The 51,148-nt window shown below is 39.8% G+C and carries 35 protein-coding genes, 2 pseudogenes and 2 CRISPR repeat arrays; of the genes and pseudogenes, 21 read left to right on the top strand and 16 right to left on the bottom strand.

The window, feature by feature from the left end; genetic code table 11:
* From RM049_RS30960 to RM049_RS30950, 3 genes are all read left to right on the top strand, one after another.
* On the top strand, positions 1-998 hold a 998-nt coding region (locus RM049_RS30960), incomplete at its 5' end, for an ATP-dependent DNA helicase (protein WP_322706894.1).
* A gap of 16 nt (positions 999-1,014) precedes the next feature.
* Positions 1,015-1,665, top strand: a complete 651-nt coding sequence (locus RM049_RS30955) for an ATP-binding domain-containing protein (RefSeq protein ID WP_322706893.1) — start codon at positions 1,015-1,017, stop codon at positions 1,663-1,665.
* Positions 1,666-1,933: 268 nt separating this feature from the next.
* Positions 1,934-2,167 carry a hypothetical protein gene (locus RM049_RS30950; RefSeq protein ID WP_229475244.1) on the top strand — a complete coding sequence of 78 codons (234 nt, stop codon included), beginning with the start codon at positions 1,934-1,936 and terminating at the stop codon, positions 2,165-2,167.
* Between the two features lie 69 nt (positions 2,168-2,236).
* Here the strand turns inward: RM049_RS30950 and RM049_RS30945 are convergent, their stop codons facing one another.
* Positions 2,237-2,923: a hypothetical protein gene (locus RM049_RS30945; protein ID WP_322706892.1), complete on the bottom strand. Its 687-nt coding sequence runs from the start codon at positions 2,921-2,923 to the stop codon at positions 2,237-2,239.
* Between the two features lie 769 nt (positions 2,924-3,692).
* Between RM049_RS30945 and RM049_RS30940 the strand changes: the two genes are divergently transcribed.
* Positions 3,693-4,502 (top strand): phosphate/phosphite/phosphonate ABC transporter substrate-binding protein, encoded by an 810-nt coding sequence (locus tag RM049_RS30940; protein ID WP_322698910.1) that lies wholly within the window; start codon positions 3,693-3,695, stop codon positions 4,500-4,502.
* 124 nt (positions 4,503-4,626) lie between these two features.
* Here the strand turns inward: RM049_RS30940 and RM049_RS30935 are convergent, their stop codons facing one another.
* From RM049_RS30935 to RM049_RS30915, 5 genes are all read right to left on the bottom strand, one after another.
* A complete protein-coding gene (locus tag RM049_RS30935; protein ID WP_322698513.1) occupies positions 4,627-5,877 on the bottom strand; it encodes a tetratricopeptide repeat protein in 1,251 nt (416 codons plus the stop codon).
* A 118-nt stretch (positions 5,878-5,995) separates the two neighbouring features.
* Positions 5,996-6,163, bottom strand: a complete 168-nt coding sequence (locus tag RM049_RS30930) for a hypothetical protein (protein ID WP_322706891.1) — start codon at positions 6,161-6,163, stop codon at positions 5,996-5,998.
* Between the two features lie 211 nt (positions 6,164-6,374).
* Complete coding sequence (locus RM049_RS30925) at positions 6,375-7,358, bottom strand: site-specific integrase (protein ID WP_322706890.1); 984 nt, start codon at positions 7,356-7,358, stop codon at positions 6,375-6,377.
* Positions 7,359-7,440: 82 nt separating this feature from the next.
* Positions 7,441-11,124 carry a plasmid replication protein, CyRepA1 family gene (locus RM049_RS30920; RefSeq protein WP_322706889.1) on the bottom strand — a complete coding sequence of 1,228 codons (3,684 nt, stop codon included), beginning with the start codon at positions 11,122-11,124 and terminating at the stop codon, positions 7,441-7,443.
* Between the two features lie 120 nt (positions 11,125-11,244).
* Positions 11,245-12,570 carry a hypothetical protein gene (locus tag RM049_RS30915; protein WP_322706888.1) on the bottom strand — a complete coding sequence of 442 codons (1,326 nt, stop codon included), beginning with the start codon at positions 12,568-12,570 and terminating at the stop codon, positions 11,245-11,247.
* Between the two features lie 1,016 nt (positions 12,571-13,586).
* Here RM049_RS30915 and RM049_RS30910 point away from each other — a divergent pair.
* The 3 genes from RM049_RS30910 to RM049_RS30900 all read left to right on the top strand — a co-directional run bounded on the left by RM049_RS30910 (position 13,587) and on the right by RM049_RS30900 (position 18,021).
* Positions 13,587-15,017: an NB-ARC domain-containing protein gene (locus RM049_RS30910; protein WP_322706887.1), complete on the top strand. Its 1,431-nt coding sequence runs from the start codon at positions 13,587-13,589 to the stop codon at positions 15,015-15,017.
* Complete coding sequence (locus RM049_RS30905) at positions 15,014-16,900, top strand: protein kinase domain-containing protein (protein ID WP_322706886.1); 1,887 nt, start codon at positions 15,014-15,016, stop codon at positions 16,898-16,900. Before RM049_RS30910 ends, RM049_RS30905 begins: the two co-directional genes overlap by 4 nt.
* A gap of 95 nt (positions 16,901-16,995) precedes the next feature.
* Complete coding sequence (locus RM049_RS30900) at positions 16,996-18,021, top strand: hypothetical protein (RefSeq protein WP_322706885.1); 1,026 nt, start codon at positions 16,996-16,998, stop codon at positions 18,019-18,021.
* A gap of 96 nt (positions 18,022-18,117) precedes the next feature.
* Here RM049_RS30900 and RM049_RS30895 read toward each other — a convergent pair whose 3' ends face one another.
* From RM049_RS30895 to RM049_RS30880, 4 genes are all read right to left on the bottom strand, one after another.
* Positions 18,118-20,631, bottom strand: a complete 2,514-nt coding sequence (locus tag RM049_RS30895) for a CHAT domain-containing protein (protein ID WP_322706884.1) — start codon at positions 20,629-20,631, stop codon at positions 18,118-18,120.
* The gene (locus RM049_RS30890; protein ID WP_322706883.1) at positions 20,624-23,251 is read right to left on the bottom strand and encodes a filamentous hemagglutinin N-terminal domain-containing protein; all 2,628 of its coding nucleotides are present in this window, start codon (positions 23,249-23,251) and stop codon (positions 20,624-20,626) included. Before RM049_RS30890 ends, RM049_RS30895 begins: the two co-directional genes overlap by 8 nt.
* Before the next feature lie 39 nt (positions 23,252-23,290).
* A complete protein-coding gene (locus RM049_RS30885) occupies positions 23,291-24,574 on the bottom strand; it encodes a glycosyltransferase (RefSeq protein WP_322706882.1) in 1,284 nt (427 codons plus the stop codon).
* A 134-nt stretch (positions 24,575-24,708) separates the two neighbouring features.
* Positions 24,709-24,849, bottom strand: coding sequence for a hypothetical protein (locus tag RM049_RS30880; protein ID WP_322706881.1), 141 nt, complete (start codon positions 24,847-24,849; stop codon positions 24,709-24,711).
* 560 nt (positions 24,850-25,409) lie between these two features.
* Here RM049_RS30880 and RM049_RS30875 point away from each other — a divergent pair.
* The 3 genes and pseudogenes from RM049_RS30875 to RM049_RS30865 all read left to right on the top strand — a co-directional run bounded on the left by RM049_RS30875 (position 25,410) and on the right by RM049_RS30865 (position 28,299).
* The gene (locus RM049_RS30875; protein WP_322706880.1) at positions 25,410-26,006 is read left to right on the top strand and encodes a hypothetical protein; all 597 of its coding nucleotides are present in this window, start codon (positions 25,410-25,412) and stop codon (positions 26,004-26,006) included.
* 203 nt (positions 26,007-26,209) lie between these two features.
* Positions 26,210-27,670, top strand: a pseudogene (locus RM049_RS30870) (ISLre2 family transposase).
* 449 nt (positions 27,671-28,119) lie between these two features.
* The gene (locus RM049_RS30865; RefSeq protein WP_322706879.1) at positions 28,120-28,299 is read left to right on the top strand and encodes a hypothetical protein; all 180 of its coding nucleotides are present in this window, start codon (positions 28,120-28,122) and stop codon (positions 28,297-28,299) included.
* A gap of 223 nt (positions 28,300-28,522) precedes the next feature.
* A CRISPR array of direct repeats spans positions 28,523-29,209; the repeat unit is 35 nt; unit sequence GTTTCCATTAGTTCAACTTCCGAAGAAGTTTAAAG.
* Between the two features lie 247 nt (positions 29,210-29,456).
* Here the strand turns inward: RM049_RS30865 and RM049_RS30860 are convergent.
* Together RM049_RS30860 and RM049_RS30855 are read right to left on the bottom strand one after the other, a co-directional pair.
* Positions 29,457-33,170: a CHAT domain-containing tetratricopeptide repeat protein gene (locus tag RM049_RS30860; protein ID WP_322706878.1), complete on the bottom strand. Its 3,714-nt coding sequence runs from the start codon at positions 33,168-33,170 to the stop codon at positions 29,457-29,459.
* A gap of 117 nt (positions 33,171-33,287) precedes the next feature.
* The gene (locus RM049_RS30855; RefSeq protein ID WP_322706877.1) at positions 33,288-34,058 is read right to left on the bottom strand and encodes a DUF4384 domain-containing protein; all 771 of its coding nucleotides are present in this window, start codon (positions 34,056-34,058) and stop codon (positions 33,288-33,290) included.
* Positions 34,059-34,197: 139 nt separating this feature from the next.
* Between RM049_RS30855 and cas1 (RM049_RS30850) the strand changes: the two genes are divergently transcribed.
* The 11 genes from cas1 (RM049_RS30850) to RM049_RS30800 all read left to right on the top strand — a co-directional run bounded on the left by cas1 (RM049_RS30850) (position 34,198) and on the right by RM049_RS30800 (position 48,073).
* A complete protein-coding gene (gene cas1, locus RM049_RS30850) occupies positions 34,198-36,204 on the top strand; it encodes a CRISPR-associated endonuclease Cas1 (RefSeq protein WP_322706876.1) in 2,007 nt (668 codons plus the stop codon).
* A gap of 211 nt (positions 36,205-36,415) precedes the next feature.
* A CRISPR array of direct repeats spans positions 36,416-37,176; the repeat unit is 35 nt; unit sequence CTTTAAACTTCTTCGGAAGTTGAATTAATGGAAAC.
* Between the two features lie 283 nt (positions 37,177-37,459).
* A complete protein-coding gene (gene cas1, locus RM049_RS30845) occupies positions 37,460-38,503 on the top strand; it encodes a CRISPR-associated endonuclease Cas1 (protein ID WP_322706875.1) in 1,044 nt (347 codons plus the stop codon).
* 2 nt (positions 38,504-38,505) lie between these two features.
* Positions 38,506-38,784, top strand: coding sequence for a CRISPR-associated endonuclease Cas2 (cas2, locus tag RM049_RS30840; RefSeq protein ID WP_322706874.1), 279 nt, complete (start codon positions 38,506-38,508; stop codon positions 38,782-38,784).
* Between the two features lie 125 nt (positions 38,785-38,909).
* Positions 38,910-39,179, top strand: coding sequence for a hypothetical protein (locus tag RM049_RS30835; protein WP_322706873.1), 270 nt, complete (start codon positions 38,910-38,912; stop codon positions 39,177-39,179).
* Between the two features lie 87 nt (positions 39,180-39,266).
* Positions 39,267-39,566, top strand: coding sequence for a hypothetical protein (locus RM049_RS30830; RefSeq protein WP_322706872.1), 300 nt, complete (start codon positions 39,267-39,269; stop codon positions 39,564-39,566).
* 136 nt (positions 39,567-39,702) lie between these two features.
* Positions 39,703-39,885 (top strand): hypothetical protein, encoded by a 183-nt coding sequence (locus tag RM049_RS30825; protein WP_322706871.1) that lies wholly within the window; start codon positions 39,703-39,705, stop codon positions 39,883-39,885.
* 664 nt (positions 39,886-40,549) lie between these two features.
* Positions 40,550-43,891 (top strand): type III-B CRISPR-associated protein Cas10/Cmr2, encoded by a 3,342-nt coding sequence (gene cas10 / locus RM049_RS30820; RefSeq protein WP_322706870.1) that lies wholly within the window; start codon positions 40,550-40,552, stop codon positions 43,889-43,891.
* A gap of 15 nt (positions 43,892-43,906) precedes the next feature.
* Entirely contained in the window at positions 43,907-45,022 is a 1,116-nt protein-coding gene (locus RM049_RS30815) for a type III-B CRISPR module-associated Cmr3 family protein (RefSeq protein WP_322706869.1), read from the top strand.
* A 3-nt stretch (positions 45,023-45,025) separates the two neighbouring features.
* A complete protein-coding gene (locus RM049_RS30810) occupies positions 45,026-45,931 on the top strand; it encodes an RAMP superfamily CRISPR-associated protein (RefSeq protein WP_322706868.1) in 906 nt (301 codons plus the stop codon).
* Between the two features lie 2 nt (positions 45,932-45,933).
* Positions 45,934-46,323 carry a hypothetical protein gene (locus tag RM049_RS30805; RefSeq protein WP_322706867.1) on the top strand — a complete coding sequence of 130 codons (390 nt, stop codon included), beginning with the start codon at positions 45,934-45,936 and terminating at the stop codon, positions 46,321-46,323.
* A 31-nt stretch (positions 46,324-46,354) separates the two neighbouring features.
* Complete coding sequence (locus RM049_RS30800; protein WP_322706866.1) at positions 46,355-48,073, top strand: RAMP superfamily CRISPR-associated protein; 1,719 nt, start codon at positions 46,355-46,357, stop codon at positions 48,071-48,073.
* Positions 48,074-48,115: 42 nt separating this feature from the next.
* On the opposite strand, the gene RM049_RS30795 is transcribed toward RM049_RS30800, so the two are convergent.
* The 4 genes and pseudogenes from RM049_RS30795 to RM049_RS30780 all read right to left on the bottom strand — a co-directional run.
* Positions 48,116-48,970 (bottom strand): hypothetical protein, encoded by an 855-nt coding sequence (locus tag RM049_RS30795; RefSeq protein ID WP_322706865.1) that lies wholly within the window; start codon positions 48,968-48,970, stop codon positions 48,116-48,118.
* Between the two features lie 259 nt (positions 48,971-49,229).
* Entirely contained in the window at positions 49,230-49,925 is a 696-nt protein-coding gene (locus RM049_RS30790) for a hypothetical protein (protein ID WP_322706864.1), read from the bottom strand.
* Positions 49,926-49,927: 2 nt separating this feature from the next.
* Positions 49,928-50,395, bottom strand: a complete 468-nt coding sequence (locus RM049_RS30785; RefSeq protein ID WP_322706863.1) for a hypothetical protein — start codon at positions 50,393-50,395, stop codon at positions 49,928-49,930.
* Positions 50,396-50,398: 3 nt separating this feature from the next.
* Positions 50,399-51,040 (bottom strand): annotated as a pseudogene (locus RM049_RS30780) (tyrosine-type recombinase/integrase); the annotation flags it as partial.
* Positions 51,041-51,148: the final 108 nt, after the last annotated feature.

Raw genomic sequence — 51,148 nt, 5'->3', positions numbered from 1 at the left:
CTGAACTTTCTGTGACTTTGAAAATTCTTGCTCTCCTTGAGCAACCGACTCACCCTACTGAACATTTAGAACACTGGTTAGCCCAATTCCAAACTACTGACTATCGCCAACTTTCACGTTTAAGTGATGAACAAATCAGCGCCTTGATGATGGCAGCCAAACATCCAATTAGCATTATTACTGGTGGCCCTGGTCGAGGGAAAACTTATGTACTGAAAACCTTGGTTGAATGGTTCATCCATACTGATAAAGCGATTGCACTTGCCGCTCCAACAGGGAAAGCTGCTAACCGGATGAAAGATGCTACAGGCATTGAAGCAACTACTATTCACCGTTTATTGCAATGGCAGGGGCATCAACAGGTTTTTCTTTATAATGAGGATAATCTTCTAAATCTTGATTGTCTAATCGTTGATGAATTTTCAATGGTTGACATATTTCTGTTCAATTCGCTGCTCAAAGCCTTGGACAAAAAAACCAGAATTGTACTAGTAGGGGACTTTGATCAATTGCCCAGTATTGGCGCAGGAATGGTCTTGCGAGATTTAATTGTTTCTGAACTCGTCCCTACAACTCTCTTACAGACGATTTATCGTCAACGGCACGAAAGCCCGATTATTTATGCCGCTAATGATGTCAATTCTGGCATAGTCCCCACACTGCACAATTTTAATCAAGTTTCTGATTGGATGGATGTCGGTGACTGTGCAATGATTCAAAAAGATTCGCCCCAAGCGACCTCCCAAGCCATCGTTGAGTTGGTTAAAGCTATTGGCCAGTCAGGTGTCGATTTAAATCAACAACTAATAATCTTAGCGCCCCAAAAACAAGGAGACTGTGGAGTGAACAATCTCAATCAGCTTCTTGCCCCTATCTTTAATCCAAAACTTGAAAATCAACCACAAGTTGTCTCTGGGTCAGTTATCTACCGAGTCGGCGATGTCTGCGACAAGCCGCTAAGAGCGTCTACGCGTAATCCAGCTGAAAAACCGTTATGAAACTGTCCCGCCCGTAATGAATGGCGAGATCGGTCAGGTTATTGCTGTGGAGCCGGAAAAATTTCTGGTTACGATCTCTTGGGAGGGCGGTGCTGTTGTTAATTATTATCCTGGAGACTTCGAGCAAATTATGCACTCGTTTTGTATAACTTGCCACAAGAGTCAAGGTAGCCAATTTCCTTATGTGATTTTCCCATTGGTCAGGGCTAATTACCGGATGTTAACCCGTCAGCTGCTCTACACGACTATGACTCGCGCAATGGGTACATTCATCGCAGTTGGACAGCATGAAGCATTGAAAACTGCTGTCGCTACTGATAAACCCGCCCAGCGTTTTACTGGACTAACTAATCTCCTCATTTCACCTGTTGAGCAACTTAGTGAAATCTGGCAGAGTTTGAGCAACACCAGAAAAACTGCTTGTACGACAACATCTTCCCCTACTGTTACTGTCGCTTCTAGGCTACAACAACGCCAACTAACTGCAACACCTAGACAGATGACTACTATTGGTAGTCTCGCACTACAAATGTATGAGTCTAAATATGGTTATCGTCCGTCAAAACAGCCCGAACTTGTCGGCAAGTTTCGCTTTAATACTTATCACTATGAGACTACCGCAATTGACGAGATTGATTCAGCAATTGACGCAGTTCTGCGCCTTTAATAAAACCCATGCCCAACATGGGAACAACGGTCGCATTCAACCAGACTGCTCTTAAATAGTTATCAGTTATCAGTTAAAAGTTTTGATAATTGGGTTTAAGTTCCCCACTATACGCCGCCAGGACTGATAACTGTTGACTGTTCACTGATTTAACAAAGTTTAGGGGTTTAATTCCCCAGCAATACAGGCATCACGAATTGAAGCCTAATTAAAATCACCGTTACAAAACTTAATTAAGAATTACGAATTACGAATTATTTTAATATCTATGGCTATTCCGGCAGCAGAGTTAAAGATCGGGCAATCGGTGAAGTATCTGATCGGCACTCGAAGCGGTATGAGTGCGGCAATAACCGATATCAGCAAATCATCTCTTAGTCTCAAAAATACTCATATTGTTACTTTGACCTTTGATGATGATTCACTACCAAATCACTTAAAAACACAACAACTAACTGTTTATGACGAATTGCTTGAAGGTTGTGAAATAATCACATTTTAAAAAATTCAAATTGGCAACAGCAACAGCAGAGCGCACATCCGCCGCTACAAGTTGAAATTAATAAAAATACTAACTTACCGGATGATAAAATCCCGTATTTTCGTTAAATTCCCACCCCAACCCTGCTCTATCCTTCCCCTTACACCATGCTACAAAAAGCGGTGGGGGGAGTTTAATTCGCTCCTTACGTACAGTTTCCTCACTTACACCAAGTCTCTTGGCTAAACCTTCTTCAGTTAACGGTTGCATTCGGGGAGTATGCACTTTGAATGATGAATTATTGTAGTACGATTTCTGTCCCCGCTTTTGTTGGTTGTTGAGATAGTCTTGAATTTTAACGATCGCCTCAGCCAACTGTGTCATTCGGGCTATCATCCCCTCCACTTTTTTTTCTAAATCATCAATTGCTGTGGTTTGGTTGCTATTAAATTCACTTGAAAACTCTGATTCGAGCTTATCAAGTCTTTCGCAAATAGCTATTATCGTTTCATTGCTCGAACTGCTGTTATTATTGCTACTCGCAAATAAGTATTCCTCAACACTTGCCTTAATCTTTGAGTCTAGGCGTTCGTCTAAATCATTACCACCTATTGCATCAAGCTTATCTTGAGAATCGTCTAAGTAGAGTTCGATAAATCCGATCAGCGTCGCTGTTGCGGTCGTCCCTTTTGACTTACAACGGGCGATAAACTGCTCCCACATCCTTTGGTCACAGTTGAAAGATGCTAGTTTTTTTGTACGCCCTGTATTGCTCATGTTCACGTATCATCTAGGTAAACTGGGACTCTCCACGCTTATTAAATCGTATAATTCATCATGATGAACTACCTTGATAGTATCATCGCCAAATGTGTCAGCGCATTCTTCAAGCGATGGTTTTTGTAAAGAGATGCTACTGCCAACGGCTACCATTGGCGATCAAAAATTATCTCAGGCTTAAACACTTGCAGGATTGCTTTATCTAATTTTTGCTCATCGAAACAGTGCTGAGTACCTAGTTAGATTGCTGAGTAATAAAGCAATAATTGCATTCAGTACAGTAAGTCTGTACCCCTACGGGGATCTTGCTACGCATAGCGTCTCTAAAAGTTGCCCCTGCTTTTAAGCCCTGGTGTCCATTAAAGAATTAGTTATCAGTTTTAAATAATTAGAGATAACCGCAATAGTCAATACCTTAAAATGCCCAGCCGTATCAAGGATATTTTGGCTACACAACTATATTTCTGGCGCTTTCGCCCTTCTCCCAAAGGGAGAAGGGCGAAAGCTAGGCTTATAGCATTTTATTATTTGGATCTCCCTCACCCTGAAAATTGATTATAATAACGGAAATTATCATTCTTTGTAGAAAGGATTAAAAGCCTGAACATTTGTGTAAAAACGGCTGTGGTGGCTGGCATATTAATGTTCATACGACTGTTTTACGAATTATGCTGCTGAGTTTTGCTAGTCTGGAATTTTTATATATGAATGACTCTGGGCGGAAGTTAACTCAAGTTTTCTAGAAAAATACTGTTTTAAAACAAGAATGACTATATTAACAAGCTTACGGGCTGTATCCTACTTAGCTCCTAATTGGTTCGGATTATATCAGGCGATCACAGCTTATTTGGGTCGTGTTTTACAAGTAGAAATCCAACTACATCAAGGTGAATGCGATCCCCTCCAAGACCCTCTATTATTTCAAGACCAAATAGACCTAGCTTTTATTTGTGGATTACCACTAATTCGTTACAGTCAAGAAGTTATAGACCAATTGCAGACATTGGTTGCACCTGTGATGCAAGCATCCCGGTATGGCAACAGTCCTATTTACTATGCAGATGTAATTGTCAAGGCTGATAGTAATATCAAAAAGTTTGCCGATTTGTCAGGGAAAACATTTTGCTATAACGACCCTGGTTCTAACAGTGGTTATAATTTACTTCGTCACTGGTTAAGTCAAGAAAAATATCCGCAAAATTTCTTTGGAAAAACTATAGAATCAGGTTTTCATCAACGTTCAATTCGCTGGGTAGTTGAGGGGCTGGCGGATTGTGCAGCCATTGACAGTGTAGTGTTAGAACAAGAATTACGCGATATTCCAGAATTATCACAGCATTTGCGTGTGCTGGAAGCGATCGGACCTTCTCCTATGCCACCATTGGTTGTAGCACAGCGTCTAAGTATCCCTTTAATTCAGCAAATGCTGATTAGCTTACTCCAACCAGATGCAGAGTTGCAAGGAGTTATGGAACAATTTGGTATTAGACGTTTTGCCGCAGTGAAGCTAGAAGAAAATTATCGGGTACTCAACCAGATTTACTGCGAACGCTCTTTTGTCAGTTTGTCTAGTTAACCCTGTTTTGTCACTCTTGGGAAAGAATAATCGAAGCAAGGTTCTGAAACTTTTATTGATTCAAGCTTTGAGGGAAGAGAAGAAAAACAGCCTTGCTGAATTCAGCAAGGCCATAACTTTTATATCAGGCGGTAATGCCATAAACCCAACTCTGCTTTTGTGTCCACAACACAGCATCATGATAAATTTGCTCAAATAAAACTCGCTGTGCATGACTCCCTCCAATCTCATGCAAGCGTGGTAAAACCAATTTGAGTTCGGTAACAGCTGTGTTAAAGTCACCTTTGGCATGAGCTACCATACCTCTAGCTGCCGGAATTGCTACTTCTAACCAACTCCTTTGCAAGAAGGGATTGATACTCAAGGCATGATACTGCATACTCTGAAGCATCTGGTTTACCCAACCAGTATGTCCGGCTTTAGCAAAGGCATAGACATAATGCAAATCTTGGAATGCTAAAGCGTGTTCATCAATACGGCTGTAAAGATAAGGAATGATACTTTGCCAACGGTTTCCGACATTTACCCCACGTAATTCCAGGCGTAATAATAGTGAAATTGCCCCTACTTGGTCTTTGGGAGATTGTTTATTTGCACGTTCCCAAATTTGGGTATCGTATAGTGAAACAACTTTTTGGTAGTTTTCTTGCTCCAAATAATACAGTGCAACATGCCACCAGTTGTGGCTATAAAGCATAGAATTGCAATTTTCCCAAGTGTCTGCAAAACTCTCCATCCAAGCTATACCCTCATTGACTCTTCGTTGAGTTTCCATTACATGAGCTAAAGCATGGTGCGCCCAAGGATCATATCTATTTAAGGCGATCGCCTGACGTGCCATTTTTTCTGCTGCTTTAAGAAAGTGACATTGTTCTAAGCCAAAAGCTACCATGCCATATAAATAATCTTGTTGGGGATTGCTAGGTAAAACTTTCTGGGCTATTTTTAGTAATTTTTCTTTGTTGCCTGTATAAAAATAGTGATACTGTCCCTGCTGGACTGATATTAAATCACGGGGAAATTTGTTGGTAATCTCTTCATGAAAACCGATCGCTAAATCAATCTCTTGATTTGCCCAAGCTAAAATTGCCTGCACATATAATTTTTCTCTGTCAGTAATCTTGGCTAAACTCCGTTGTGCTACTTGCAAATATGGTTGCACTTGCTGCCAAGCTTTGCTGTTTTCTTGGGTAAGATAATAAGCCGCTGCATAAGCATGAGCTAAAGCACAAGTTGGATCGGCCTCAATTGCTTGGAAAATCGCTGTTTCTGCATCTTGACCATAACAAAGCGCTTGATCAATGAAACGGTTAATAGCTGCGATCGCCTGGGCTGAATCTGTCGTCACTACCAGTCCTTGTGCATCTTTAAGCATGATTAATTAATTCCTTGGAGCAAGATTTATGGAGGATATTTAAACCCCGGTAAACCCATCGAAATAATGTACTATGACCAAAAGTATGTCACAGCCTCCACAAAATCGCAAGTTTTAACTACTGCAAATCGATAAACTTACCGTATTCATTTTTGTAAAAGTATTGCTTATCGAGTCTCAATCTCTCATCGACCTTATCTAAATCATTACCACCAATTGCATCAAGGTTATCTAGGTAAATTCGATAAATTGGGTGAGCGTGCCTGTTGGGGGAGACCGCTTTCACTCCTATAGCAGCCGTGTTTCGAGTTTATTCGTTGTGTAGTGTGGATCTCTTTTATAACAGCTGGTATCTTTTTTCTTGGTTTGTGCCTTACCTGCTCACGCTTTGACACTGCGTGACCATATCAATATACTGAATACTGATCCCGAGAAAATCAATTCCGGCATCAATCAGAAAAACCAGTGGTTAGCTCCCAATGGCTACGGTGTAGAAACTAGTGAAGCCCCCTTAAATTTTTCCGCGAACCTGGAATAGTCAACTTTTGGACAGCACGGCGTTTAGTTTCTTCACCGCGACGGTCATATCTGGCAGTCTGGTCACTGTTTGCGTGTCCAGCTAACCTTTGAACTGTAGAAATATCTTCACCAGCATCGAGCAGATCGGAGATGAAAGTTCTACGGAAATCGTGAGCGGAGAAATTAGTTACTCCCGCCTCTAAACCACGTTTTTGCAAGATGAACAGCACTGCTTGGGAGGTAAGCCGTCGTCGTACTATCCTTGAGCCTCTGTTGACATGACACAGCAAGGGGCCTGCCTCGTAGTCTCGAAGCGATAACCAGTCCAAGACGACAGTAAGAGCAGCATCAGGTAAGTACACAGTCCGGTCTTTACCACCTTTGCCACCGCGCACTTCTATTGCCCCAGTATTCAGGTCAAGGTTGCTCAAGTCTAAATTCACCACTTCAGAGCGGCGGACTCCAGATCCACGGAGTATTGCAAATATTGCAGCATCTCTGTAACCAGTGGGGGTAGGGTCATCAAAGCAGGTTTGCATCAATTGGGCGATTTCTTCTGCCGTGAGAACACGTCCCCGCAATTGCTTGGTGACTTTAACGTTGGGAATGTCTACAGCACGAGCAAAATCAACAGCATCCATTATCTCTAACCGCAAGGCTTCTTTTAAAACTCGCCGCAAAGCAGACAGCACTTTGTTGACATAAGCTGGTGCATATTTTTCGCTCAACACAGAGCGGACTGCCGCCGTATGTTTGTAGCGCAGTGCTGCCCAGTTCAGGGTCATCGCATCACAACTTGAGTTGGTTAATAATCGCGCGATCGCATTGAGAGCTTGGCGCATAGCTGGACGGGAACCAGGGGAAAGGGTCGCCAAGTAGACTCCAGCCGGGTGTTCGATCAGCGGGATGGGAGAAGCCAGGGCTAAGGAAGAGGAGGTGCTATTTTCAATGGTTTGATGCATTTACTTATCGGAACGTCCATTCTTATAAGCAAGGTTCTGATAAGTAATTGTCCCATAATTGCGCTAAGGCGATCGCTCTTTCTTATCCCAACATCGGCAACACCTCTTCACTTAGCAAGCTGTAAAATTCAGGAACTTGAGCCTCGACAAGTCGCAATTCACTCGCGGCGATCGCTTCAAGTTCCAGTACTGTCTCCCAGCGCAAATCTTCAACCCATCGCTTGAGAATGCCTTTAATTGCCTCAACTCCACGAGAAATACCAGAGCGAAGTATTTCTACGCAGTGGAGTAGCGTAATCCGATCGGTCGGAGGCGACTCAAATTCGGTAGTATCCTCCCCTTGGCAATGGGAGTTCCCTATAGCATCAAGGGGGGGTGTGGATACCAATTCGCAATTTCTTGAAGTTAATTGCGAACTTGTACTGAGCGTAGCCGAAGTATTGCGAATTGCTAACTGAGAATTGGTCATTGGAGCTTTTTGCTCCCGTTGGTGATGGCGATGAGCAATTACATGCATTGCAAATTCTAATTCCTCTTTAGATAAAGAGAAAAGTTTCACCTGTTGACCGCGCTTGCCAATTTTACGGAAAGTCAGCTTTAGCCCCAGCTGCTCTATAAGAGTGCCTAGCAACCAAATAGGTTTACAGTCACTGGGAATAGTAAACCCAAGAATTGCTTTAACATGAGCAGCACAATGTATAGCGATCGCTGTCATATTAACTAATTGAGTATCCGAGGCGGTAACTTCATCACCCTTCACTAAACGTTTAAGAATCTGATGCAGTCCCAGGTTAAATCTAGCCAGCCACCGTGCCGAGTAATTGCCCCAGTCGATGCACAAAGGTAAATTGTCCCGTTCGGCGCGGTCTTTTTGGGTGACAATTGTTGGTGGGGTAGGATAAGTTTGCCCAGTTTTGGGGTCAGTAAACGATTCTTCGGGTGGGGCTAAAATGGCCTCAAGTCCAGCAATTGCTCTAATTAAGCGACCACCTTTATCCATTTCTACGAGTGATTCGGTTACTTCGATGCCGTAAGAATCAGAAATGCGGAATTTTTCACATTCAAAAATTTCATTAGGGTCAAGGTAATCTTTGCTCTGACGGGCACGGTACTCGCTCAAAGTAATATTCTTGGCCTTGGCAACAGCCGAATTGTGGGCACGATCCAAAGCTTGTGCTGCTGCTTTAAGACTTTCGAGAGACTGAGGATCTGAATCACTGCCCACATATATAAATGTATTGCCCATTTCGGTGAGGAGCGATCGCAAATCATCACGCAGATTATTAAGAGAATAGTGGCGGTTAGCCATAATTTGGCAGTAAGCCTCAAGCGCCCAATCTTTCTCTGCTCCCCGTTTGCCTGTTTGACGGTCAATCCGCAACAGAAAAGCGGTCATTTCATTGGTTTGGAGCAAGCGCTCTTTAATCTTGGTAGCATTGGTATCCTTGTAACCAAAGGGAGGACGTGGGGCCACCCAAATATGAAACGGGACTTTCGGGCGATAACGGTAAAGCTGTTGGGCGCATTCAGTAGCAGTTTGGGAAACGCCGTGAAACACACCAAATACTAAGTCAAAATGATACTCCGAAATATCGACACCAGTCCCCAGGCTAGGGGAAGTGAACAAGGCATCAAAGTTTTTGACGGCGTTGGTGATATCTTTGATGAAAGCAACATTTTCATCACTGCCAGAATTGTCAGAGTGAACCGACCAGATACGCCATGAAGCCCTACGGACTGGGCAAGGGGTAAAGGGTAAGGGGGAAAGGGTGGAGGAATCTGTTAATTCTTCCTTTTCCCCTTCTCCTGCCTTTTCGTATTTGATAGTAAAGGATTTGTCGAGTTTTTTGATGAAACGCTTACTGTCACTTGCAACCATGACTTTTTCTCCAAGCATCAGCGCTGCCGAGATTTGGGCGACTAGAGCGCTAGAATTATCCCCCTCGTACCAATAAATTGTGCGTGAACCGTTTCGCCACTCGTTTTTAATGATGTAAGGTACTTCACCTTTTGGTCGCATTGCAAGAAAGAAATTCACAGTCAGGTCATCCATGTGTGCATCAGCGATGACGACCAGTGGCGCGTTATATACTATATATTCCAGTACTTCAAGTATTGCTGCACGGTGCTGTTTGCAAGTATTACTGTGTAGTAGGTGGGTGAGGTATTGGCAGGCTTCATCTATAAATATGCAGCCGTAGGTGAGAGACTGGGTATTCAGCTTATGCAAACTGTCAATAGTAATACTAAGGGCTTGGGCCTGGGCTAAACCTGTGTAACCCAAGTCGGAGTACATGGCAGTTTTGAGTCGTTCGGCAAGATTTTTCAGCAAGTTAACCCGATGCCCATTGTTGAGGAACCGCGCGTCGGGGTTTTGGTCACGCCACCAGCGCATGAGTTGGGTTTTACCAGTGCCCATATCGCTCCAGAGTACGACTAGTCCTGATTTTGGGAAATTGAAGGTAGGGGATTTCTTCGATTTGGATGAATCAACTCCGCCAGAATCGGTAGACTCCTTGTTTGGAGGATGTCCTTTTATAGATGGCGTGAAAAGTTGTTCCTTTTCAAGCTCATAAAGCTCAGGCACTCTCAAGCATTTTTCTTCAAGTTCAGGAATGCACAAAGCCTCAGAGAGATACTTGATATTAATAGTGACATCTGGTTTGTACTTACTTAGTCCCCATTTTTTCGCCCGATACGAGCGCTGGTAATCGGCAAGTGATTTGGCATCGTCTACGATCGCAGTCAGTAGAGCATCAGCATTTTCACCGCGACCAACCACAAAATCATCAACGCCTTTTTCTCGCCCCGGCAGTAATGCAACTTCACATTCACAACCAGCAGAATCAATTGCCTTTGCAGTGCGGACAGTGGCTTGAAACACCGACCACCTGGTTTTAGAAGAAGTTTCGTGGTCAAAAAGAATTATGAACTTGCGTCCCGGTTGTGCCAAGGGCATTAAATCTGGATGCAACCGTTCATCAAAATCCCGTCTTCCGACCCGCCCGTTCCAAATTCCAGGGAGTGCGATCGCTACAAACCCTAAAGAGAGCAAGCAAGCGGCTTTCTTCTCCCCTTCGCATAAGATAATCGGAATCTCTGGATGCTGTTTCACCCACTCCCAAAATATTAATGGATTGAGTTGATCCAGTAAGCGCAGCGCTAAAAGTGAATGATAGCGCTTAATTAAATAACGCTTTGCAACTCTGTCCCAAATGGGGTTAGCGACATCAAAGTAGGTAACGCGGTTGGGGGTTTTTGGGGGTGACTCGTATTTGACGGGTTTCCCTTTTTGCCAATCAAAGCGCGGGAAGTTGGGCTTAATCCGCCCCCACTCCATTGGTTGCCAATTGTTGAAGGGGTCAAGTGATTGAATCCACGTCCCACCCAACAGCAAATGCTGATACAGCTTTAAGTATCCATCCGTGACTCGCCCTGCATTCTTGCGTGGGATTTTATCAGATATGAACAGGAAATTATAAACTGATTCTCCCTCAACGTGAAAGAAGTTGCGCTTAATCAACGCCGGATGAATGGCGCTACCAGCTAACAACTCATGGTATTCCGCTGCCGTGAGATTGTTTGGGTATTCAATTGGGTGTTCCCTCTGCTCAACTAATACCTTGCAATCTGGTTTAGGCTCTTTGAGCTCTTTGTTGCCACTCTTAATTGCATTTTTATTTGTATTCACATTTTTTCCTAAATTTTTCCATGACAATGTGAGCGACATTGCACCTATGCCGCAGCCATCAAGTATCCGCATCATCAGTTGTCAGTCATCAGTTAAGTAGTTAAACAAAATTAATTACACAAAATTAAGGTATGAAATCCTTATCCAGACTGGAAACTTATGTGTAAATAATTCTGTGCGATTACTTATCACTGTTCACTGTTCACTGTTTTTTCGGGCTTGTGTGATTAAATCAGTCTCCTGGGTGGTAAGTTCAGCCCAGTAGTCAGGTTTTATCACCTCGTATTTCTCAGCCACAGCCCAAAAGTCAAGCCATGTAAACTCAATACGTGCAAGTACTTGCCTAATTTCCCTAATAGCCTGGGGTAATAGTTGTAATTGCTCCATCCTTGTTGCGACGGCTGACTGTGTGGGACTAGTACCCAAAATTATCGCCGCAGCCTCAAGAGCTTGGGTATTGTTCATGGCAACGCTTAGGTTTTTCAATGCCATACCCATGAGACGCAGACATTCAGTCGCATTTTCTTTGGGTGGCTCTGCTGCCAGAGTTCGCAAATCAATTGTTTTCTCCAGAGCTTGATGAACCTTCTTGTTTAATGCTTTAGCCCCAAGTTTAGTGTAAGTATTCCCCCAGTCTTGTAATTGATGTGGCTCAAAGGCGTTTTCCAAATCCCGAATGCGCTCTTTTAGCTGCTGGTTCTCAGTTTCCAACTGCCGTAGCGATTCCATCTCGTCTAAGCGCTGCTGCAACTGGATGTTTTGCTCCTTTTGCTGCTTGTACAGGTTTTGCAGAGATTGGATTTGCTCACTGACTTGGGCTTCGGCTCTAGCAGTGGCTTCTGACTGTAGTCCAATCCTCAATTCCTCCTGTAAGCGTTCTAACTCCTGCTGGTGTTGCTCTTTGAGTGCAGCGATCGCTTCAGCATATTCTTTAGGATATGTCCGCTCAGTCGATTCGGACACAATTGCGTCATCCAAATCAGCATTGTTTACCAACAGCCTTTCACCATCAGCGAAAGTCACAATCTGCTGCGAATTATTCGGTGCGTCTTTTTTAGGAACCAATGGTTCCTGATGGAATTTATTTTTTCCTCTTGGCATTGGAGCAATTGTATTTGCGGCAACTGCGAAATCTGATTCACTAGGTTCTGGGTTTGATGACAAAGCCAGTTTTATCGCAGCAATAAGTTTTTCTGGTTCTTTGGCTAACCTCAAAAGAGGACGGGCTTGGCGCTCATTTTTAATCTGTGATCCCAACTCCCCTGCTGCAACAATAACTTTTGATGCCCCTAAGAGTTGATTTATACGCCGATAGCCGCCATATACATGCAATTCGCCTTGGCAATATTGTTCAAAGTTTTTGTACCCAGCGATTCTGTACATCTGCTCATCATGCATGAGGCGAATCTGTTCTACTGCTTGCAACTCAAATTGGTCTATGGTAGCGAAGGTGTCTTTGATACTGCTGTTGAGATCATCGTAATGAAGTGTTGATTTGGTTTCTCTATCTAGTGTCAGCATATTTCTCTCCTGTAATTATCACAAGGAGAGGCGTTTGAAAAAAATTTTGATGTCACCTTAATCCCGGCATCAAGGTGTATTGGGCATAAGTCATTTTTCACGATATTTTTCCCTGATAACTTGGTTGACAAGTTCAGAGAGGGTTACATCAGTTATTAGTCAACAGCTGACAGTTATCAAGGACTGTAAATTCCAACTGATAACTGTAACTGGTAACTGATAACTGTTATTCGCGCTGCTACTTCTTTTTGCTACAAAATTCGGGATATTTCTTAATCAAACTTAACTTTACAGAAATTTATGAATTTCGACAGCCAAAACATACCCCAAGGAATGGACTTTCCAAACGGCAGATCCTATAATGGATCTGGCAGCGCGGATTATACTCTCGGACAAATTTAGTAGTCGTCTTGGTCGCCAAACTTCAACGACAACTTATTTTGTTCCTTCGAGATCAACCCCGCTCTAAATCGATATGAAATTTAAAGCACGCACAAAGCGCTACTCCTTAGTGGCGCTTTGTGCGTTAAATGCAGGCATTGTTGTATATTCACCTCTATTTTGACTTTACGTAGATAATAACCTGATCTTACAGAAGTTCTGGTCATCTGTTGTTCTGTGAGATTTTTACTTTTCACTTTTAAACTCTCCACATTTATGATATCTGTCCCAACTATGCTATCAGGGGAAGGGTTTTGACTTAAGTAAACCTGCGCCAAATGTTACAATTAGACCTGATGCTCGGTTTTGTCAGTAAGTCTAGCTACCTATGGAAGGTAGTTGCTGGTAGGAGATTGGTCAATTTCAGCTTTAAAATAGTTAACCTATAACAGTGAAAATGTATTCACAGGTATCTATTGCTATCTAAGCCATGTAACATTTTAAATCTTATAACTTGAAGCGCAGATTGTAATCCCTACTTTAAGTTAATAATTGTAAAGGGAATAGGGGTTGACAAGATTGCTCATAAGTAACATGAAATACAGTACTGTTTGTAGTGGTATTACGGCTTAAATATGAACTCAAGTCAAAATTTAGACATAAAATCAGTACTTGACATACTAGAAGATCAAGTTCTTAGTTATACTGGAAAACGTTTGACTAAAGCTGAAAAGATTGTAATTGAAGGGTCTTGGCATGGTAAAGACTATAAGGAAATAGCAAGTGATTCTGGATACAGTGGGTATTATTTGCAGCAGGAAGTTGGACCACAGTTATGGACAACACTTTCAAAAGTTATCGGTAATGGGGTGCAGGTAAAAAAAATAACTTTAAAAAATATTTTGCTTAAAGTAGCAAAAGAGCATTGTATTAAGCTGGAAGCATCTAGGCTGGACGATGATTGTCTTGTGGGCAAGACGAGAATATATGGAGAGTTGCCTAAAGCAACATTTTTCTATGGTAGAAAAAAAGAAATTATTGATTTAAAAAAGCAAATTAATTTTTCTAAAAAATCTTGCATAGCCATAACTGGAATAGGAGGAATAGGTAAAAGTCTATTGGTAGCAAAAGTAATCGAAGAAATACTTTTAGATAAATCAGATGCATATGAATACATCGTTTGGAATACAGTTACTCGTTATTCCTCGATTGATGAAGTAGTCACTGAATTAATTAGCATTTTTGACCTAGAGGCAGAGGAAGAAACTCTGCTAGACAAAATTTCTTTGCTATCAAAACATTTTCATTTACATCGGTGTTTACTAATATTAGATGGTTTTGAAAAAGTGGCACAAGTAGAGAGTTTTAAAAGAAGATTAGAATATGAAGATTTTTTTGTTGGAATTACAAAAGGTCGTCATAAAAGTTGTGTATTAGTAACAAGTCAAGTGCCTTTAAAGGACATTGCTTACGTAACTCAAAGTTTGCCTATTGAATCTTTACGCTTGGAAGGCTTAGACTCAAATGCTGCAATGCAAATGCTACATGACAAAGGATTATTTGGAGACGGATGTATACAATTAATTGAAAATTATCGCGGAAACCCATCAGAGTTAGATACAGTTGCTGAACGAATTAATCGCATTTTTGGAGGAAATGTCCAAAAATTTTTTGATTATGAAACTACGGTAATTGGACCTAGACTTAAAGTAATGCTTAATATGCAATTTGGACAACCTGGGTTTTTAAGTGATCTCCAAAAACAAATCATGATTTTTTTAGCAGAAGAGCTATCAAAAGATTCAACTCCAATTCCTTTTTTTAAGCTTGTTAGTGGATTAAAAGAGCGATTAGGTTTAAAAGTGTCAGTTTCTGAAATAATAACAGCAATGGAAGCCTTAGATGAACGTTCATTAATTGAAACTAGTAGAAAATCAAGTAAACAGGAAGTTTGTTATAGTTTGGAGCCAGTAGTTAAGAAGTATATTTTGGTCGATGCACTTGGCTTGGTGTACGATAAGAAAAGTGTATCACAAACAAGTAATGGCGTTCAGGAGCGAATGTGAGCTACTGTATAAATCCTCTTTGTACTCAGCGCCATAATCCTGATGATATTGAAAATTGTTTAGTTTGCGGGAATTCTTTATTAATAAACAAACGTTTTCGTTTGTTACATCCGTTACGTTCTTTAGATAGAGATCCATATACTTATACAGATATTTTTGAGGTTGAAGACGTTGGTATTGTCGAGGATGAGGATGATAGCACAGAATCCCATCTACCCCCTCAAAGAAAAGTAATGAAAATCTTAAAATGGATAGACGAGCCTAAATTAGTTGAACTACTTCGACGAGAATCAATTTTATTACAAATTCTTGACCATCCTGGAATCCCTAAGTCTAATAGAGGAGATTATTTTGCTTTGAGGCTGAATGACAATCGTTTAGAATTGCATTGCTTAGTAATGCAGAAGTTTGAAGGAGAGGACTTAGGGAAGTGGATAAAATCTTATGGAAAAATTAATCAGAGTTTAGCACTTGATTGGCTTTCACAATTAATGGATATTCTTGATTTAATTCATCGCTCTGGTGTGTTTCATCGAGATATTAAGCCCAATAACATTATTTATCAACCCAACGGCAAATTAGCACTTATTGATTTTGGCGGGGCAAGAGATATTACTAGAACCTACTTAGCGAAAGTTAGCACTAGTGGAGGAACCAGCACAGGATTAGGTAGTGGGCATGAGATAACTATCGTTCGGACAGCTTGTTTCTCCCCTTTAGAGCAAATTAATGGGCAAGCTGTACCACAGTCAGACTTTTACGCATTGGGCAGAACTTTTGTTAACTTAGTTACTGGTATTCCTTTAATTCAAATTAAAAGCGATGAAAGAACAGGGAGGTTACTTTGGAGGAATAAAGCACCTCATATCGACAAATCTCTGGCTGATTTTATTGATGATTTGATGGCTCCCTTCCCAGGGCAACGCCCACAAAATACTCAAGTAATTTTGCAGAGGTTAAAAAGCCTTCCTCTGCAAAGCAAACTCAATAGATTAATTAAGTCTAAAAAATTTTTATTTAGTTTATTATTTACACTAATTGCTTTAGGGATTTTTGGAGGTTTCAAAGTATTTTTACCAGTAATGGCTAATAATTTATTACTACAAGGTAAAAAGTCAGAATTAGCAAATGATTCGCAAGCTGCACAAAACTATTTTAACCAAGCTATAGAATATAATTCTCAACTTCAACTTCCTGTATCCCAGTTTTATTTAGAGCAAGCCGCTCGTCATTTTAACAACCTCAAACTAGCGAGAAAATATTATGAGTTAGCCCTTAAATATAATGATAAAGATATAAATGCTTATAATAGTTTAGCTGTAGTTTGTTGGCAGCTTGGAGAAGTCGCTTGTGCCTTAAATAATTATCAGCATATTTTGAAGTTAAAGCCTAATGATTGGGAGGGATATTATAGGTTAGGAAGTTTTTATGATCAAGAAGGAAAAGAGGATTTAGCTCAAGAACAATATAAAATAGCGATTAAAATTAATAAGAAAGCAGTGCCCGCGCTCAATGATTTATCGCGCCTCAAAAATCTCAAAGAAGACTATACTCAGGCTACTGCATTAGCACTTGAAGGATTGCGCTTGACTGAAGAGCCAAAACTACAAGCTGCTTTATATAAAAATTTGGGTTGGGCAAAGTTCATGCAAAATCAGTATAACGAGGCAGAGAAATATTTACAAAAAGCCAGTGATTTAGACAGCAAGAGAATAGATGCTGTCTGCTTGCTGGCTCAGGTGCAAGAAGCTCTGGGTAAAATTGAGGATGCCAGGCTTTCATGGGAAATATGTATGCTTGCTAGGACTACTCAGCAAGATGTTTTCAAGTGGAGGCAGAAATTATTAGATCGCCTTACCAATAGCTCAAAAATCTCTCAATAGAGTGCATTTTTGCGAAAGTACGGATTTAGTTTATTTGTTTCGCTAGCAAACTTATGTATGCTATTAACAGGCAAGTAAATAGATAAAAGCTTTGAATGCAGTCTTTACTCAACCATAGGAAGAAAAAAGTTTTTAAGCTTCAAGTTGCAGCGATCGTATTGATATTACCATCAATACTACTTTTATCAAGTATTAGCAGCGCAGGAAGTCGGACTCAATCAGTAGCAGTAGTAAAAAGTGGGTGTCGCAAGTTTATAGGTCGAGTCTCTAGCTCAGGCGATCTCCACTTGCCAAGTGGAAGCCGACTGTGCCAAGGAGATCGGATTAATCCAGTTAAGGGAGCTACAGTCAAGGTTTTGTGCTACTTAAATGGAAATTTTGTATACCTGAAGCATAGTACCGTGTTCAAGGAGCCAGATACGTGTATAGTGCCTCAAGAGATAGCAGAGCTATGTACGGGATTAAATCCGAGTAATTGCTATAACCCTAAAGGGGCGGGTGAGGAAAAAGAAGCACCAACCCTAATAAGCCCTTATGGCAGTTCAATGTTAAGTACGCGACCTCAAATATCTTGGAGTGCTGTCTCGAACGTTACTAATTACACAGTAATTGTAAAGGGTTACGAATTTTATTGGGAAGCAACAGTAGATCGGAAAACTACTACACTGGCATACCCGAAAGAGCAAATAGAATTGCAACTTGGTAACACCTACAAAATTACTGTCATTGCCAACCGGAGAGGTTCTTTGATTAGTTCGGAGCCTTTAGTGATCAGTGTTTTGCCAGAAAAAGACCAAAAAGAAATTGCATACAAGGTAAAGCAGATCAATGAATTAAACTTGCCTCCAGACGAAGCCGCTTTTTTAGATTTAGATGCTGTATTTATGTCCAAAAGCCTTTTGAATGAATCGATTGAGACGCTGAAAGCACGAGTGGCAGCAGGAAGTCAGAACCCCACTCTTTACCGAGTACTTGCAGATCGATACCTAGAAGCATGGTTGCCAAATGAAGCGCTTCGCAATTATCAGGTAGCAAATGAATTCGCGAAACGCACTAGGAATTCAGATGAATTAGTTAGAGTGCAAGAAAGACTAAAGTTGATAGAATGGCACAATAGGTAAAAGTTGGCAACAATAGCAATCAGATGCTGGCATTGCCAATGCCAATATATAATTGTTGAAATTCTCGACAACTTATGGTTGTGATTGCACAAAATTTCACAGCCATCCACCAACGAGCAAGAACGAAGCCCAAAAATAAGGATGGCTGTACTTATAATTTGACATTAAATTTAATTGTGCCTGACGTAATGCCTCTGCTTTAGGAGTTCCGAACTTCAAGTTTTTGTAAAACTCTTCCATAAGTAAAGCAGTGGAGTCAGCATCTACCTTCCATAAAGTTGCTACTGTACTTCTGGCACCTGCTTGTGCTGCCACACCAGCAATTCCCAATGCTGATCTCTTATTACCTTTAGCGGTTTCACAGGCACTTAAAACTAATAGTTCAATCCCATCTTCATTGGTTTGAGCGTTTAATTTTAGTAAGTTATCAAACTCTAGTACAGTAATTGGTTTGTTCCAAGTAAAAAACATTGTTTTCTGGGGGTCAGAACTAAATTGAGCATGAGTAGTTAGATGAAGGATGGAAAAATGATTTGTGCTTAACTGTTGCTCAAGTGCTTGGCTGGTAAACTTTTCATTCAACAAGACTGTTGAAGAATTAGTTTGTTTTTTAACATCTTCTACCTCCTGTTTCACTCTTAGCAATGCTTTTAAGCCTTCGGGAGCATTTAGGGCGTTAAAGCTGGGACTAAATTTAGATAGTCCAGCAATTAAGGCTCTTAACTGTTCCTTGGGTAAAAATTTAGGTGGTCTAATCCTAGAACCTAAAGTTTGAGCAATGCTGTAGCGCTTGAGTAAATAATGTTTGCCGTCATGAAGCAAACCTATTGGTAAGCTTTGGAAAGATGTATCTAAAGTAAACACTAGCGTCCCTGATGGAGGTAAGTATGTCTTGACGGGTGCAATTAATAAGTCATAAAGTGATTGAGAAGGCGAAATAATCAAATTCTTATTAATAGAAGCTAGTCTAGAAGATTGTAAGATTTCTAATAGATTATCGACACTAGTTTTAACTAGCTTGGAGCCAACAGAATGGTGGTGAAAGGAGCCATCAGAGGACTGGACAATTACTTCTACGCTGTTATCTAAATCAATAATGTGAACTACTGTTAGAGGGGTGGACAAGTTTTTAACTTCATTTAAAGGGATGATGTCAAGTTTGCCACACTGAAGAAAGTTTTCTAATTGAGCGATTTGCAGCCGTTCGTTTGCCTGAATTACTCGTTTTAAATTAGGGTTAGGAGATGCCAAGAGCAATCGCATATACTCCCGATATACAGGCTCCACTTTTTCTTGGAAGGATAATTGTAAATCTGCATTGTTTGGCAAAAGATCATCACGCACTTTAGTTACATTATCAATTGCTGCACTGTAAGCCTGAAGGGCTGTATCGTATTTTCCTTGTTTTTTGTACAAATCCCCTAACTGCTGCTGCCATTGATAAGCAAGATCCGATGATTGACTTAACTGAGCTTGGCTCAAAGCTGCCTGAAAATATGCAAGTGATTGCTCTGGTTTTAACTTGCCTAGAGTGCCGAAGCTATCTGACTTTAATCGCGGGTTATTTAGTCCTTTAGCTGTCTGCAATGCCTCTTCAGCATATTCGATAGCTATTGAGTGTAATTGTTTGCTTGCAATCTTATTTAAACTTTTAGCAAAATTTAGTTTGGCATAAATAGAATTGCTAGCTGGTAGCTGATCAAATGCCGAAGAATTGTTTAGTATTAAAGTTGTTGCTGGCTGAATCTGATGATTAACTTTAGTGCGAATATTGTTTAACTGTGTATTACCGGGATTGGACTCTGCTGCTAACCAATTATCAAAATTTAATAGTAAGCTTAAACGGTGTAATTGAGCTTGTAGTTTTACTCCGATTGGAATATTTGGGATATCACTCACCTGTTGATAAATATCAAGGGAATTAAGTGCCTGATACTGAACTATATTAACAATTTCTTTTTGAAAAACGGGTTCTTCTGTCTGAAAATATCTATTTTGGGCTTGCTTGTAAATAGATTGCTCAACTTTCCCTAAAGATAGCAAAATTCTGCTAATATCAGCCGAAGGTGTTTGCTTGGCAAGTGAGAGCGTTTCTTTTAAAACTATTTTTGATTCATCTAGCTTACCTATTTGGCGTAAGGCTTCTCCTAAATGACGCCATCCCAATAAGTAAACTGGTATTGGTTTTTGCTTCGTAATCGCTGTATAAAGTAGTTGTTTTAGGGATTCAGTCGATTGTGCCGGAGCAGTAGTACAAATCCCAGCATTTTTATCTAACTTTAAGGCTTCAACAAGCGTATGACATGTACGAATATTTGCACCTAAAGCTTGTAAGGCAACACTTTCATCAATTAAGCTTCCACTAATCTCCTCTTGATTATCTAATTGACGGTAAATGCTTGTAGCTTTTTCCCAAATTTCTAAAGCTTTGATTGCCTGACCCAAATTTAATTGCTTGTAACCTTCCTGGGTCAATACTTGCGCTTGATTGTGTTGTTGTGCTTTTTTGCTTGAAGTTTGAGCGGGGGTAATAGAAGGTTGGCTTGCAACTATTGACAGACCTAGAATTCCTAACAACAAGTACTTGAAGCAGTATTGGAACTTAATCATTTCTCTGTACTGTTTTTATGGTTGGTGATACTTCTGATGTATAAGATTCTTGACGACATTTTGAGGCAGATAATGCCGAAGCAACGGGGGTGGCTGTATTAGGGTCTGCTATCAAGACAATTCTTCCATTAGAGTCTATTGTCCAGGCATTAGCTTCTACGATCTCTAGGGTTTGTTCAACTGTTGCTGCCTTATGTTCTTCCGAATTGTTCTTCTCAATCAGAACAGAGTTATTCTGCCGCTCATAATTGTTATCTGGCATCTCGTCAGAGCTAGATGGAAAACCGCCTCTGCTACTGATTACTAATTCACTTGCTGCTACACCTGACCGCCCCTGGCAGTTAGAGTCCATTTCAGGAGTTTCCTGAACGACCTCTGGTGCTGCTTTAATGCCCCTGGAATCAATAGCAAGTCCATTTATCTGAACTGTGCCATTGATTCCAAACTCAGAACTGGCTTCAACTAGACTATTGCTAGAGAAAAGAAACCCATCACGAACATTTATTGAGATATTTCCACCGCGTCCTCCAAAAGCATTGGCTGTGATAGTGCTATTTCCCAAGCTAAATAAAACATCTGTGTCTACAGTGATGTTTCCACCATCACTATTAGTGCCTTGCTGTCCAGCAGTTGCAGAGATAATGCCATTGTCTAATCGAACTAATTTTGAGGTGATATCAATATTACCCCCTTGACCGACAGCAGTAGTTGCTGTAATACCACCGTAGTTCGTAATACTAATTACATTAGCATTAATGTTTACTGTTCCTGCATTGCCAGAACCATTATTTCTAACTTCAACTTGAGCACCATCTGCAATCTTTAAACTTCTTGTGTTAATAAAAACGTTTCCAGACGAGGCATTTGGGGGTTGTTTCAAATTGTATAGATATGTTATAAAGGGATCTCCAGGGCCTACAGAAGAGGTAATTTTGGTAGGGTTAAAAGAAGGATTAACCGAACCTACTCCAATAGCCTCAACAGATTCAGAAGCGTCAATATTTATAGTGCTAGAGTTACCATTTTGTAGCCCAGATGCTGCTATTGCAGCTCCATTTTCGATAACTATTTTTCTGGTTTTAATATCAATTTTGCTAGCATTTCCAGAAGAAATAGATAGTGAAACTATAGCACTTCCCCCAAAAAACGGAATAGTTTCTATTGAAGAAGAAGATAATATTAAACCAGTGTTTCCTCCTGAAAGTTTTATAGTTTCAAGAGCATTTACACTTAAATTACCTCCTTTTCCATTACTAGCAGTTAAGGATTGTAAAGCCCCTCCATCTCTAATCAAAAGTTTCTCAGTAGATAAACTAACATCACCTGCGTTACCAGAGCCGTAGCTTGCAGTTTGAAAAACAGAACTTATCCCAGAAGTCTCATTAGCTGCTTGACCAAGTATTTCAACAGATTTAGAAGAGTTTATAATTAAATTTCCACTATTGCCAGAGCCAAAGGTTAAAGGATTAATTATTGCAGAGTTCCGACCAATTAGTTTATTAGATGAGATAACAATATCAGCCCCTTTGCCAGATTGAGTTGTAGTTATAATGCCTCGATTAAGTCTTATCGGGGATAGAAAAGGCAGTGTGGCATTAAAAGATGTTATTCCTGTTAAATCAAGAGTCTCAAACGCATTTATACGTATTGCACCTGAGTTAAGAGAGCCAAAATTCGCAATTAAAGCTAGTGATCCGTCTGTGAAATTTATGTTTCTGCCTTGAATATGAATATCTCCGAAGTTAAATCCACTAGCATCTAACAAAGACTGTTTAGCAAGATTAATATCTTTAAAGTTGTTTACTCCTTCATAAGAGAAACTCCATCCTGAAAAACTAGGTATTAATCTAACCGTACCCTCCTCAACACTACCTACTTCAATTACACCAGAGGGGGTTGTCACTATACCACCATTAAATAAGACATCGCCTCCTATCAAGGCAAAAGTTTTACCTGGTTTCAAACGTAACCCATTTTGGCTTTCTCCTGGACCTATAAAGGTAATAGAAGCTCCAGCCTGATTACTAAAAACAAACTGAGTGTGTCCAGTTCCTTCTAAATTAATAGAACTTGAATTTTTCGCAAACTGTAATCCTAAAGGAATATTAACGCTAAGTAATGTATCAGATTCAGGATTTTTAGCACTAAAAGAACTACCCTCAGCAAAATTAATAGTATTAGCTGTACTGGCTAAAAAAGAACCACCAATATTCAACTGTGCATTTTGTCCAAATACAATTCCATTAGGGTTGATTAGAAATAAATTAGCTGTACCATTTGCTCGAATTAAACCATTAATTTCAGAAGCATATTTCCCTGTTACTCGGCTAATAATATTCTGTATATCTAGAGCGTTATTAAAATATGCAGTTTCACCTGTAGGCAAAGAAAAGTTTTCAAAGCTGTGAAATAGATTATTTCCCGCTCTGCTTCCTTTATTGATAGTATTGGTATTGCCTTGAGTTGTAACATTAGAATTAGTAGTAAGAGTAGTATCGGGGATAATTTGTGCAACAGTTGGGGATGAAAATGACAGCCAGTACAGGGCAATAACTTTAAAAACCCAGGAGCTACTTTTCCACCGTTTTAGCTTAAGTCTCGTCTTATTCTTAAACTTCATTTTATTAACATAAAAACGCGTTTTTCTAGAGCAATATTATTAGTATTTGAGATGGGAGAGAACTGGTTTTCCTGTAACTATAGCCTGCTCTACAATATCGGCAGCACGACTAATTCCCCCAGACCTATGAATAGCTGTTTGTAATCTCAGTGCATTCTGCTTAAAAGAGTCTTGTGCAAGAACTTGCTTTATAGCCGTTCGCAGTTTAGAAACGCTTACACTAGCCACAGGTACAAATTCACCAGTGCCAGTCCATGCTATACGTGCTGCTACGCCCGGCTGGTCATTTGCAATGGGAATGGCAACTATAGGGACACCGTTGCTTAAAGATTCTAAGGTCGTATTCATGCCTGCATGAGTAATTGTAAGGCTCGCTTTTTTTAGCAATTCTAGTTGAGGTGCATATTTGACGACTAAAGGTTCTCCGGGAAGATTAGATAACGTCTTTGGTTCGAGTGCACCTCCTGAAGAAATTATTAGTTGAGCGTCTAATCCTTCACATGCTTTAGCAATATCATGAAAAATGTATTGTAACTGATTTTGTACTGTACCTAATGATGCATAAATTAGTGGTTTTCCATTCAACTTATCATAGGGAAAATTAACCTTTTGACGCCCTGCGTCATCATATAATGGCCCTGTGAAATGAAAGTGTTGCGGTAATTTATGTCTAGGAAATTCAAACTCAATAGGTTGTTGGCTAATAATTGCTAGTTTAGAGTAAGCCTCGCACGAAGTATACTGAAGAGGCAAGTTCCACTGTCGTCGATACTCGTTCACTACTTCCTGGATGGGTTGTGCGAACCTACGAAGTACAGACATAGCTAATTGATTGCGTAGAAGCGCCCACCAACCTTGTTTATAACTCCAAGTTGTAAAAAATGGAGGAATTTTGTCTTCTGGATAAAGTGTCAAAGCACAACTGACGGTAACAAAGGGAATCTGCACAAACTCTGCTACAGTACTTCCTTCTAATTGAGTTTCATCTAGCAGCAATGCTTCCACACCAGACTCGCGGAGGGCTTTTGGTACTGTTCGGAGGACGACAGTAGCAGACTTTTTATACGCGTTGATAGAGTAGACGAGTGCAGCAATACCATTCATTTTCCCTATTTGATCTAGCATTTTTGCTATAGCTCCTAAAGGAAATTCCGATTCTGCGAGTGCCCAAAACTCTAATCCTGCTGCTTGAACATAACAGCGAGCATCAAGTATTCCTAAAATTGTGACTCTATGACCGCGGCGTTGCAGTTCTCGCCCCAATGCTGTCATTGGGTTAAGATGTCCAGCGCTGGGTGGACAGAGGATACCAAAATGAGTCATAGTTATAAACTTTTTTCTACATGACTATCAACCGCGATCGCCCCAAGTATTATTGCATTTCTTGATTACAACAACCATCTCTGCAACACATCGCCTTTTAATTAAGTATTAAACATAGATAAAAGGTGTTGAAGTTAGCAGTATCCAGTATCTGTAGCTTGTGATTGCGGATACTGCCTTTGCTTGTAAGCTAATGCACTATAAATGTGTAAGGAATATTGGTGCTTTAGTTTGGCAATACTCGGAATGCCAGCAACGTATTTTTTGTAACTCATAGAAATTATGGAAACTCAGCTAAATCGGGAACCCAAGAAACACAATAGACAATCATTTTTCATTAAAAGCCGTTGCTTGTATTATTATTGACAGCGTTACTAGTAATTGACAAAAGTAGTTTTGTTGCAACAAAACTTTCTTTTGTAAGAATTGCTGATTTCGCATCACCTTCACAAGTGAAAATCATGATTTTCACCCTGAACTTAAGATACCAACACTTATTAGCTTGATATTAGATGTTTAGGATATCAGGAAATTTTGATCAATAGCTAAAGCTGATGACTGGGAGTTGTGATCAGTAATAATCTTTAACCTCCAAATACTCTGTCTTGGGCTTAAAAAAGCAAATACACTCTTTATTCGCTTTGGATGTAACGAAAGTTTATATCCCCTTTGTAGCCAGAAGCTTTCGATAAAGTATTCTTCCATCGGTGCAAAATATAAAAAGCAATGAAAAACCCCAACCTGTTTAAAGGATGGGGGCATAAATAAAAACTCTATATTCCATGATGACACAATTCAATATTTGTTCAACTGCTGTCAGCCTGGAGGTGGAATAATGAACAAACCACCATCCAGAGGCAAGAAAATTACCCCTGCGAAATCTGGTGAACCAAAGCTAGCCACCGACTTTGCTCCCGAAAATACTTCTGGCCAAGACAACCCAGCATTAGCAACGATTACGGTGACTGCTGTTGAAATAAGAGAGTTGACCGAAGAAGAACATAGCTTACGCTTGCAATTGGAACGTCAGGTAGAAAGGGCATTTTTGTCAGCAGGTCAGGCGTTGATGGAGTTGCGGGATCGCAGATTGTACCGTTCCACGCACCGGACTTTTGAAGAATACTGTCGCGATCGCTTCAATTATAGTCGTGATGCGGCGTACTTGAAGATTTCGGCAACTGTGGTTTATGAGAATCTCCAAAAGTTTTTGCCGACCATTGGTCGGCAAATTCCAATGCCGACCAACGAACGACAATTGCGCTTTTTGGCGAAAGCCGAGTTGGAACCTGCTGTGCAAGCGGATGTATGGCAGCAGGCAGTAGAGCAAGCTGGCAATAAGATTCCATCTGGTCGCATAGTGAAAGATGTTGTGGATAGGATACGCGAAAGGACGAAAGTACCCAATCCTGGGGGAGCAATGCGATTTTGTTAGACGACTCAAAAAAAGTGCGATCGCTAATAACCTTCTTCAGTATAAAAAGATATTGGCTACATAGTAGATAGTATTAATACTTAAAGTATCCGAATAATGAAGAGCGTCTGTAACATCAGTTTGGAGTACTATTTTTTTGTGGGTACGAAAAAAGGTAGAATTCCCTTTTAGCAATAGTTTTGAGATAGTAAACGCCTACTTTGATGAAAAAAGATATATATGCAACTTTAGATTTAACTAAATCCTTAGAAGATTTTAAACTTGAGGTTACGAAACTTTTAGAATTAACTAATGTCCGAGAATGGGATGGGCAAATTGTCAAAGAAAGAGAACAAAAAATTAGAGATGCAGCCCTGATTTTAGCTGGTCAATCTATCGCCTTGTTTTTATATAATCTTTCCCAATCTCAAGAAGCTCTCGATACAGCAATAACTCAAACTCAAGGCTGGTGGCATCCCCAAACGCAAAGGCATGGTTTAAGAAAAAGACAAATATTGACAGTAGGAAATGTTTTAGTGACTTTAATTTTACCCTATGTAGTAAGAATCACTGAAAAAAATGATAAAAATAAATCCGAGAGCCAAGGCTTCTGTCCATTTTTAAAATGGTTGGGTATGTCAGAAGGCTTAACACCATTAGCCTGGTCAACTACTGCTCAATATGGTGCAATCACTAGCTCATTTGAAGCCGCTTGTACAACTTTGACGGGTTGGGGAATTAACCTTAGTTTAAAACGAATTGAACGTTTAACATATAAATTTGGACAAATTGGAATCAACTTACGTCAATCTAAAATCTTAAGTCGGCAATTAGGGAATTTAGCCGAAAGTAATATTCTTAAAGACCAAAGAGTTGTCATCGCCGTAGATGGTGGTCGGAGTAGAATTCGAATTAATAAAAAGGGGAGAAAAAATTCCAAAACCAAGCGACACGGGTTTATCGGCAAATGGATTGAGCCAAAGTTATTCACAATTTATGTTGTTGATGAGCAAGGTAAAAAAATAAATACTTCTGAAATTCCTATTACGAATGATGGCACTTATGAAGGATATAAAGCGCTTTTGGAGATTTTAGAAGTGTATTTAGTTGATTTGGGAATTAGTCAAGCAAAACAAGTCTTATTAATCGGGGATGGAGCGGAGTGGATCTGGATACATATTCCCTCACTTTTGACAAAATTAGGATGCCCAGTTGAAACTTATCAGCTATTCGATTTTTATCATGTTACAGAAAATATAAAAGTATTTGCAGACGCAGCTTTTAATGAAGAAGTACAGTCTAAAGAATGGTTTATAAAAGTTAGAAAGAGTTAAAAAAAAGGTAAAGCTAAATCCTTAATCACCCAGATGGATGAGTTGATTGCTGTAGCTACTGGAGAGCGGTGTAAGATTATGGTAACTAAACGAAATTATATTTTAGATGCTTATCGTAAAGGGCGTTTAAATTACGATAAAGCAATAAATAAAAAACTACCTATTGGCAGTGGTGCAATTGAGAGTTTAATTCGCCAAGTTATAAATTTAAGAATCAAAGGAAACAGTAAATTCTGGTTGAAAGAAAATGCAGAAATTATGTTACATCTGCGTTGCCAATGGATGGCTGGAAGTTGGGATAATTTTTGTGGTTCTATCTTTAATTCCTTTATCAAACCCCAAACTGCTTGATAAATTTTATACTTTTATTCTGTCTTTAATAAACTTTTTGTCATACTTAATACTAAGTATAAAAGACTGATTGCAGATATTTTTATAAATAATCGTCAAATGACTTGCTAGCAATCTTTGTGAGATATCTCATCAAGATTAATTCTCATGTAAAGCAGTATTTTATTTGTAAATAAAATCACCTTATATCTAAATATAATTTTTAGCGATCGCACTTTTTTTGAGTCGTCTAACAAAATCGCATTGCTCCCCCCAATCCTCACCATATTGGTGAAATATGCATTCTTCTGCCGAAGGATAACCCAGAACTGAGAGGAAAAGGCGGTTATTGGGGAGTAGTAACTCATGTTGGAGACTATAGCTGTACAGTTCAAACCTGGGATGGTGACTATACTGTAAAAATCGAACACCTGAAATCACTGGAACTGCTTGATGAAGATTCCCAATTCATGCAGCAGTTATGTGTGAGGTTACGGCAATTGCATCAAGTGTTCAGCCGTGACGAGGCTGTGGATTGGCTGTTGCAGGGGTTGGGGAAACAAGCTAAACCTTATTTATCTTCGTTGCAGGCAAAATTGCTGGCGACTGTGGAACGGGAGTACAACCTTGTGTGGAAGCAGCAGAAGTAAACTTGATTCTTAATGCAACAATGCAACAATTAACTCGTTGTATGAAAGCGACCACTTCAATGAGCGAAAAACTTTACGCTATTCCAAAACAGAAAAAATGCTAACGTACTTCATTATTTTAAGCATTGAATTGTATCTACATAAATAAAATCATCCCTTCATTTAGCAACACAATAAAAAATATATGCAATTGCAGCGATGCAGATCGCTCACTAGTTTTATGGTTTCCATTAGTTCAACTTCCGAAGAAGTTTAAAGTTGAAAAGGGTGAAATTTCTTGTGAATAACAGTTTTTCGTTTCCATTAGTTCAACTTCCGAAGAAGTTTAAAGCACAAGGCTATGTCACAATGTTTCAGACCAACGATTTTGAAGTTTCCATTAGTTCAACTTCCGAAGAAGTTTAAAGAATCGACCTGACTAACTATACCTTCGTTCTGGGATCATGTTTCCATTAGTTCAACTTCCGAAGAAGTTTAAAGTTCCAAAGGATACCTCTTCTGTAAGAGACACTTTTGGTTTCCATTAGTTCAACTTCCGAAGAAGTTTAAAGCCGCAGCAAGCGCACAACAACTAGTGACTTTTAATAGTTTCCATTAGTTCAACTTCCGAAGAAGTTTAAAGTGTTGATCATTGGATCGAACAATGTAGAAGCAAAAGGTTTCCATTAGTTCAACTTCCGAAGAAGTTTAAAGTGTTCTTGCATTTTTTAAAATGCTTCATAGGAGATTGTTTCCATTAGTTCAACTTCCGAAGAAGTTTAAAGTTCTAAGAACAGGCGGCATCAGGCAAAAGTGGCATTATGGTTTCCATTAGTTCAACTTCCGAAGAAGTTTAAAGCTTGAGATTCGTAGCACTGATAATTATAGCCATAGAGGTTTCCATTAGTTCAACTTCCGAAGAAGTTTAAAGGGCTGGCTACTGAAAGCCTTACCTGAAGGTAATCCTACAGCAGATTTTCGGGGCTTGTCAAAATAATCCAAAATCAATAGCCTCAATTGAGAATTACGGGTCAGAGAAATAGCCTAAAACTCTTAATTAATAAGGCTGCCGGGGCTGCCAACAAAATCATAGGGGTTTGGAGCTTTGGACTTCAGCCCCGAAACAATATCTGAAGTGGCACAGAAGCGCACATTTACAGGAACGTGTAAGTGTGGAACTATGTCATCAACGGCTCTGTATTTCCCTGGCAAATCCAAGCGCCCCAGTAAAAAGGATGTTCTAACGGTGTGTCTTGTTCTTGACAATTAATCTCGGTATTTGCGGATAATTTCTTTAGTTCTAACAATTCTTTTAATACTTCTAATCCCAAAGCAGAGTCTCGTAATTCTTTGACAGAAATTTTACGTATATAATCTTGAGCAGATTGTAACGCCTCTACACGACCCATACCACAAAGCAAGTTATCAAAGAAACGCTCCATTAGTAAAGCAGTGGCTGGATCGGGAACTTGCCAAAGGCTCATAACTAAGGTTTTTGCACCAGCAACTGTAAAAGCTCGACGCAATCCAAATACACCTTCGCCAATTTTAATATCTCCTCTGGCGGTGTCACAGGCAGACAGCACAGTAATTTCGTTTGCCCATAGGTCTAAAGTTGCAATATCCTGAGCAAATACAACCCCTTTACCCGCGTTGGCAGGTAAGCTTCCACCAGTCAGCCCAGTATTAGCACCTGCGAGAGCTAATGCAGAGCGCGTCATTGGGTTAGTTAGTTTGAGTTTTGGAATTTCAGTTTTGGGGTCGATCGGATTTGGAATTGGTAGTGCTGGGGGTGAATCAGGTAAGAACAAACCATGAGTAGCGATGAGCATGATGTGGGGACACTTACTAGTAGTTAGATGGGTTTCTAGCGCTTCTGCTCCCAGATATAAACGTGCATTTAACAGCTTTTGAGCAACAATTTCACCCAAGAACCCAGTACTCTGAGTACGAGATAGACGATCGCAACCAAATATTGCTAGTAACTCATTTGTTTGTCCGTGTGCCTGTTCACTTGCTAAATCAAAATCAGGATCGGCTATGATCAAAGGTACATCCGCAGTCCGTCCAGTCTTAATCCCAGAGCGCAGAATATCCCGCCCAACACCTAAATATGAAATAGTATATTCATCTATAAGCAGGTGTTTACCTGTTTCATCAAGGGGTAATATCTGGAATGGCAGTAAGTTCAGATTGCCGTCTGGTGCAAGTATTAGATGTTTGTAGCCTCCGAGTGCCTCACGGAAATTACCAAACAGCAGTTGACACAGTTGAATTGCTGTGGTTAAATCGTATTCTTTAGTCGGTAATTTAGGTATAGATGCCCAACCTAGTGTTTTTTTGCTAGAGTCAGATAATTGCAGACGTAACACTGAAATTAACTCATCAATAACTTCAGCTTCTCCTAAATCGAACATTTGTACTGCATCTGGTAATCCCGCTTTTAAGACAAATGCTAGATAACGCGCCCGATACCATTGTGTTTCACCTTTAGCTGGAACTGCTTGAAAATTGAAAAAATCGAAGCGAACAAATTCGACTAATACCGAATCAATTGGTAATGCCTCAGCCACAGCAAAACGATCGGGAAGTTGTTCAGATAGTTGAATTTCCGGTACTTGAGTAGCTAGTTGTTTTTGTAAGTCGTTGGATTCTGCCTCTAGTTGTGCTAGTTTTTTTTGAAAATCTGCAAAGTCTTGTCTTTGAGCCGCAGAAACAGTTAGATTGATTAACTGTGCATTTAACTTACTGAGTTGACTAAACTTTTCTTTGAGATGTGGATAGCGATCACTATAAAGGGCTTCATTTTGAGCAGCTAAAGATGTTGCTGTTAAAGCTTTGCGTTTGAGGACAAAATCTAAGGCTGCCTGTAAAGCACTTTCGGAATTAGAGAGATGCTTATAGACTAAAGAAAGAAATAAATTGAAATTACCTCTAAGTTTTTCAATAAAAGCGAGGCGATCGCTTTCGGAACTGAAGGCAAATATACTATTAATCATCAAGTCATTGATATAGCTTGCCTGTATGCGATATGACAAAGCATCGCTATAGCGTTCCATAGCAGCTAATACAGTTGCTAGATTATTTAAACTGAGGGCAGTATCAGGATGCTTATCCCCCAATAAGTGTTTTCTCATAGATAAAGCTTCTAGATACTTCTGTTCAGCTTCTTCATAACGCCCAAGGGATAAGTATATTAATGCTAAATTATTAAGACTGTTGGGAATATCAGGATGTTCTTTGCCAAACAAAGATGTCCTAACTTTTAATACTGACAAGTGCAATTTTTCAGCTTCAATATAGCGTTGCTGACTACCATAGATAGTAGCTAAATTATTCATGCTAGTCGCTACTTGGGGATGTTCGTCACCAAATAAACTTTTAACAATCGCTAAAGCTTCTAATAAGAAAGATTCGGCTTGTGAGTATTTAAATTGAGCATCATATAGTACCGCCAAGTTATTCAACATAGCCGCAACCAGATGATGCTTTGCTCCTAGCAGTTCTTTAATCATTGCTAAGGCTCTTAAATGCGTTTGTTCGGCTTCTGAATATCGCCCTTGCAGCCGATAAACGACTGCGATATCGTTTAAGCTAGTTGCAACTTCAGGATGATTTTCTCCCAAGATATTTTTTCTAATAGAATAAGCTTCCAGATAAATTCGTTCAGCTTTTGAGTATTGCCCTTGCATTTGGTAGAGTAATGCTAAATCATCTGAACTATTTGCCACACTAAGATGCTCTTTTCCAAGTAAGCGTTCCAGCATTGGTAAGGCTTGTAAATATATTTTTTCTGCCTCGAAGTAGCGCCCTTGAAATACGTAAGTTCTTGCGAGATTAATTAAACTGTGTGCAATATCTGGATGTTTGGAAGTAAAGAGGCGATTTCTGATTTCATAAACTTCTAAATATTTTTGTTCTGCTACGAAAAACTGTCCTTGTAAAAAATAAATTTCTGCCAAATTACTCAAGCTACTTGCAACATCAGGATGCTCATCACCAAGCAAACGTTTTCTCATAGCTAAGGCTGATAAATATATTTGTTCAGCTTCTAGATATCGTCCTTGCTCCTTATGATTGGCAGCAATATTATTTAATGCAGATGCCACTAGAGGATGTTCATCTCCTAGTAATCTTTTCCAACTTGCTAAAACTTCTAAATAGTTTTGTTCAGCTTCTAAGTAACGACCCTGTGAATCGTAAAGTGCTGCTAGATTGTTTAAACTAACAGTAACATCAGGATGCGTCTCTCCAAATAGACTTTTGATCATCTCTAAAGCTGATAAATGCTTATTTTCTGCGTCTAAGTAACGTCCCTGAGTCTCGTATAGTGCAGCTAGATTATTAAATGTACGCCAGATATCATGGTGTTCATCTCCAAAAGCAAACTGTTGGATTTCTAAAACTTGTGAATATATATCTTCTGCATCTGAATAACGCCCTTGTTCTCGGTAAACTTCGGCAAGATTGTTTAAAACAATTGCGACTTGAGGATGTTTATCTCCAAGCAACCGTTGCCAAATCTTAATAACCGTTAAAAAACCTTGTTCAGCTTGCGAATATTTTCCTAACGAAAAATGAAAAACTGCTAAATTATTTAAAGATTCTGCTACGTTAATGTGTTCTTCTCCAAACAATTTTTTTCTGAGATTTAAGGCTTGTTGATAGAGATTTTCTGTATCTGTATAACGACCATGTAGGCGATATAATTCTGCCAAATTATTCAGACTGTCGGTGAAAACAGAATGTTCAATTATTTGCAGTTTTTGTCCACAAATTACAGCCTGTTGTGCCAAATCTAAAGCCACATCTAATTTTCCTTGTTCAACTAAGTGAACAACTTGAGCATTAAGAGCATTAAGATTATTGATGTCCTCGATACTGCTACTCATTTGAAGTAAAAAGTGTTAATGGGAATATAATTTACTTTCAAATCAAGAGATATGAAATCTATATCTAGTAGATGATAATGGAAATAACGAAAAAGCTGATATTGTAATTTTTGAATATTAACTTTTAACTAGATAATCTGTATAAAAAATTTCACTATCTTTGGTTGTGCTGAGATAAGCTAGTAATTCTCTGAGCCGAGTTTCTTCGAGTTGTAAAGGGTTGTCACTGCCTTGAGGTAGCCAATTTAAATTAGGCATATCCTTAGTAATTATTGCTAAAATTTGTTCTTGACCAGGATTACCTTCTATATAAAAAGATTTCATCACTGAATCTTCCTGGGGTAAACTGGTTTTACCTGTAGTTAAGTGCGATTGGGGAGCAAAGCACGAAGGACAAAAACACCAAAGTTCTTGGGAAGTATTTTTTTGGATAAGTAATAAATAACCGGAACTTTCTAAATTGATTTCAAAGCGGATGTGACTGCCGATAGATACAGACTTTTCATATATATTAGTAGTCTGCCAACGCCAACCTAAAGTTTCTTCTTTGACTAAGACTAAACCCATTTTTTCAGTAGGATAACCTAATAATTGCAGTTGATGCCAAAGTCCTGCAAGGGCTGTTAAAGGTGGTTCTTGGGTTTCTGCTTCGGTGATATTTGGATTAGATGATATGGCTATATCTTGCCAATCTAACTCAAGCATAGTGCAAATTTCGGTGAAGATACTATAACTAATAGGTACACCGTTAAAAAATTTACTGATAGTTGCCCAAGATGCAACCTGGACATCATCAGCTAAGGCTTGTTGAGTCCAGTTTTTACGGATTAGGGCATACTTAGCTTTTTCAATACCTTTAATTGATGCTACTAATGTCCGTTTTGGCATAGGAAAGTTAAAAGATATTTTTGTAAATTATATACAAAGTTATATATTCTGGCAAAAACTTATACAGGTACTTATATAGCTGTTAGTAACAATCAAGTTAAAGGCAAAAATTAACAGCCACAACACTTTTAACTTAATCATGTTTACCATCGAACAACTTTTTTTCGCTTGGAGTCAAGTCCGTGCGGGAAGTCGCAGTGCTGGCGTGGATGGAATTAGTGTTGACTTGTTTGCAGCGTCAGTTGATGAACAGTTACCTATTCTGCTGCGTCACTTACAACAAGAATCTTATCATCCTAGCCCAGCTAAAGGATTTTATTTAACTAAAAAAAGTGGAGGTAAGCGCTTAGTAGGTATTCCAATTGTCAGAGATAGAATCGTACAACGCCTGCTTTTAGAGGAGTTGTACTTTCCTTTAGAAGAAACGTTTCTTGATTGTAGTTATGCCTACCGTCCAGGGCGAAATATTCAACAAGCAGTGCAGCGATTGTTCTCTTATTATCAGTATCGTACTACTTGGATTATCAAAGCTGATATTGCACAGTTTTTTGATAATTTGTCTTGGGCATTGTTGTTAACTCAGTTAGAAGCTTTGCATTTAGAAAGCCAAGTTATGCAGCTGCTTGAACAACAACTAAAAGCTGGAATGATCGTTGCTGGTAAATACATCAATTCTGGTAAAGGTGTATTGCAAGGTGGGATACTTTCTGGAGCATTAGCTAATTTATACCTGACTGCTTTTGACAGAAAATGTCTCAGTAATAATATTAATTTAGTCAGGTATGGAGATGATTTTGCGGTTGCTTGTAACAGTTGGTCAGAAGCTAATCGTATTCTCGACAAAATTACAACTTGGTTAGGAGAACTCTATCTCACCTTGCAACCTGAAAAAACACAGATTTTTGCACCCCACGAAGAACTGAAATTTTTGGGACACCGCTTTGCTAATGGAAGAGTGTATGCACCACCGCCTCCAAAACCCAAGCTGGAGGGGGAATGGTTCGTTAATGCTTCGGGTACACCTTATTTTCGCCCCAAGGAACGACCATTTAAATTTGTTTCTCGTCCACCAAAAGCTTGTGATATCAGCAAGCCAGTAAGTTTCCCTCGCGCCCCCATATCTCATCTTTGGCAGGAATCTATGACGACATTATATATTACAGATCAAGGTGCTTATTTGAGTGCAAAAAATCAACAATTCCAGGTTTTTTATCAACGAGAATTAAGAATTAAAATCCCGATTGTCCGAGTAACGAATATTGTCTTGTTTGGTTGTTGTAATGTTTCTCATGGTGCAGTGAGTGTAGCATTGCATCGACGGATTCCGGTAATGTATTTGTCGCAAAAAGGCAGATATTTTGGGAGGTTACAGACGGAAGGACAAGCCAAAGTGGAATATTTAGCGCGTCAGGTAGAGTGTTCGCAAAATCTTGAATTTACTAAGAAGCAAGCATCAGCTATAGTGCAAGCAAAATTGCATAATTCGAGAATTATGTTGATGCGATTAAACCGTCGGGTGAAGTCTGATAAGGCTACTCGGGCGATCGCTCAACTAGAATTGTTTATGGACAAATTACCATTCGCTGAAGATGTCAATATGTTACGTGGTTATGAAGGAATAGCTGCAACAACATATTTTCAAGCTTTAGGTTCATTGGTGACAGGGGAATTTGCCTTTGAAAAGCGCACTAAACGGCCTCCAACCGACCCAATTAATAGTATGCTTAGTTTAGGGTATACATTATTAAGTCAAAATGTTCATTCACTAATCCAGGCAGTAGGCTTACATACCCACTTTGGCAACTTACACGTACCCCGTGACAATCATCCAGCCTTAGTATCTGATTTAGTAGAAGAGTTTCGTGCTTTGGTTGTTGATTCTCTGGTAGTATATCTGGCAAATCGAAACCTGTTTACAATTGACGATTTTACCTCCCCAGACGAACGCAATGGTGTGTATTTTCAACCCCACGCACTCAAAAAGTTTCTCAAACATTGGGAGGAAAGGCTACAAATGGAAGTGACGCATCCCCATACAGATCAGAAGTTGCCTTACCGTCGGTGTATTGAGTTACAGGTACGTGAATATATTGCTTGTTTAATGGGTGAGGTTGAGGTTTATCGTCCGATGATTTGGGATAAGTAAAACTTAACTGTTTGCTCGTTTCGGGGCTGAAGTCCAAAGCCCCAAACCCTGATGATTTCGTTGGCAGCCCCGGCAAGCCGATCAATTAAGGGTTCGGGGCTTTTTCTATCAGGGGTAATTCTCAATTGAGGCTATTGATTTTGGATAAATTTGACAAGCCCCGAAAATCTGCTGTAGGATCACCTCTGGGTAAGGCTTTCAAAGCCTAGCCCTTTAAACTTCTTCGGAAGTTGAATTAATGGAAACCCTAAACGCATATTCAGAGAGTAAGAGTTAATGGTCTTTAAACTTCTTCGGAAGTTGAATTAATGGAAACGCTCATCATTCACATTCAACGAACCACATGCGTATTCCACTTTAAACTTCTTCGGAAGTTGAATTAATGGAAACTGTCAACCCTGCCTCGCTGAGGTTGCCCGCTGGCTTGCTGTTCTTTAAACTTCTTCGGAAGTTGAATTAATGGAAACCAAAAGTTTTCAATTTGTTGAGGTGTAGCATCAACACTTTAAACTTCTTCGGAAGTTGAATTAATGGAAACAGTAGCGTCTGCAGTCGCTTTGCCTTTAGTTGTATCACCTTTAAACTTCTTCGGAAGTTGAATTAATGGAAACCGGTTGCTGCGTGCTAACGTTCGGGTTAATACTGATCTTTAAACTTCTTCGGAAGTTGAATTAATGGAAACTTATTGTGCATACGGCTCTCAAAGTCTGCAAATCTCTCCTTTAAACTTCTTCGGAAGTTGAATTAATGGAAACCAAAAGCACGGGATTCAGAAAAAGCAGAAACAGAAACACTTTAAACTTCTTCGGAAGTTGAATTAATGGAAACAGTGTTATCTCCCATAGTTGCTACACTACTTGAAAAACTTTAAACTTCTTCGGAAGTTGAATTAATGGAAACAATTGAAATTCCCAAAACTGCTGTTTTTTGTGTTGGACTTTAAACTTCTTCGGAAGTTGAATTAATGGAAACTTGCCGGAACTGGCTGCCAGAATAAGTACGAGAGAATCCTTTTAACTTCTTTAGAAATTGAATTAAAAAATATAGCAAATCAAGTCGGAGTTATAAGCTCCGACTTTTTTGTTGCCAACTTATATACGTGGCAAAACTTATATACAAACTTATATACAAATATTTCCTAGCTATACACGAGGTTATATACCTCACTGAGAAGATAGAAACAAGTAAAAAGGCAAAAGAAATAAAACCTTCAACTTTTTACTTTTACCTCTTAATCTTTCACTCAGATAAATATATGTCCACAATTTATCTCACCGAACAGGATGCAACTCTCCAAGTGCAACACCATTATTTAAAGGTGTTTCATCAACAAAAACAGTGTATCAGTCTTCGGATTAGCAACGTCAGCCAAATCATTATCTTTGGTAACATCAGATTGCCAAAAGAAGTACTTCAGGTTGTAGTAGCTTATCAAATTCCAGTCCTTTATTTAACTGCAAATGGCGAATTCATCGGGAGATTAGAAAACACAGCACAACGCCAATATAAATATCTAACTTCTCAACGCCAAAGCGCACGTAATGCAGAATTTAATCATGCTACTGCGGAAAGTATCATCTGGGCAAAATTGCACAATCAACATACCTTTGTGCAAAGTTGGACTCGTCATTACGCCGACTATGCAACCCAGCGTGCATTAAATTACCTAACGTTGTTGATGGATAACTTACCACTAGCAACATCTCCTAATGAACTGCGCGAATATAGTTCAGAAGCAGATAAGGTTTACTACAGTGCTGTTACTTCGCTACTCAACTTTCACAATTCGTCTTCGCAGTTCAACCAAAAGCGCATTAGTGGTTTTTTGAACCTGGGATATCAACTTCTGCATCAATATATATACACCCTATTGGATACCGCAGGACTTCATCCCGATTACGCAATTTTACACCGCGATTTAGATCATGAGTTCCCTTTAGCATGGGATTTTACCGCCGAATTTCGTACTGCCATTGTTGATGACCTAGTATTAAATTTCGCCAGAAAATTTCCCCATAGTAACGGAAACGGGAATAGAAATGGTAAAGGTCATCCACGAAGCATCCTCCAACATTTTCTTCAGCATTGGGAAGGAAAGTTACGTACCTTTATACTGCATCCTTACGCAGGAAAAATTAGCTACCGCCAGTGTATGGATTTACAAGTACGAGAATATCTTGCGTGTTTGCTGGGTAATGTGGATTATTACCGTCCTTTGGCTTTGAAATTTCACCCAGCCGATTCCAACCTCGCCAATATTACTGAACTCCAAAAAACACCGTTAACCCTGGTGAGGTAAAGATGTTCTATTTAGTATGCTACGACATTGTTAGCGATCGCCGTCGCAACAAAGTGGCTAAACTCCTAGAGTCCTATGGTTTGCGGGTGCAAAAGTCGGTTTTTGAGTGTGTATTAGATGAAAACCAGTACACAACTCTATCTAAATATCTTGTTCGACTGGTAAACAAACGCGAAGACCAAGTGCGATTCTATCCGATGTCTGCACATACTCGTTGCAAAATCGCAGTTTTGGGTACGCAACCGCAGTTGGTAATTGACGACGCGGCGTATATTGTCTAATTCGGAATTTTCACCAAGATTTCATCCTACTAAAAAGACCAATATGAACGCTTCACGCGCTCCACCGACAAGAGTGAAAACATCTCCACGCTTTCGGTCAAGTTTAGATATTCGGAAACTATTGAATGCAGATTCCAGCTATCAAATTCCGTTTAGTTTTTACTTCCAAAGTTCAAAAAAAACTTGAGACCTTACCCTCTTCAGACCGCAAGCAATACAACAAGGCTTTTGAATGTTTCGCTCAATATGGCCCGACCTATCGGAGTTTGAGAACGCATCGATATCGCTGCAAAAATGGTGATATTTGGAGTTCTTCTGCATCGATGGCGAAACGATTTTACTGGCGTTACATGGAGAAAAAAAGTATTGAAGTAACACACATAGATTCACATTAATGAAGTAAAAAGCCAAAGCATTTTCTAGCGAAGGCTTTTGGCTTTTTACCTTCTCTTCTTTTACCTTTTTAGTCTTGACTTATTTATATGCCCAACCCTCGTCCATTAGAAATGCGAGAATTACGGCTAATTTCAATGTACAGCAATTTGGAATTTGGCATGACACCACAGCAATTCTATTCCAAGTGGGCAGTTAGTTATGAGCAAATAGCTCTGATTTGCTCTCGTTCTGATTCTACTGTTAGGGGCTGGTTTAGAAATGGACGTAACCGACGCTACCCAACACGTAATGATTTACTTCATCTAGGATTGATGGATTTCTTGCTTGAACATTACGAGGAGATTCCTGAACATATACAGGGTTTATTGCATTTTGCTTCTTCATAGAATGTGTATTCACAAAAGTACTTGATTGTCAATATCTTCTAGACCTGTTTTGATGCATATCTGCTGAACTAATGTGAACTTAGGCAATTGAAAAATACATTATTCATGCAACTTTCAGCAATTGTAGGAGGTTATTATGACCTATTTTGAGCAACTACACCCGTGGTGCATTATTCGTAATTTACCTAGCAAGGATGGCAGAGTTATAGCGAGATTCCGACGCCATAATGATGCGACTGCTTATCTACAAGTGCTGCAAAAACAAGTGACTAATGTCGAGTTGGTGGTGAAATTTAATTCCCCGACTGAAATTGCTTGACTTCATTAGAAGTCGAATTAATGGAAACATTGGCATTTTATCCCCGCCAAACGTGTCAAACCTCCAGTTACAAATCATAACTGGAGGTTTTCTAGTTTTTCATCACATACTTATCAATACCTAAAATACCTATAATATTAACTAATTAATAAAAGCGGTTAGATAACAATGCGATCGCATCTCGTGAATGTACAAGTATAGATTATGCCGACAAAGATAGCGATCGCCCAAGTATTTTTCAAAAAATTATCTTAGATGAGTTAGAGCTTTATGTAAATATTTAGACACAGTAAATGTATTTATATAAACTTAGTTTGATTTCAATGTAATATTACACCAGTATTCTCTCAGTCAGAGTAATATTTTTATGCATCTCAAATAAAAATTCAAAATTAAAGATATTTTGGCTACGGCACGCGATGCAAACAGACGGGGATTTAAACCCGCGACTTTCTTGTTGACCACCAAATCGTAGATTTGGTGGAGGTCTTAAACGCCGGTTATTCAGCGTCCGACTGAGCGCTCACGCCGAAGTCCACTTTTTCGGTCAAAATACCCAACTGAATTCTGACTATTGACGCATGTATTCTGTTCGATAAATCACACTCTACACGGGTAAATAGATTATGGTTTCCGATTTTGTAGTCATATATTTAGTAAGCAGATGAATTTTTACCAACGAAAATTATATGCATTACTACAAGCACCAGAATTTGCGAATTGGGGAGATTGTGTATTATCGCAATTAGATTGCCTGACAGAGGATTTTGAAGATTTAAGAAGATGGTGGAGTGAAGGTAGAGGTCAACACGCCCAAGAGATTGCCTCTTCTTCAGACCGTGTTAATTTATCTTACATAGAACATCTAGATAATGAACAAGTAACTGTGCGTCATCCGATAAGTGGTCAAAAACAGCAAGTTACGACTTTACAATCTCCAGTTAACTTACCAGATATTAGCCAGATCAAACATGAAACCAACGCCAAAAAAGTTTTTTGGTGGTTTTGGCGATTTTATCCAGAACTATTAGCAGACCAGCAACACGATGCCTTGCTATTTCCTGCACATACAGTCATCCCCGACTGTCCACTACACAGTCACCAAAGTACAGTTTCGGCTTTGACTGGTGCAATGTTTCCCAAATGTTGGAAGTCTGAAGACAAACACGAGACTCCCTATCTATTAATATTTTCTTTCTCGCCTGTGCAAGACTTCATCAAGTCATCGCGGAAATTTCTCGATTTTTGGGCAGGTTCATATTTACTACATTATCTCAGTACCCAACTATGCTGGTATATTGCCCAACAATTAGGCCCTGATGCGGTGATTGTCCCTTCCCTCTGGAGCCAAGAAATTATTGATGCGTTGATTGTACAAAAATATCGTGATTTTACGCCTAACTTTACCTGTTTACAAAATGGTGGTGAACCAGTTCATCGCTTTTCAGAAAAAATATCTACTAGTTTAAGTACTGCTGGATTTCCCAATGTAATTACAGTTTTGGTTCCAGGTAAACAAGCAGCCCAAAAATGGGGGCAGTATCTAGCTAAAAAGCTCACCAAAGAATGGAGAAAAATCGGCATCAAAGTTAGAAACCACATTAGAGAGCAGGTTATTAATTTTTTAAATAATCAGTCCGAATCCGAATTAAAGGAAATACTACATGGAGTATTCCCCGAATTTAGGAATATTCCATCCGACCTTGAACCTTATGGAAGAGAACTAGAACTTCTCAAGCAACAAAGCTGTTGGGAATGGAACAAACTTTGGGAAGTCCAACTAAATCACACTTGGGAACCATACTGGACAGGGATACCAGTGGGAAGCCCAACCCAGGAATTAACTAATAATAAAGATGATGGCATTTTTGATGAAGCTTGGGTGATGATGCAAAATAAAATTGCTCGCCCATTTGTTGATTTACCTAGTGAATTTGAAAATAAGTTCTATAGAAATTTAAACGTGGGAACATGGTGGGGTAGTATCCACCAACGTTTAGGAACTTGTTTAAATAATGTTAAATATACTCGGAATTGGCAAATTGCCATTGCTCCCGGTGAACGTTCTACAATATCAGGTCAATTTAGCGCTGTTCATCCTCGGTTAAATTATCAAGTTAGAAGAACTCTTGATGGACAAGTACACGACTTACGCCAAGGTAGTGGTTTAGCAGCAGGTTCAATGCGCTTATTTTGGTTTGTTATGTCCAAAGCGTATCGCGGTTTATTTAATGGTTCAGAGAAACTTAATGCACTAGAAATAACCAAACGTATGGCTTGGGTATATGGAGGCGTAGCAGAATCTTTAGGAATTTCTATCGAACTATCTGAAGACCCATTGCCTGATGAAGCTGTGAATGAATTAGGAACAGAATCAACAGAAGCTAATAATAAAAAATTACAACAAATAACCAAAATCATCGATTACGAAAAGTTCATTAGTTTCCCCAATCTCAGTTCCATTAGCGTAGCTGCTTTTGCTAAGGAACATCCCCATCTAATCAAAACTTATAGAAGTAATTTATATCAACTTTTTAAACAACACAAACATAAGTTTTCCCCAAAGCAACAACGTACTTTTTACTCCAAAACTAGCCGTCCATTACATATACCGAATGCAGACAAAGCAATAGAAAAGGAATTTCCTAATCTGAAGGGTGGTTATAATGGGGTGATGTTTTCTAGCAAATGGCTCATCGATGACATGGGCTTGCAAGAACAGGAACGCAACACCGCTAACAGTAACCAAAACAGTCAAAAACAAGTTGATATCTTACGAGAAATCGTCCAAAAAGCACATCATAATACTGGTTTTGGTGAAAGCAGCCCGGCTGATTGGTGGGTAGTTGTCCTCGCCGATGGTGACGGGATGGGTGATTATGTTTCTGGGAAAAAACTCAAAGAATACAACTATTATGTTGAACTGGATGCAGTGAATCAAAGCATCCCAAATTTTGACAACAATCTATTTAAACAATTCTTAGGTAAAACAGCTAAACGTATGGGGCCTGCTACCCATGTGGGTTTAAATCGCGCCCTTTTAGATTTTTCCAATCGCTTAGTTCCTTACTTGACAGAAAAGCGTTTCTGTGGGCGTGTTATCTACAGTGGTGGTGATGATGTCATGGTAGTTTTACCTCTGGAAGACTTACCAGAGTATCTTTTATCTTTACGTGCGGCTTGGAGTGGTAACAAAGATCCCAAAGAAGAGTTTGAAAGTGATCGCAATGGTATTATTTCTGAAGAAGATACAACTACAGGTTACTGGTATCCACTTGAACAAGTCAAAGACTTAATTAAACGTCCTCACTTCACAATGGGAAAGACCGCAACCATGAGTGCTGGTGTGATAATTGCTCATAAAAGCGTTCCTCTCCCCACAGTTCTAGAAAACTTGTGGGAAGCAGAAGCAGAGAGGGCGAAAAAAATTCCTGGTAAAGATGGTATTTGCTTCCAAGTAATTTATGGTGGTGGAAACCAGTTAGAAGCACTGATGAAAGGCGAATTGCTAGAGACATGGTGGGACTGGGTACAGGAATATAAAACATACGAAGAAAAACTTAGTCCCCTACTGTATCGGTTAGCTGAAGAACTTCCCCGTCGCGCTTCTATTACCGAGCATTACAAGCTGTTCTCTAAAGCAGCTAAAGTCATTATGGATAGTCGTGATAACAGCAAACAACTTGAGCAGACATTTGAAAAAATAGAAAAGTGGTTAAATAAATGGGAAGATTGGGCGAAACCAATTCTCAAAGAATGGGCTAAAAAAAACCTCAAAGAATGGGCTGAAGAAACTCTAAAAGAAAGCAATAAACCTGAAAAACGAGAAAAAGCTCAAAAAACTCTAGAACAATTAAAACAATGGGATAAACAAACTTTGGAACACTGGATTAAAGAAACCAAAGAAATTAAATCTGAACCCATAGGTACTACACCAGAAGATTTAGCCAAACTATTAAGATTTACCGCTTTTTGGGTCGATAAGCGGGTCGAACGCTATCAGTAGAGGGACAGATGATATATGCACTGGTATAAGATTACTCCTCTAGATTTACTCCTATTTCGAGATTGTAAACCTTTTAGCCCTGGTGAAGGTTCTTGGGCGAAGGGGCTATTTCCACCGATGCCAATTACAGTATTTCAAGCATTGCGATCGCTTTTACCACAAACTACCACCAAAGATGAACGTACTCAGCGCCATCTCAGTTTTTTCGGCCCCTTTTTATTAGATAGTAAGCATACCCTTTGGCTGCCCACACCAAAAGATTTAGTCTGTCTATATCCTCCAGGACAAGACCGCAAAACGAAGAGCGATAATTGGAGCGAAATTCAACGCCTGCAATCCATTCCCAAAGATGACGTATGGAAGCATTTAGCATTTGATGAAGAACAAATCGCTCCTCTAGTTCTTAATCAGAAATGGGATGGAAATATCAGCCCACCCAAACCTTGGATCAAAGCGGAAGCACTGTTTGATTACCTTAAAGGTCAAAAAAATAGCAGTAATTGGTGTAAACAAGACTTTTACCATAATCCTTGGAAAACGCAGGTGTTACCACACATTCAGATGCAACCTGATAAGCGACAAGTTAAAGATGCTGATGGTTACTTTACTGAAGTCGCCGTCCGCCTTGAAGATGGATGGTGTTTTGTCGCGGCTTTGAGTGGGAATACTTTAGCAAAGGAAAGTATTGTCCGGTTGGGAGGAGAAGGACATCGGGCTTTAGTATCGCCTCTGGAAGCAGATAACAGATTAAAAGGTCAACTTGATTGTTTGATAAAAAGCAATCGCTCATCAACAGGATCAAATTTTGCTTATCTTCTTACCCCTGGACTAGGACTATTTGCAGAAACAAGATACACCAGCTATCCCCAAGCTTGGAAGGAACATCTCAAAGGCTGCGCCACCGACAAAGCATTACTGTGGGGTGGTGTCTCAACAATGCGTAAGGATAACAAAACAAAGGAAGAGTTTGCATTGTTACCGCAACGAGCCTTTGTACCACCAGGGACGGTGTATTTATTTAATAATGAAGTAGCAACAAACCAGCAGTTATTACCTGAACAAGGTGGACGGTGGTTAGAAACTTTTAAACAGCTTAATTATGGAAAACTCTTGTGGGGACAAGGAATTTAATCAATGAGTGATTTTCGTACTGGATATCTTTATACACTTGCACCAATTCATTGTGGTGGCGAAGGCGATTTAGGAAACATCTTAGATATTGTCCGCGAAGTTCACACGGATTTTCCTTACATTCCAGGATCTTCGCTAAGAGGTAGCCTACGCTGGGATATCAACTCTATTGACTCAGCTGCCGCAGATAAATTATTTGGTAGAGAATTAAGTGCGAATGGACAAATGGGGGTTCATCAAGTTTGGTTTGGTGATGCTCGTTTATTATGGGTGCCGATGCGGACAATGGCAATGAATGGCAATCGGAATGTGTTTACCTGGGTCAGCTGTCATTCGCTGATCCGTGACCATGCATTACTATCTGGGCTACCAATAAGCGATTTTCCCGATCATCCTGTAGGAACTCAAATGGGTAGTTATTATGTTGCTGATGCTCAATTACAAGTTTCTGCGCTTACAGAATCCCAAAAACAAGCAATCGCACTAGCGGGAGATTGGCAGCGATCGCTTGCTGATGCAGTTGAGCCAATCTGGAATAATAATCGCGTCGTCCTTGCTGATAGCGATTTTCAAACCTTAATGGAGCATTCACTGTGGACGCAGATTCGCAACAAAATTAATGAAATTGATGACGAAGATGATGAAGATGATTCTGAAGGTGGTGCAGAAATATTCTGGACTGATGTTTGCATTCCTAGAGATACAATTCTCTACTATCCTTGGGGTTACAAATTAAACAAAACTAATTCTGTCGCTCAACAGGAACATGATTTATTGATGAATGTTGTTACAGGGTTATTTCAAATTGGCGGACAAGCGAATGTTGGGCGAGGTTGGGTACAAGGTTGGGTAACAAATAGTACTTTACCTATATTAAAGACAAATCAATCTATCCCTGTGGAGGCGTAGTCATGCTTAAGCCAGAACAAATGAGCCTGACTGCTCATCAACATATTCAAAAATATCTTGAAAGCAGCCCCAACACAGCAATTAGTAAAGAAGAGTTAAACGCGATTTTAAGACTATCTCAACATTTGCGAGTTTTTGGTTTACTCTCAGCCGCAGCCTATGTCAACCAAACAAATGCCCAAGAAGGAAAAGTACGATCGCGTATTCTTCTGGTGTGGAAATCGCTCCTTGGTCAACTTATAGATTCGCAAAATCTGCCTTCTGAAGAAGAACTGCGCGAGGCGATTGTCCAAATGGCAAATGATGAACCAGCAAAGTATATGGCGACTTGGCGTAAAGCAATAATTCTATCTAATCATTGGAATTTTTGGGCAAGAGCCTATTCTGCATAATTGTTCTTTTGACTTTTAATTTATTTAACTTATGTACACTGGGCCCCAACTGGTTAAATTACTGGAAAAGCAACATCAACGTCGAGGAACATCAAATTTATTCAAGAAAGATACTTTTACGCTGCAATGGAGAAGTAAAGTTGGTTCATTTCCCCATCCCGATGTAGAGACGATGGTTTCTGCGGGAGAACCAAGTGGTGCTTGGTATGTTACTAATGGACGACCAGAAGATAAACGCCAATTAAACGAAAACTTGGATAGAATGCCAGAACTACCCCTGAATGGCTATATTCCTGGTTCTTCAATTCGGGGAATCGTCCGTGCATGGGCAATGAAACGTCCCAGCATTCGTAATCAAATGTTGGATTTGCTGGGATCTCAACAAGGAAATGTCATTCAAGCAGGCAAAATCGAATTTTTGGATGCATGGCCCGAAATAGCAACTAAGCTTGTTTTGGATATAGTTAACCCACAGCAAGATTTCCAAGTCTACCACAAGGGGCAAGGTACACCACTTTCAATTTACACTTTGGGAGATGGTGAGGATAGTATTCCAGTGATAGTAGCGATTCGAGGTATTCCTGGTAAAGCTAGTCCCCAAGAGGTACAAACAGTTTGGGAATGGGTACAACAAGCACTTAGTATTCATGGAGTTGGTAGTCGTATCTCTGCGGGATATGGTCAGATTAAAGCACCTACAAGTTTTAGACCCTCAGCACAATTGCGCCAAGCTGAAAATGGTTCCACTACTAAAACTTTTGAATTTAAACTCTACAGCCAAGGTTGTGCTGGTGCTGATCGGCAACAACAAGATTTTCGCCCGTCCCATTGGCGCGGTTGGTTGCGTTCTTGGATATTGCGGTTTCTGTTGGGTGTAATGTCCAAAGATAACGCAGAAAAAACCTTATGGGAACTAATGGGAATCATAGAGCCAGATACCCGCAAAGGCTGCCTAAAAATCCGTATGATTCCAGACCAAGAAATTTGGGGTGAGCGATCAATTAACTCGCCTTACTTTTATGTTTGGGAAGGTAAATTACAAGTTACTGCACCTAGCGAAATTCTCAACAAAATTATTCTCCCAATTATCCGATTTGCAGTTAGTACAGGAGGTGTTGGTAGAGGTTGGCGACGACCTTTACATATTTTCCACATGAATAACGGCTATCCTGCAACACGAGGAAGTTATTTAGTCATCAAACACCAAGTCCCCAACAGAGAAGGACTCTTGCAGAAAAGAACTTTAAGTTTGCCACTAAATCCAGAAACTTGGACTTCTATCTATGATAATTGGTTAGCGGCTGTGCGGTCGCAGTGGACTGACAGAATCAACATTAATGCAAATCAATCATTAGAAGCTGAGGTATTTTCACCCCGTACTTGTGCTGTCTATTCCGTTCCTGGTTGCGAAGTTAACCCTATTGATGAGAATGATTTGGAATGGCTAGAAACTGATGCAGTAGCAACTCGTGGAGAAGGTATGCACCTGATTTACGAACAAACTCCTCCCCGTAATTACAAACGTAATCCAGATATTGGTGGAAATGCTGCAACTGGTAATCCTCATTGTTCATGGGCAAGTATTAAGCTAATTAATATACCCAGTCAAGAAATAGACGTGGATTGTCAAGAGATTGTTTGCTTATTTATGGGAGGAAAATCACCTCAGTCAAATCATATTCGCGCCCACTTTCTTAAAGATTTAAGCGCAATAGAAGGAAAAGTACATTTATTTGGAGTTTCTCCTTAAAGTTTTTAAGAGCAATACCCTTGAATGAATTTCTCTTGTATCTCACTTTATTCCATGCGCCACGTATGCGGAATCAACAACTACACCCATTAAGCTCACGGGAGTATTTGCAGAAGCATAATATTTCACCGATTTCGACAGTTCATCAATCGCATTTATCCTTTGCTTGCCAGGACGGATGTAGACAACCAGTATAGATTTAGAACTGACTTTACTGACTATTCTGTTGAGCGCTTCTGCAACTCGATCCTCTAGAAGTTGAGCAGTTTCTACTTCCGATTTATTAAGTTTTTCACTGTCCTCCACTAAAGCATAATTTACAAAATCTAAAATCACAACATCTCCAGAAAGTTTAACTCGCTTAGAAGCATCTAATAAACGAGTTTCTTTAAAACCTCGTGCTGCTAAAAACTCATATTCTTCTGGATAATCATTAGGTAAAATTGCGATACGTGAAGGGATAAAATAATCAATATTTATCTCGCCTACAACCTTTTCTCTGTCTAAAAGTTGCTTTAAGTTAGTAACTTCTTGCCCAACCGTCTCATCCACAACAGCTTTCAGCCGTCGTTCCACTTCTTCGCGGATCAATAGCTTGGCATCTTTAAGACTTTGGTTAAAAAAGTAAATACTAAGCCCAGCAACAACTCCGAAAAGTACGCCAAACACGACAAAAGAAAGATTTATCGCACTCACAAAACTGCCAAAACTATTATTGAGTCGCGTATTAGCATCTTGTAAAAATTGAATTTGACTTTTAAGTAACTCGACATCAGCAGTAGGAGAAGGAGATGGTTTAGGGGTGGGTGTGGCGGATGTGGTAGCTTGGGCAATGAAGGTGGAAATTTTGAATAGCCAACTTTCAGATGAGTTTATTAATAGATGTGACCAATGCATATTCTGTTTCCCTTTATATTTTTACTTTGTCCTATTATCCGTTTTATTAACAGTTAAATCACTCATGTAAGTATAAAACTATGCTTTTTATGCGACTCCCGTCATGCTGTCAGCCTTTCTATGTGGGCTGTATCACAGCGATCGCTACTTTAAAGAAAGCGTCATTCTAAATAAATTACACTATTTCCCTAAGCCTACAACCCTACACCCTAAAATCAGTAGTATCAAGGGTTAGTCCTTTCCAAGCGTGTCATTCGAGTCAGTGCCAAAGGGCATTACTGGTCATAGTTTCTGAGCTTTTCACCCAGACATTATGGTTGTGATAAAAATCACCACGCTGTTCTAATGTAAACCCACCCAGCAATAATCCCAACCATACTTCTACCATCGGCATTTGCAACACACGTTGCAGCTTAACTAAAGAAATCTCATCTTTGACATTTATCAGATGGTTAGCGATCGCACTCTGCCATTTTTCCACATCCTCATCTGATGCCAAATTGCGAACATCTTCTAAAGTTGTCACCTCATCGAGCATTGCCAAAACATTCGCTTTCTCAACGGGTGCTGCTACAGAATCACCCTCTTCAGTAGAATGTGAAAATTGGTGTGGCCCATGTGGTTTAAAGGTTTGTGGTGTTTGCGGTTCAATCAAATCATCTAAATCTAGGTGCATTGTTGTCCGCACTAGACCAGCAAAGAGATCGGTGCTAACAACTGGCCCCAAAAGACTATTGCGATCGCGGGTATCTTGCAACAGCACTTCGGCACGAGACTTCAGAATATCTGCAATTTGACTGAAGGCAAGCGCTGCGGTTGATAACTGTGCCTCCAAGGGTAAACTTTCTAGCTCGGCATCCAAACAATCCCACATAGCATCAAGAGAAGAAGTTGGTGGAGATTCAGACAACTCATCTAATACATCCCAGATGGTTAATTGGTGGTATGTGGTCATTGCTACAATTCAGGATTTAACGGGCAGGGTCGCACTGGGCAGTAGCTTGAGGCAATCTCAAACATATCTTTATATTGATATAGTGAAACACCATAAGATTTAGCAAATGCCTGCAACACCTGATCTGTATAGGCGCGGATCTTGCCAGCCGTTAACCCAAAGCAGTGAATTGGTTCTAAGCGACAAATAGGCTGTTGCCCCAGCCAGAGTTCTGCGCCCAAGGCGTGCAATGGTTTATCGCCTGATTCTTTATACAAGTACAGCACTGCAAAATATGTTGCTGGTGGTTCGACTGTTACTGAATCAATTTCTGCTGAATTATTCTGGGAGCGGTGGCGATAGAATGAGCGGCGATTGTGGCAGACTTTGGGATTCCAACATCCATCCCCTGCTGTTCCATGTAAAACTTTAGCTTGGGCAGTTGGTAACTTGGCACATAGCTGACATTTGGGATCAAGTGGCTTTGGCATACCTTACTCCGCTTCTTCGCCAATCGCACGATAGTAAGCAGCGATCGCAGCTTCTTGCTCACTACGAAGGGTATAGCGTCGAAACGCTTTCTCGCTTTGATGTCCCGTTAGCTTACGGGCATGGCTGGGATCAACTCCCAATAGCAATAAGTCAGTAGCGTAAGTATGTCGAAAGGAGTGAGGGTGCAAATTCTCAATGTGAGCTATTTCACCAATTTTTTCTACAGCAAAGTAAATGCCGTGATAACTTAAGCGTTCACCTTTGTACGAAGCATGGTGTGAAATCATCAGTGGACTAAGGTTGTTTAACACCTCTCCTTGGTGTGAGCGTAATTGTAAATAATCTGCCACGACTTCTCGGCTTTCTTTTCGCAGTGGCACTAAGCGTGGTTCATTGGTTTTGGTGTCTGGTAAAAATAGCAGCTTGCCATCAAATGAGCCAACATTTAACTGTACAACTTCCCCAGCCCGGAGTCCATGACTGAGAATGTGAACGAGTGCTGTATCCCGTTGCTTTGTTTCTCCCAATAATTCCAACGCTGACCAAACCTGTTCCATCTGTTCTGGGGTTAAACTCTGGGCTGGTGGCAACGGCACTTTTTCCAGTTTTATTCCCAGTGTCGGATTAGCAGCAATAATTTCAGGTTGACTAGTTCAAATAATCTTTTACTTCTGATTTGACAGGTTATCCTCCCAGTTGTCACTGTAAGGATAAAATGAGCAACTTTGAAAGCATAAGTTGAGCAACAGATT

The organism is Nostoc sp. DedQUE04, assembly GCF_034530995.1.
Taxonomy (GTDB): domain Bacteria; phylum Cyanobacteriota; class Cyanobacteriia; order Cyanobacteriales; family Nostocaceae; genus Nostoc.
This window is presented reverse-complemented; position numbering and strand designations above follow the sequence as displayed.

What these genes read in the sequence shown, in the direction of transcription:
- RM049_RS30955 (WP_322706893.1), top strand. Translation starts at nt 1,015, where the DNA reads ATGAATGGCGAGATCGGTCAGGTTATTGCTGTGGAGCCGGAAAAATTT.
- RM049_RS30950 (WP_229475244.1), top strand. Translation starts at nt 1,934, where the DNA reads ATGGCTATTCCGGCAGCAGAGTTAAAGATCGGGCAATCGGTGAAGTAT.
- RM049_RS30945 (WP_322706892.1), bottom strand. Translation starts at nt 2,923, where the DNA reads ATGAGCAATACAGGGCGTACAAAAAAACTAGCATCTTTCAACTGTGAC.
- RM049_RS30940 (WP_322698910.1), top strand. Translation starts at nt 3,693, where the DNA reads ATGACTATATTAACAAGCTTACGGGCTGTATCCTACTTAGCTCCTAAT.
- RM049_RS30935 (WP_322698513.1), bottom strand. Translation starts at nt 5,877, where the DNA reads ATGCTTAAAGATGCACAAGGACTGGTAGTGACGACAGATTCAGCCCAG.
- RM049_RS30925 (WP_322706890.1), bottom strand. Translation starts at nt 7,358, where the DNA reads ATGCATCAAACCATTGAAAATAGCACCTCCTCTTCCTTAGCCCTGGCT.
- RM049_RS30920 (WP_322706889.1), bottom strand. Translation starts at nt 11,124, where the DNA reads ATGATGCGGATACTTGATGGCTGCGGCATAGGTGCAATGTCGCTCACA.
- RM049_RS30915 (WP_322706888.1), bottom strand. Translation starts at nt 12,570, where the DNA reads ATGCTGACACTAGATAGAGAAACCAAATCAACACTTCATTACGATGAT.
- RM049_RS30910 (WP_322706887.1), top strand. Translation starts at nt 13,587, where the DNA reads ATGAACTCAAGTCAAAATTTAGACATAAAATCAGTACTTGACATACTA.
- RM049_RS30900 (WP_322706885.1), top strand. Translation starts at nt 16,996, where the DNA reads ATGCAGTCTTTACTCAACCATAGGAAGAAAAAAGTTTTTAAGCTTCAA.
- RM049_RS30895 (WP_322706884.1), bottom strand. Translation starts at nt 20,631, where the DNA reads ATGATTAAGTTCCAATACTGCTTCAAGTACTTGTTGTTAGGAATTCTA.
- RM049_RS30890 (WP_322706883.1), bottom strand. Translation starts at nt 23,251, where the DNA reads ATGAAGTTTAAGAATAAGACGAGACTTAAGCTAAAACGGTGGAAAAGT.
- RM049_RS30885 (WP_322706882.1), bottom strand. Translation starts at nt 24,574, where the DNA reads ATGACTCATTTTGGTATCCTCTGTCCACCCAGCGCTGGACATCTTAAC.
- RM049_RS30880 (WP_322706881.1), bottom strand. Translation starts at nt 24,849, where the DNA reads ATGAGTTACAAAAAATACGTTGCTGGCATTCCGAGTATTGCCAAACTA.
- RM049_RS30875 (WP_322706880.1), top strand. Translation starts at nt 25,410, where the DNA reads ATGAACAAACCACCATCCAGAGGCAAGAAAATTACCCCTGCGAAATCT.
- RM049_RS30865 (WP_322706879.1), top strand. Translation starts at nt 28,120, where the DNA reads ATGCAGCAGTTATGTGTGAGGTTACGGCAATTGCATCAAGTGTTCAGC.
- RM049_RS30860 (WP_322706878.1), bottom strand. Translation starts at nt 33,170, where the DNA reads ATGAGTAGCAGTATCGAGGACATCAATAATCTTAATGCTCTTAATGCT.
- RM049_RS30855 (WP_322706877.1), bottom strand. Translation starts at nt 34,058, where the DNA reads ATGCCAAAACGGACATTAGTAGCATCAATTAAAGGTATTGAAAAAGCT.
- cas1 (WP_322706876.1), top strand. Translation starts at nt 34,198, where the DNA reads ATGTTTACCATCGAACAACTTTTTTTCGCTTGGAGTCAAGTCCGTGCG.
- cas1 (WP_322706875.1), top strand. Translation starts at nt 37,460, where the DNA reads ATGTCCACAATTTATCTCACCGAACAGGATGCAACTCTCCAAGTGCAA.
- cas2 (WP_322706874.1), top strand. Translation starts at nt 38,506, where the DNA reads ATGTTCTATTTAGTATGCTACGACATTGTTAGCGATCGCCGTCGCAAC.
- RM049_RS30835 (WP_322706873.1), top strand. Translation starts at nt 38,910, where the DNA reads ATGCAGATTCCAGCTATCAAATTCCGTTTAGTTTTTACTTCCAAAGTT.
- RM049_RS30830 (WP_322706872.1), top strand. Translation starts at nt 39,267, where the DNA reads ATGCCCAACCCTCGTCCATTAGAAATGCGAGAATTACGGCTAATTTCA.
- RM049_RS30825 (WP_322706871.1), top strand. Translation starts at nt 39,703, where the DNA reads ATGACCTATTTTGAGCAACTACACCCGTGGTGCATTATTCGTAATTTA.
- cas10 (WP_322706870.1), top strand. Translation starts at nt 40,550, where the DNA reads ATGAATTTTTACCAACGAAAATTATATGCATTACTACAAGCACCAGAA.
- RM049_RS30815 (WP_322706869.1), top strand. Translation starts at nt 43,907, where the DNA reads ATGCACTGGTATAAGATTACTCCTCTAGATTTACTCCTATTTCGAGAT.
- RM049_RS30810 (WP_322706868.1), top strand. Translation starts at nt 45,026, where the DNA reads ATGAGTGATTTTCGTACTGGATATCTTTATACACTTGCACCAATTCAT.
- RM049_RS30805 (WP_322706867.1), top strand. Translation starts at nt 45,934, where the DNA reads ATGCTTAAGCCAGAACAAATGAGCCTGACTGCTCATCAACATATTCAA.
- RM049_RS30800 (WP_322706866.1), top strand. Translation starts at nt 46,355, where the DNA reads ATGTACACTGGGCCCCAACTGGTTAAATTACTGGAAAAGCAACATCAA.
- RM049_RS30795 (WP_322706865.1), bottom strand. Translation starts at nt 48,970, where the DNA reads ATGCATTGGTCACATCTATTAATAAACTCATCTGAAAGTTGGCTATTC.
- RM049_RS30790 (WP_322706864.1), bottom strand. Translation starts at nt 49,925, where the DNA reads ATGACCACATACCACCAATTAACCATCTGGGATGTATTAGATGAGTTG.
- RM049_RS30785 (WP_322706863.1), bottom strand. Translation starts at nt 50,395, where the DNA reads ATGCCAAAGCCACTTGATCCCAAATGTCAGCTATGTGCCAAGTTACCA.